This window comes from Streptomyces sp. NPDC020490, from assembly GCF_044335305.1.
GTDB lineage: Bacteria > Actinomycetota > Actinomycetes > Streptomycetales > Streptomycetaceae > Streptomyces.
Map to the genome: position 1 here is coordinate 1 of NZ_JBIRUY010000020.1, position 57671 is coordinate 57671.

Consider the following 57671-nt stretch of genomic DNA (forward strand, 5'->3'; position numbering starts at 1 on the left):
CCCCCCCCCCCCCCCCCCCCCCCCCCCCCCCCCCCCCCCCCCCCCCCCCCCCCCCCCCCCCCCCCCCCCCCCCCCCCCCCCCCCCCCCCCCCCCCGCCCCCCCCCACGCGCCCAGAGCCGTTCACCCGTCCCCCGAGACCAGCGCGATCCCCAGTGGCGTCCGCTCGTACAGCACCTGATGCCCGTACCGGCGCGAGGTCAGCAGCCCGGCCTCGCGCAACACGGTCAGGTGGGCCGACACCGACGACGGCGCGAGCCCCAGCCGAAGGGCGAGCGCGGTGGTGGCGGCGGGTTCGTCCAGCGCGGCGAGCACGGCGGCGCGCCCCCGCCCGAGCAGCCGTACGAGCGCCTCGGGAGCGCGGTCGTCCGGCGCGGCCCACAGCCCGCCGATCCCGCGGGCCGGATAGGCCAGCGTCGGCTGCCACGGCGGGTCGAAGGTGCTGACGACGTCCGGCCAGAGGAACACGCTCGGCATGAGCACCAGCCCCTGCCCGCCGAGATGCCGCTCGTGCCGCCCCCGGAACTCGACGGTCAGCGTCCCGGCGCGCCACCCGAACCGCCGGTTGATCTCCGGCAGCAGCCTGCCCAGCCCCACCTCGGCCAGCCGCCGCGAGTGAAAGGCCACGTCGGCCTCCAGCAGGGCGCGCAGCCGGGCCCAGTCCGGAGCGAGCAGGGTGCGCCAGACCTCCTCCATCGCGTCGGACAGCTCCCGGACCATGCGTGCCGGATCCCGCAGCCACCTCCTGGCCTGCGCCGAGTCCAGCGCGCCCGGGGTGTCCGCGAGCGACTTCGCGGTGTCCGCGCGGGCCTCCTCCGGGTCGCTCGCCCGCACGGCCGCGATCTCCTCCTCGAAACCGGCCGCGGGCCCGATCGGCGGCGGGCAGAGCCAGTCGGGGCAGTGCCCGTGCCGCGGCATCAGCAGCCACAGGTCCGTCAGATCGAGCGCGGCGGCCGCGCGGCCCGTGCGGCGCAGCCAGTGCGCGTGGTAGCCGTGCCGCTCGGGATGCTTCAGCATGCGCACGGCCTGCTGCGTCTCCCACAACGGGGACACGGCGAAGCGGCACCGGAGGAAGTCGTCCTCCCCGAAGTGCAGATATGAGGGCACGACACTCCCAAGATTCGGACACCCCCGAATCTCTAGAATGCCCCACCCCCCCTCACCCAAGCTGCTGCTCATGCCAGACCACGCACCACCCCTCCCACCGGCCCCCGAACCCGCACCCGAACCCGCACCCGCCCCCGCACCCGCCCCCGCACCCGCCCCCGCACCCGCCCCCGCACCCCCACTCGCCCCCGCACCCCCACCCGCCCCCGCACCCCCACCCGGCTACACCCAAGTCTTCGCGGTCCGCGAGTTCCGCGCCGTCTTCGCCGCCCACGCCCTGTCCCTCCTCGGCGTGATCGTCAGCGAGATCGCCCTGTCCGTCCTGATCTACGACCTCACCGGCTCACCCCTGATGAGCGCCCTCACCTTCGCCCTCGGCTTCCTGCCGTACGCGGTGGGCGGAACGCTGCTGGCGGGGATCGCCGACCGCTTCCCGGCCCGGCGGGTCCTGGTGGTGTGCGACCTGGCACAGGCCGCGTGCACCGCCCTGATGGTCGCCCCCGGCACCCACACAGCCGTCCTGCTGGCCCTGCGCTGCTGCGTGGCCGTCGTCTCGCCGGTGTTCCAGGGGACCCGGATGGCCACGCTGGCGGACATCCTCGGCGACGGCGACCTGTTCGTGCTCGGCCGCTCCCTGCTGCGCATCGTCTCCCAGAGCGCGCTGCTCGTCGGCTACGGCCTTGGCGGCCTGCTGCTCGTCGCCGTGTCGCCGCGCCACGCGCTGCTGATCACCGTGGGCACCTTCTGCGCCTCGGCCGTCCTGCTGCGCTTCGGCACCCGGCGCAGGCCCGCCCGCGCCGGCGTCGGAAGCGCCCTTGCGCAGGACTCCCCCAAGGGCGGCGCCCGGCAACTGCTCGCCGACCGCCGCGTGCGCGTGCTGCTCCTGCTGTTCTGGGTGCCGCCCATGTTCGCGGTGGTGCCGGAGGCGCTGGCGGCGCCCTACGCCGACCAACTGGCCGCCGGCTCCGTAGGGCTCGGCCTGCTGATGTGCGCGCTGCCGGCCGGCGCGATCGCCGGCGAACTGTACGCGGGCGCCCGCCTGCGCCCCGCCACCCGGGAGCGGATCGCCCTGCCCCTGGTCTGCCTGACCCTGCTGCCGTACGCCGGGTACGCCTTCCGTCCCGGCCTCGCCGTGTCCCTCCTGCTGCTCGCGGTCTCGGGCACGGGCTCGGCGTACACGCTGGGACTGGACCAGTGGTTCGTGCGGGCCGTGCCGGAGGAGTCGCGGGGCCGGGCGATGACCCTGCTCACCGCCGGGCTGATGACGATCCAGGGGGCGGGCATGGCGCTGGCCGGCGTGGCCGCCCAGTTCGCCGGGGTGACGGCGACGGTCGTGGGCGCGGGAGTGCTGGGCGCGGCCTGCTGCACCCTGCTCGCCCGCGAAGCGGTCCGCACCCGACCGAAAGACGAGACGGGGCTGACCAGCATATGACCGGCCGGTAAGGTCTGATGCCGTGCCGAAGCCGCTCAGTCTCCCGTTCGATCCCATCGCCCGCGCCGACGAACTCTGGAAGCAGCGCTGGGGAAACGTGCCGTCCATGGCGGCCATCACCTCGATCATGCGCGCGCACCAGATCCTGCTCGCCGAGGTCGACGCGGTGGTCAAGCCCTACGGACTGACCTTCGCACGGTACGAGGCCCTGGTGCTGCTGACCTTCTCCAAGGCCGGCGAGCTGCCGATGTCCAAGATCGGCGAGCGTCTGATGGTGCACCCCACGTCCGTCACGAACACCGTGGACCGGCTGGTGAAGTCCGGCCTGGTGGACCGCAGGCCCAACCCCAACGACGGCCGCGGCACCCTCGCCGTCATCACGGACAAGGGCCGGGAGGTGGTCGACGCCGCCACCCGCGACCTGATGGCGATGGACTTCGGCCTGGGCGCCTACGACGCCGAGGAATGCGCCGAGCTCTTCGCGATGCTCCGGCCGCTGCGGCTGGCCGCCGGGGACTTCGAGGAGGAATAGTCTTCCCACTGGGTCAGTGCGCTGCTCCCCGCCGCCGCGGGGATGTTCCGAGCGTCCTGACGCGCTGGCGCGTCATGGCGTGTTGCTCCCCGCCGCCGCGGGGATTTTCCGGACGGTTACGCTCGTATCCATGAAACGAAGCGTGCTGACCCGCTACCGCGTCATGGCCTACGTCACCGGTGTGCTGCTGGTCCTGCTGTGCCTGAGCATGATCGCCAAGTACGGCCTGGACATGGACGGCGCCGCGGACTTCACCCGCGTCGTCGCCATCGCGCACGGCTGGCTCTACGTCGTCTACCTGGTCTTCGCCTTCGACCTGGGCTCCAAGGCGAAGTGGCCGGTCGGCAAGCAGCTGTGGGTGCTGCTGGCCGGGACGATCCCGACGGCGGCCTTCTTCGTGGAGCGCAGGATCAGCCACGAGCTGGAGGCCCGGACCGCCGGAGAGGCCCCGGCCGTCGCCAAGGCCTGACCCGGACCTCACCGCCGTACGCGCGCCTCGACCTCACCGCCGTACGCGCGCCTCGACCTCACCGCCGTACGCGCGCCTCGACCGCACCGCCGTACGCGCGCCTCGACCGCACCGCCGTACGAGTGCGTACGGCGGTCCCCCATCGACATTTACTTGGACGTCCTAGTAAATTCGAGGGTATGGACGCTGACGCCATCGAGGAGGGCCGCCGACGCTGGCAGGCCCGGTACGACGCCGCACGCAAGCGCGACGCAGACTTCACCACGCTCTCCGGGGACCCCGTGGAGCCGGTGTACGGGCCACGGCCGGGGGACGCCTACGACGGATTCGAGCGCATCGGCTGGCCGGGGGAGTACCCCTTCACGCGCGGGCTGTACCCGACCGGCTACCGGGGCCGTACCTGGACCATCCGCCAGTTCGCCGGGTTCGGCAACGCCGAGCAGACCAACGAGCGCTACAAGATGATCCTCGGCAACGGCGGCGGCGGGCTGTCCGTCGCCTTCGACATGCCGACGCTGATGGGCCGCGACTCCGACGACCCGCGCTCGCTGGGCGAGGTCGGCCACTGCGGTGTGGCCATCGACTCGGCGGCCGACATGGAGGTGCTGTTCAAGGACATCCCGCTCGGCGATGTCACCACCTCCATGACCATCAGCGGACCGGCCGTCCCGGTCTTCTGCATGTACCTCGTCGCCGCCGAGCGCCAGGGCGTCGACCCGGCCGTCCTCAACGGCACGCTGCAGACCGACATCTTCAAGGAGTACATCGCGCAGAAGGAGTGGCTCTTCCAGCCCGAGCCGCACCTGCGCCTGATCGGCGACCTCATGGAGTACTGCGCGGCCGGCATCCCCGCCTACAAGCCGCTGTCCGTCTCCGGGTACCACATCCGCGAGGCCGGGGCCACGGCGGCGCAGGAGCTGGCGTACACCCTCGCGGACGGCTTCGGGTACGTGGAGCTGGGCCTGTCCCGCGGCCTGGACGTCGACGTCTTCGCCCCCGGCCTGTCCTTCTTCTTCGACGCGCACGTCGACTTCTTCGAGGAGATCGCCAAGTTCCGCGCGGCACGGCGCATCTGGGCGCGCTGGATGCGGGACGTGTACGGCGCGACCTCCGAGAAGGCCCAGTGGCTGCGCTTCCACACGCAGACCGCCGGCGTCTCGCTGACCGCGCAGCAGCCGTACAACAACGTGGTGCGCACGGCCGTCGAGGCGCTCGCCGCGGTGCTCGGCGGGACCAACTCGCTGCACACCAACGCCCTGGACGAGACCCTCGCGCTGCCGAGCGAGCAGGCCGCGGAGATCGCCCTGCGCACCCAGCAGGTGCTCATGGAGGAGACCGGCGTCGCCAACGTCGCCGACCCGCTGGGCGGTTCGTGGTACGTCGAGCAGCTCACCGACCGGATCGAGGCGGACGCCGAGAAGATCTTCGAGCAGATCAAGGAGCGGGGTCTGCGGGCTCACCCGGACGGGCGACACCCGATCGGGCCCATCACCTCCGGGATCCTGCGCGGCATCGAGGACGGCTGGTTCACCGGCGAGATCGCCGAGTCCGCCTTCCGTTACCAGCAGGCCCTGGAGAAGGGCGAGAAGAGGGTCGTGGGCGTCAACGTCCACACCGGGTCCGTCACCGGCGACCTGGAGATCCTGCGGGTCAGCCACGAGGTGGAGCGGGAGCAGGTCCGGGTGCTGGCCGACCGCAAGGCCGCACGGGACGACGCCGCCGTGCGCTCCGCGCTGGACGCGATGCTGACCGCCGCGCGCGAGGGCGCCAACATGATCGGGCCGATGCTGGACGCCGTACGGGCGGAGGCGACGCTCGGCGAGATCTGCGGAGTGCTGCGCGACGAGTGGGGGGTGTACACCGAGCCCGCCGGCTTCTGACCGGGCGGCCGGACCGCCCTCTGCGGGAACCGTCCACTGCGGAAACCGCCCGCTTCACGCGGTTCCGCTCAAGCGGTTCCGCTCAAGCGGTTCCGGCGAGACCGAGCAGCAGCACCTTCGTGAGGCCGCGCGCCCACTGCTCGTCCGCCGGTTCCGCGCTCACCAGGGTGCGGTGGACCACCGCACCCGCCACCACGTCGAAGATCAGGTCCGCGGTGCGGGCGGCCTCCGCCGGATCCGCCGACGCCGGAAGCTCGCCGCGCTCCTGCGCCCGGGCGCGGCCCTCCACCACCAGGCACTTCTGCCGTTCCACGATGGACTGGCGGATGCGCTCGCGCAGGGCCGCGTCCCGCGTCGACTCGGCGACCACCGCCATCAGGCCGCTCCTGGCCTCCGGGCGGGCCAGGATGCCGGCGAACTGCAGGACCACGCCCTCGATGTCGGCGGCCAGCGTGCCGCGGTCGGGGAGTTCGAGCTCGTCGAAGAGTTCCGCCACCGCGTCCACCACGAGCTCGTTCTTGCCCGCCCAGCGGCGGTAGAGGGTCGTCTTGGCCACCCCCGCGCGTGTCGCGACGTCCTGGAGGGTGAGTTTCGACCAGCCGAGCTCCACCAGCGCCTGCCGCGTGGCGGCCAGGATCGCCGCGTCCGCGGCGGCGCTGCGCGGGCGTCCGGCGGCGCGCGGGGCGGGTGTGCGGCTCTGCATCCCCCGACCATAACCGGCGGATGCCGTGATGCCGTGAGGGAGATCACCGGAATCCGGTTCCGTCCGGGCACCCGGTGCTATTACGCTACGGGTCGTAGCGAAAGCTCGACGGGTGACGACCACTGGCGAGTGACGACCACTGGCGCGGGTGGGGACCCGGCGCCGACGCACACGGCGGACCGGCTTGCCGCCGCTTTTCACAACACGCGCACTCACGGGGGAGGATAGACGCATGCAGCCACGGAACATGTCCATGAGCGGAGTCGTCGACCTCGCCGCGGTGAAGGCGGCCCAGGAGGCCAAGGTGAAGGCGGAGCAGGCGCGCGCCGAAGCGGCACGGCAGGGCGGGGGAGGCGCGGTCTCCCCGGCCGACCTCGTGATCGACGTCGACGAGGCGTCCTTCGAACGCGACGTCCTGCAGCGGTCCGCCGAGGTGCCCGTCGTCATCGACTTCTGGGCCGAGTGGTGTCAGCCCTGCAAGCAGCTGAGCCCGGTCCTGGAGCGGCTCGCCGTCGAGTACAACGGCCGGTTCCTGCTCGCCAAGATCGACGTCGACGCGAACCAGATGCTGATGCAGCAGTTCGGGGTCCAGGGGATCCCGGCGGTGTTCGCGGTGGTCGCGGGCCAGGCGCTGCCCCTCTTCCAGGGCGCCGCGGGCGAGGCGCAGATCCGGCAGACCCTGGACCAGCTGGTGCAGGTCGCCGAGCAGCGTTTCGGCCTGACCGGCCTGACCGTCGACCCGGATGCCGAGCCCGGCGGCGCGGTGGCCCCCGAAAAGCCCACGAGTCCCCACGACGCGCTGCTCGACGCCGCCGTGCGGGCCCTGGACGCGGGCGACCTGGCGGGCGCCATCCAGGCGTACCGCAACGTGCTCAGCGACGACCCGGCCAACCCGGAGGCCAAACTCGGCCTCGCGCAGGCGGAGTTGCTGCAGCGGGTGCAGGGCGTGGACCCGCAGCTGGCCCGCCGGGAGGCGGCCGAGAAGCCGGCCGACGTGCAGGCGCAGATCACCGCCGCCGACCTGGACCTGGTGGGCGGACACGTCGAGGACGCCTTCGGACGGCTCATCGACACCGTGCGGCGCACGGCGGGCGACGACCGGGACGCCGTACGCCTGCGGCTGCTGGAGCTGTTCGAGGTCGTGGGGGCGGAGGACCCACGGGTGGCCGCCGCGCGCCGGGCGCTGGCGCGCGCCCTGTTCTGAGCGGGGTGCGCATCCTGTTCTGAGCGGGGCGCCAGCCCTGTTCTGACCAGTCGTTAAACACTCGGGTCTGTGATGCCCGGGTGAAAGATCTGCCGACGCGGTTCCACTGCGGCCGCGCTTTACCAAATCTTGGTAATCGCGGCCGCTGTTACTGCCAGTAAGTTATGGGCGTCGGTCTGTCGGATTCTGTCCAGCCATCAATAGTTTTGCCCCCCGGCTCGACGGCACCCTGCGTCGCCGTCCGAGACCTCCGGGCCGTCCTTCGGTTATCCGGCCGTTACTAGCCAGTAACGAACCCCCTTGTGCGGGCGGCGAGAATGCACCACGATCGGCCACGCTCGGTCCGTTCCCGTACCCCGACAGCCGGTCGGGTCGCGGGAGTTCCAGGGTCCCCACCGAGCAGAGCCGGCGTCACGGACGCCGGTTCTCGGACAGGGGGGTCTTCGCCCACCCGGCGAAGCCTGTCCGGCAAGGTTGTGCGTGATGCGTGTCAGGCGCGACCAGTGGTTGTCGCTCGGGGGTGATCGCCGGTGATTCGGGCGCGTTTCTCGCGCCGCCGAGCGCGGGCGCTCTCCTTCCCGAGGACGTAGCACTTCTCCCATCCCTGCCCGGCTGAGCCGCCGACTGGAGGCAGTCAGGGTCAGGAGATGTACGTCCGAGAAGGAGGAAATATGGAGTCCCAGGTGCGTGGCGGGACCAGATGGAAGCGGTTCGCTGTGGTCATGGTGCCCAGCGTCGCCGCAACGGCCGCGATAGGCGTCGCCCTCGCGCAGGGCGCTCTTGCCGCGTCCTTCAGCGTGTCCGGCCAGCAGTTCAAGGTGACCGCAGACTCCCTGCAGGGCACCGGCTTCTCGCAGTACGGCGCGCTTGACTCGGGGTACACCCTCGACGGCAAGAAGACGGTCCACCCGGTGGCGGTCTCGGCGTTCAAGTCCGCGACCATCAAGGGCCTGTGCCAGTCCGTGGTCACCCCGGACATCCCGATTCTGGGCAACGTCAGCCTGATCCTGAAGGCGGGCGGCGGCGCCACGCCGGTCGAGGCCGACAACCTCTACATCGACCTCGACGAGCTGAGCGCCGACGCGACGTTCACGAACATCGACATCGGTGTGGCCGCCAAGGACGCCTCCAAGGGTCCGGGCATGAAGGGCGGCGGCGAGCAGGCGAACCCGTACGGATTCGCCCAGCAGGCCGAGAAGGCCGAGCTGACCGGCGTGAAGCAGACGGCGTGGGCCACCACCGCCGGAACCTTCAAGCTCAGCGGCCTGAAGATGTCGGTGTCGACGGGTGTCAAGGAGTGCTACTAAGCACTCGATGACGGGCGGGGGAGCCGATGGCGCCCCCGCCCGTCCACTCTCCCCCCGCCTTCTTCACGCCTTGCCCACGGATCACCACCGCATCACCAAGCACCAACACCGCACCACCGCACCACCATCGCGCTACACCGCACCACCACCACAGCAACGCCGCACCAGGGAGCTGTTTTCCATGAGCGCCGAGACTCCTGCCGCACCCGGCCAGTTCAGCCGCCGGAGGCTGCAGTTCCGCGCCTGGCGGGGCACGCGGCCGTTCTGGGCCGGGTTGTTCGTCCTGCTCGCCGGCTTTCCGATCATGTACTTCCCGTACGCGCATCTCCAGCTCGGTCACCTGACGTTGGCGATGGCCACCACCGGGGGTGCCGGCTCCCTGATCATCGGCGTGCTGCTCGTCGTCCTGGGCGTCAGCCTCTGGTTCCAGAAGCACGTGCGCACCTTCGCGGGCGTCGCGGCGATCCTGCTGGCCCTGGTGTCCATCCCGGTGTCCAACCTCGGTGGCTTCCTCATGGGCTTCCTGCTCGCGATGGTCGGCGGGGCCATGGCCGTGTCGTGGGTGCCGGGTGTGCCGTCCGCCGAAGAGCCGGTCCGCAAGGACGCGGCGGGCACGGGCACCGCCCCCGAGGCGGCCGGCCCGGACACCACGGCGCCCGAGCCCGCCCAGGCGCCGGCCGGGACGCCGTCCGCGGCGCCGGGCGAGACGCAGCCGCAGTCCGAGGCGCCGGCCGAGGCGAGCGAGCCGAACGATCTGTCAGGAACGAGCCCGGCCAACGGGGCGAACGGGAGGCACAGTGCCGGCTGACGAGGTGACCCACGGGACTGACGTGGACGCGTCCCGTGCGAGAACCGGGCCGCGTCACGCGGCACCCAAGAAGCCGCTGTTCACCAGGTTCCACATGCCGGCCGGCAAGGCGATAGCCACGGTCGCGATGCCGACCGCGGTGCTGATGGGGATGGGATTCACGTCGACCCTCGCCCTCGCCGACAGCAACGGCTCTTCGCCGTCGCCGACGGCGAAGAGCCTGACCGCCGACGAGTACAAGGACTGCGTGACCGCCCTGACGGACTCGGGCGACGCCTCGGCCTCGCCGTCGCCGTCCGCCTCCGCGAGCAGCACCGACTCCGCGACGCCCACGCCGTCGTCCACCGCCGGCACGTCGAAGAACTCCTCCGACACCGGCACCGGTACGGACTCCGGTACGGGCTCCGGTACGGGCTCCGGCACGGGTTCTTCGCCGGATTCGGGTTCCGGCGACAAGGCCACGCCCACGCCGTCCGCCGGCACCTCGGGTTCGGACTCCGGCAGCGACGCCACCGCCACGCCGACCCCGTCGGCGTCCGAGAGCGGCAACCTGCTCGACACCATCGGCGACACGATCGGCGACATCTTCACCGGCGGCGGCGACTCCACGGCCACCGCCGACCCGACGCCGACCGCGTCGGCGTCGCCGAGCGCGACCGCGGACTCCCCGTCCTCGTCGTCCTCGTCGAAGTCCTCCGACAGCGGCACGGCCGGCACGACGGGTACGGCCGGCACGGCCGGCGACACGGTGAAGGACGCGATCGCCACGGCGACCGCGACGGCCACCGAGACCCCGGCCCCGACCGCGTCCGCCACGCCCTCCGCCAGTGCCTCGCCCAGCGCGAGCCCGGCCGCCACGGACTGCCCGGCCGCCACGGACGACGTCAGCGGCGTCGACAACGCGGTGCCGGTGGCGGACGACCCCTGGTACCTCAACGCCAGCTCCCTGCTGCTGAAGGGCGCCGACTACCAGGGCATCGTCGAGGTGAAGACGGCCAACGGCACCAAGAAGAAGGCGCTGAAGTACGTCATCTCCGGCGGCACCGACATCGGCGACCTGCACCAGACGGTCAAGGACCAGCAGTCCGGCAAGACTTACCACGTCCAGGCCGGCAAGGGCACCACGTCCACGATCCGCGACGGCGACACGGTGATGTACACCGAAAGCATCTCCGGCAACCTGTTCGGCCTGATCCCGATCACGTTCAGCCCGGACAACCCGCCGCCGCTGAACATCCCGCTGATCTACTTCACCAACGTCAAGGTCGTGCAGGCCGCCCAGTTCGGCGGCACGCTGCACGTGCCCGGGATGCACCTGTACACCACCGACGGCACCGGCTGACCGCCGCCACGAACCCGTTCGGGAGCCGCACAGGCCGAGGGCGCCCCCTGGTCCCAGGGGGCGCCCTCGGTGTCGTACGGGTCCGTGGTCGTACGGGGCCGTGCGGGCAGTCCGCGTCCGGCGTCAGTCGTTCTCGCCGCCGCCGAGGTGGTGGACGCGGACCATGTTGGTGGTGCCGGGGACGCCGGGCGGCGAGCCGGCGGTGATGATCATGATGTCGCCGTCGTTGTACCGGCCCAGCTTCATGACCTCCTGGTCGACCAGGTCGACCATCTCGTCGGTGCTGTTGACGAACGGCACGATGTGCGACTCCACGCCCCAGCTGAGCGTGAGCTGGTTGCGGGTGCCCTCGTCGGTGGTGAAGGCGAGGATCGGCTGGGTGGCGCGGTAGCGGCTCAGCCGGCGGGCGGTGTCACCGGACTTGGTGAAGGCGATCAGGGTCTTGCCGCCCAGGAAGTCCGCGATCTCGCACGCGGCACGCGCGACCGAACCGCCCTGCGTGCGCGGCTTCTTGCCCGGCACCAGCGGCTGCAGGCCCTTGCTGAGCAGCTCCTGCTCGGCCGCCGTGACGATCTTCGACATGGTCTTGACGGTCTCGACCGGATACGCGCCCACGCTCGACTCGGCGGACAGCATGACCGCGTCGGCCCCGTCCAGGATCGCGTTGGCCACGTCGGACGCCTCGGCGCGGGTCGGACGGGAGTTGGTGATCATCGACTCCATCATCTGGGTCGCCACGATCACCGGTTTGGCGTTGCGCCGGCACAGCTCGATCAGGCGCTTCTGCACCATGGGGACCTTCTCGAGCGGGTACTCGACGGCCAGGTCGCCACGGGCCACCATCACGGCGTCGAACGCCGCGACGACGTCCTCCATGTTCTCCACCGCCTGCGGCTTCTCCACCTTGGCGATGACGGGGACGCGGCGGCCCTCCTCGTCCATGACCTTGTGGACGTCGGCGACGTCCTTGGCGTCCCGCACGAAGGACAGGGCGACCATGTCGCAGCCCATGCGCAGCGCGAACCGGAGGTCCTCGACGTCCTTCTCGCTCAGCGCCGGCACGTTCACCGCCGCGCCGGGCAGGTTGATGCCCTTGTGGTCGGAGACGACGCCGCCCTCGACGACGACCGTCTTCACCCGCGGGCCCTCGACGTCCAGCACCTTCAGCTCGACGTTGCCGTCGTTGATGAGGATCTGGTCGCCGCTCGCGACGTCGCCGGGCAGGCCCTTGTAGGTCGTGCCGCAGATGCTCTTGTCGCCGGGGACGTCCTCGGTCGTGATGACGAACTCGTCACCCCGCTCGAGTTCCACCGGGCCCTCGGCGAAGGTCTCCAGGCGGATCTTCGGACCCTGCAGGTCGGCGAGGACACCGATGGCCCGGCCGGTCTCCTTGGCCGCGGCCCGGACGCGGTCGTACCGCGCCTGGTGCTCGGCGTGGGTGCCGTGGCTGAAGTTGAAGCGGGCCACGTTCATGCCGGCCTCGATCATGGAGACCAGCATCTCGTGGGAGTCGACCGCGGGGCCGAGAGTACAGACGATTTTCGAACGGCGCATGGGGCGATCCTATCGGTTTGTTTCGCCGCGGAATATTCCGTCTGGCGGAAGATGCAAATGGGCGGGGCCGCGCTCAGGCGTGTTACCGACGTGTATTCCTCGGCTGTTGTCCGGCGGTTCTGTTGTCCAGCGGTTCTTTCCGACCAGTGCGTAGGTCTGTGTCGCGATCTCCAGTTCCTCGTCCGTCGGCACCACGGCGACGGCCACACGCGCGTGCGCGGGCGAGATCAGCCGCGGCCCGTCGCCCGGCGCCGCGTTCAGCGCGGCGTCGACCGCCAGGCCCAGCTCCTCCAGGCCCGCCACGGCGGCCTCCCGCACCGATGCCGCGTTCTCGCCCACCCCGGCGGTGAAGGCGACCGCGTCCACCCGTCCGAGCACCGCGTAATAGGCGCCTATGTACTTCTTCAAACGGTGAATGTAGATGTCGAACGCGAGCTGCGCCTGTTCGTCACCTTCACCGATACGCCGTCGGATCTCCCGCATGTCGTTGTCACCGCACAGCCCGATCAGTCCGCTCCTCTTGTTGAGAAGAGTGTCGATCTCGTCGGTGGACATTCCCCCTACACGCATCAAATGGAAGATGACGGCCGGGTCCAGGTCCCCGGACCGCGTACCCATCACCAGTCCCTCCAAAGGCGTCAGTCCCATGGAGGTGTCCACGCACTTCCCCGCCCGCACGGCCGACGCGGACGCGCCGTTGCCCAGGTGCAGCACGATCAGGTTGACGTCCTCGGGCGCCCTGCCCAGCAGCTTCGCCGTCGCCCGGGACACGTAGGCGTGCGAGGTCCCGTGGAATCCGTAGCGCCGGATGCGGTGGGCGTCGGCCGTGGCCACGTCGATCGCGTACCGGGCGGCCGACTCCGGCATCGTGGTGTGGAACGCGGTGTCGAAGACGGCGACCTGGGGCAGGTCGGGGCGCAGCGCCCGCGCGGTGCGGATGCCGGTGAGGTTGGCCGGGTTGTGCAGCGGGGCCACCGGGATCAGCCGCTCGATCTCGTCGAGCACGGTGTCGTCGATCACGGTCGGCTCGGTGAAGTGCATGCCGCCGTGCACCACCCGGTGCCCGATGGCGGCGAGTTCGGGCGAGTCGAGCCCGAGCCCGTCCCTGGCCAGCTCGTCGGCGACGGCCTTCAGCGCGGCGTCGTGGTCGGCGATGGGCCCGTCGTGTTCCCGGGTCACGCCGGTGGCCGACGGAGTGTGCCGCAGCCGCGAGGTCTGCTCGCCGATCCGCTCGACGAGCCCCACCGCCAGCCGGCAGCCCTCGCGCATGTCGAGAAGCTGGTACTTCACCGAGGAGGAGCCGGAGTTGAGGACGAGGACGCGGGCGGGGGGCGCCGGGCGCGGATCGCCGGGCCGGGCGGCGCTGGGCGACGGGTGGGAGGTCACGGGGCGGGAACCTTCTCGGTCGGGGACTGGGCCTGGATCGCCGTGATGGCGACCGTGTTCACGATGTCCTGGACGAGGGCGCCCCGGGACAGGTCGTTGACCGGCTTGCGCAGCCCCTGGAGCACCGGTCCGACCGCGATCGCCCCGGCCGAGCGCTGCACGGCCTTGTAGGTGTTGTTCCCGGTGTTGAGGTCGGGGAAGATCAGGACGCTCGCCTGCCCGGCCACCTCGGACCCCGGCAGCTTCGTCGCCGCGACCGTCGGCTCGACGGCGGCGTCGTACTGGATCGGCCCCTCGACCTTCAGGTCCGGCCGCCGCGAACGCACCAGCTCCGTCGCCTCGCGCACCTTGTCGACGTCGGCGCCGAAGCCGGAGGTGCCGGTGGAGTACGACAGCATCGCGATCCGCGGTTCCACCCCGAACTGCTCGGCGGTGGCCGCCGACTGCACGGCGATGTCGGCGAGCTGCGTCGCGTCCGGGTCGGGGTTCACCGCGCAGTCGCCGTAGACCAGCACCTTGTCGGAGAGGCACATGAAGAAGACCGAGCTGACGATCTTGGTGTCCGGCTTGGTCTTGATGATCTCGAACGCGGGCCGGATGGTCGCGGCCGTGGAGTGCACCGAACCGGACACCATGCCGTCGGCGAGCCCCTGCTCGACCATCAGCGTGCCGAAGTAGTTGGCGTCCGAGACGACGTCGTACGCCAGCTCCACCGTGACGCCCTTGTGGGCGCGCAGCCGCGCGTACTTCTCGGCGAAGGTGTCCCGCAGCTCGGAGGTGGCCGGGTCGATCAGCTGCGCCTCGCCCAGGTCGATGCCCAGGTCGGCGGCCTTCTTGCGGATCTGCTCGACCGGGCCGAGCAGGACGAGGTCGCACACCCCGCGGCGCAGCAGCACCTCGGCGGCGTGCAGGACGCGCTCCTCGGTGCCCTCGGGCAGGACGACGCGGCGCCGGTCGGAGCGTGCCTGCTCCAGCAGCTGGTGCTCGAACATCATGGGCGTGACGCGGTCGGTGGTGGGCGCGGACACCCGCCCGAGCAGGGCGGCGGTGTCGACGTAGCGCTCGAAGACGCCGAGCGCCATCTCCGCCTTGCGCGGGGTCGCCGCGTTCAGCTTGCCCTCCAGGGCGAACAGCTGCTCGGCGGTGGGGAAGCTCATGCCGGGCACCGAGAGCACCGGGGTGCCCGGGGCCAGCCGGGAGGCCAGGGTGAGCACGTCCTCGCCGGGGGCCTCGCCCAGGGTCAGCAGCACACCGGCGATCGGCGGGGTGCCGGCGCTGTGCGCGGCGAACGAGCCGACCACCAGGTCGGCGCGGTCACCGGGGGTGACGACCAGGCAGCCGGGCGTCAGGGCGTCGAGGAACTTCGGCAGCATCGCGCCGCCGAAGACGAAGTCGAGGGCGTCCCGGGCGAGCCCGGAGTCGTCGCCCAGCACGATCCTGGCGTCCAGCGCCTGGGCGATCTGCGCGACGGTCGGCGCGGAGAGGGCCGGCTCGTCGGGCAGGACGTAGCAGGGCACGGGCAGCCGGGCCTCCAGCCGCTCGGCGATCACCTCACGGTCCTGGCGGTCGACCCGGTTGACGACCATGGCGAGGACGTCGCAGCCCAGCCCGTGGTACGCCCGGTAGGCGTTGCGCGTCTCGGCGCGCACCGACTCGGCGGTCTGCCTGCGGCCGCCCACCACCGGGATCACGGACGCGCCGAACTCGTTGGCGAGGCGGGCGTTCAGCGACAGTTCGTCCGGCAGCTGGGTGTCGGCGAAGTCGGTGCCGAGGACGAGGACGACGTCGTAGTCGCGCGCGACCCGGTGGAACCGGTCGACCAGGGTCGACACCAGCTCGTCGGTGCCCTGCTCGGCCTGCAGGGCGGACGCCTCCTGGTAGTCCATGCCGTAGACGGTGGCCGGGTCCTGGACCAGCCGGTACCGGGCCCGCAGGAGCTCGAAGAGGCGGTCGGGGCTGTGGTGGACGAGCGGCCGGAACACGCCGACCCGGTCGACCTGCCGGGTCAGGAGCTCCATCACGCCCAGCTCCACGACCTGGCGGCCGTCGCCGCGGTCGATACCGGTCACGTACACGCTGCGCGTCACGCGTGCTCTCCGTTCGTCTCTCGGGGGTTTCGGAGGCCCCGGGGTCTCGGGGCCCGGCGTCGTCCGGGCAGGAGGCGGGGTGCGCACGCGGTGCGGAAATCGCCCACCGGGGTGAGCGCAGCCCTCTTGACAGTACCTCCGCCCCTGGCCGTGTCACCGTTCCGCAGCAAGATCGGGACCAATGGCCCACACGCCTTCCGTCCGGGAGGGACCGGACGGAAGCACTACGGCCTTGTGCGGCATGGAACAATCGAACTGGCTCACCGGAACCAGCAATCCGGCTCATCGGCAACCAGAAGCGAGCAGGAGACACAGCACGATGCGCATCGGAGTTCTCACCGCAGGCGGCGACTGCCCTGGCCTGAACGCCGTGATCCGGTCGGTCGTGCACCGAGCGGTGACGGCGTACGGCGACGAGGTCATCGGCTTCGTGGACGGCTACGCGGGCCTGCTCGACGGCCGCTACCGCGGCCTCGACCTCAACGCGGTCAGCGGCATCCTGGCCCGCGGCGGCACCATCCTCGGCTCCTCGCGGCTGGAGCGTGACCGGCTGCGCGAGGCCTGCGAGAACGCCTCCGACATCGTCCGCGAGTTCGGCATCGACGCGCTGATCCCGATCGGCGGCGAAGGCACCCTGACGGCGGCGCGCATGCTGTCGGACGCGGGGCTGCCGGTGGTCGGCGTCCCCAAGACGATCGACAACGACATCTCCTCCACCGACCGCACGTTCGGCTTCGACACCGCCGTCGGGGTCGCCACCGAGGCGATGGACCGCCTGAAGACGACCGCCGAGTCGCACCAGCGCGTGATGGTCGTCGAGGTGATGGGCCGGCACGCCGGCTGGATCGCCCTGGAGTCCGGCATGGCGGCCGGCGCGCACGGCATCTGCCTGCCCGAGCGGGCCTTCGACCCGGCCGACCTGGTGAAGATGGTCGAGGAGCGCTTCTCGCGGGGCAAGAAGTTCGCCGTGATCTGCGTAGCCGAGGGCGCCCACCCCGCCGAGGGCAGCATGGACTACGGCAAGGGCGAGATCGACAAGTTCGGCCACGAGCGCTTCCAGGGCATAGGCACCGCCCTGGCCTACGAGTTGGAGCGCCGCCTCGGCAAGGAGGCCAAGCCGGTCATCCTGGGCCACGTCCAGCGCGGCGGCGTGCCGACGGCCTACGACCGCGTCCTCGCCACCCGCTTCGGCTGGCACGCCGTCGAGGCCGCGCACCGCGGCGAGTTCGGCCGGATGACCGCGCTGCGCGGCAACGACATCGTGATGGTGCCGCTGGCGGACGCGGTCACCGAGCTGAAGACCGTGCCGAAGGACCGGATGGACGAGGCGGAGTCGGTCTTCTAGACCGCTCCGGACGGTTCTGGGCTGTTCTGGACGGTCCCGAACCCGGCGTTCCGGCACCACCGGGTCCGGCTCAGACGGTGTTGTCCTGGATCGCCGCCCAGAAGTGGTCGACGATCCGGCGCAGGAACTCCCGGCCCGCGTCGCCGCCGCCCCGGCTCGGGGCGGCGGTCGTCTGCCGCTGGTAGTCCTGGTGCAGTTCCTGCAGGGCGTCCGCGAGCAGGCGCCGGTCCAGGGGCACCGTCCTGCCCACCGGGCGGACGTACGCCTGCCAGCGCGAGGTCACGGCGTTGCGCAGCAGTTGGGCGAGTTTCTCGTCGCGTCCCGTGACCGAGATGAAGTCCGGCAGCGAGAGACCGAGCAGGTCGGCGAGCGCGGCCGACTGGCGGTCGCTGCCGCGCCAGCAGTCGTGCTCCTCCATGTGCAGATAGGCGAGGAGTTCGAGGCCGACGCTGTGGGCGACGTCCTCCGGGGCGAGTCCGCGGGCGATGCGGTGCTCGCGCAACGTGCGGGGTCTGCCGAGGAGTTCGTCCGGCGAACACCACAGGACTCCGGCCAGCGCGGTGAGTTCGGGGCCGGTGGGGGCGGTCAGCTCGTGCTCCCAGGCGAGGACGAGGTCCGGGGTGACGTAGGGCAGTCCGTAGGAGGCGCGCAGCCCGAAGGCGACGTGCTCGGGCCCCATGTTCAGGGCGGCGCGCAGACGGCGGGCGGCGTGGGCGTCGAAGGGGGGATTGGGTGGATTCGGGGCGGCGGGCCGGTTCGGCTGAGCGGGGGGTGGTTGGCGCACGGCCCTCAACGTAGGGCCCTGGACCCGCGATGACTACGTTCTGTTCGGCCAGGATCACAGATCGTAGGAATCTACGGTTCCGGCCGCGGGGGCGGCCGGCCGGGGAACGCCTGTTTGACCCGGCGGGGCGGCGGCGCGGCGACCGAGCGCGGCAGACGCGTCGGGCACGCGCCGAAGGGCAAGGTGAGCGGGCATATGCCGCTCACCGCCGACGCCGAACCCCCCACCCCGCCCGCCACCACCACGACCGCCCCCAACCCCCCTACGGAAGGGTAACCACCGGCGCGATCCACACCCCCACGCCCCCACAACCACCCTGCGCCCTGCGGCCCCGGCCGGTGCCTTCCGCGGCCTCCGCGGCCTGGCGGCCTTCCGGCCTGCGGCCTGCGGCCTGCGGCCTGCGGCCTGGCGGCCTGCGGCCTGCGGCCTTCCGGCCTGCGGCCTGCGGCCTGCGGCCTGGCGGCCTGCGGCCTGCGGCCTTCCGGCCTGCGGCCTGCGGCCTGCGGCCTGCGGCCTGCGGCCTGCGGCCTTCCGGCCTGCGGCCTGCGGCCTGCGGCCTTCCGGCCTGCGGCCTGCGGCCTGCGGCCTGCGGCCTGCGGCCTGCGGCCTGCGGCCTGCGGCCTGGCGGCCTGCGGCCTCGCTGTCTCGTGGCCCCCGTCACCCGTCACCCGCCACCCGCCGCACCCCCTCAGCCGCCGCTCCCTCCCCGACCGCGTCGGGCGGGCCGGACTGCCGGGCGGGCCGGGGTGGTTCCTGGGGGTTCTTCGGCTACGGTGCTTTCACCCAGCGGTAGCGCAGTTCTGGTCGGCCCACCGTTCCGTACTGCGGGTTCCGTGCCGCCCTCCCCGTGTCCACCAGGTGTTCCAGGTAGCGGCGGGCGGTGATCCGGGAGATGCCCACCGTCTCCGCCACCTGGGCGGCCGTCAGGCCCTCGGTGTGGTCGCGCAGTGCCACGGTCACGCGTTCCAGCGTCGGGGCGCTCAGTCCCTTCGGCAGCGCCGCCGGCGAGGGCGCCCGCAGCGTGGCGAGCGCCCGGTCCACCTCGTCCTGCCCGCTCGCCTCGCCCACCGCCGCGTGGAACTCGGCGTACCGCACCAGCCGGTCCCGCAGGGTCGCGAAGGTGAACGGCTTCAGCACGTACTGCACCACGCCCAGCGACACCCCCTCCCGCACCACCGCCAGATCCCGCGCCGACGTCACCGCTATGACGTCCGCGTGGTGCCCGGCCGCCCGCAGCGAGCGGGCCAGCTGCAGGCCGTGCACGTCGGGCAGGTGCAGGTCCAGCAGGAGCAGGTCGACGGGCGTGCGGTCCAGGACGCGCCGCGCCTCGGCCCCCGTGCGCGCCTTGCCGACCGCCACGAAGCCCGGCACCCGGCCGACGTACATGACGTGCGCGTCGGCGGCCACCGGGTCGTCCTCCACCACCAGGACGCGGATGGGCCGGTCGCCCGTCATGCGCCGCTCCCGGTGACCACGGCGCCCTGCTCGCTCAGCGGCAGCCGCACCTCGAACTCGGCCCCGCCCCCGTCCGCGTCCGCCACGGTCAGGGCGCCCGCGTGCCGGAGCACGGCCTGCCGGACGAGCGCCAGCCCCAGGCCGCGCCCGCCGGGTCCGGCCGGCTTGGTGGAGAACCCGCGCCGGAACACCAGCTCCGCGTGGTCCGGCTGCACGCCGCGGCCCGTGTCGGACACCCGCAGCACCAGCTCGCCCCCGTCCGTGTACGCCGTCACCGTCACCCGGGCCCGCAGGCTGCCCTGCGCCGCGTCCACGGCGTTGTCGACCAGGTTGCCCAGGATGGTCACCAGGTCCCGGGCCGGCAGGCTCTCCGGCAGCAGCCCGTCGTCCAGGCGGCTCTCCGGCGACACCACCAGCTCCACGCCCCGCTCGTTCGCCTGCGCCGTCTTGCCCAGGAGCAGGGCCGCGAGCACCGGTTCGCCGACCGCCGCGACCACCTGGTCGGTGAGCGCCTGGGCGAGTTCCAGTTCCGCCGTCGCGAACTCGACCGCCTCGTCCGCCCGGCCGAGTTCGATCAGCGACACCACCGTGTGCAGCCGGTTCGCCGCCTCGTGCGCCTGCGAGCGCAGCGCCTGTGTGAAGCCCCGCTCGGAGTCCAACTCGCCCATCAGGGACTGTAGTTCGGTCACGTCCCGCAGGGTGACCACGGTGCCCCGGCGCTCTCCGCCCGACACCGGCGAGGTGTTGACCACCAGGACCCGCGAGGCGGTCAGGTGCACCTCGTCCACCCGGGGTTCGGAGGCCAGCAGCGCCCCGGTGAGCGGGGCCGGCAGCCCGAGTTCGGCCACCGAACTGCCCACCACGTCCGGCCCCACCCCCAGCAACTCCCGCCCGCCGTCGTTGATCAGCGCCACCCGGTACTGCCCGTCCAGCATCAGCAGCCCCTCACGCACCGCGTGCAGGGCGGCCTGGTGGTAGTCGTGCATCCGGCTCAGCTCGGTCGCGTTCATGCCGTGAGTGTGACGGCGCAGCCGGGCGTTGACGACGTACGTGCCGACCGCGCCGAGGGCGAGGGCTCCCGCCGCCACGCCGAGCAGCGCCGACACCTGGCCCTGCGCCCGCTTGCTGATCGCGTCCACCTTGATGCCCGCGCTGACCAGGCCGACGATGCGGCGGTCGTCGCCGACGACCGGGGTGACGGCCCGCACCGACGGGCCGAGCGTGCCCGTGTAGGTCTCGGTGAAGGACTCGCCCTTCAGCGCCCGGTCGATGGTGCCGCGGAAGTGCTTGCCGATCTGGTCCGCGCGGGGGTGCGTCCAGCGGATCCCCCGCGGGTCCATGATCGTGACGAAGTCGACGTCCGAGTCGCGCATCACCCGCAGCGCGTACGGCTGGAGGCGGGCGCTGGGGTCGGAGGTGCGGATCGCCGCCCTCACCGACGGGGAGTCCGCCACCGCGCGGGTCACCGCCATGGCCTGCCGGCCGGCCGCCTCCTCGGCCTGCCGCTGGTCGCTGATGTAGGTGAACAGCGCGTACCCGGCGACGACGACCGCTATCAGCACGGCCTGCATGGCGAAGAGCTGCCCCGCCAGGCTGCGGGGTCTCGGGACGGGAAGGCGCATGCGGCCAGTGTGCCCCGCACGCCGGGCGTGAACTAAATGAACGCAAGCGTGACCGGCCCCACAGGCCGGGAGATAGTCACGGCAATCCCCCACAACCCCCGGACGTGAGCCGCACGCCGGTGTGACCGACGAAGACGTCAAGGAGGGCAGCCGTGGCCGCCAGCACTCCCGATACGGCACCTGCCGCACCCGCCGCCAAGCGGGACCGCACCCATTATCTGTACATCGCGGTCATCGCCGCGGTGGCGCTCGGGATCGCCGTGGGACTCATCTGGCCCGACGCGGGCGTCGAGCTGAAGCCGCTCGGCACCGGCTTCGTGAACCTGATCAAGATGATGATCTCGCCGATCATCTTCTGCACGATCGTGCTCGGCATCGGGTCGGTCCGCAAGGCCGCCAAGGTCGGCGCCGTCGGCGGCATCGCGCTCGGCTACTTCCTGGTGATGTCGCTGGTCGCGCTGAGCATCGGACTGCTGGTCGGCAACGTCCTGCACCCCGGTGACGGGCTGCACCTGACCGAGGCGGTCAAGGCGACCGGCCACGACCAGGTCTCCGCCGACGCGCTGCCGCCGGTCGACTTCGTGCTGTCGATCATCCCGGTGACCTTCGTGTCCGCGTTCACCGAGGGCCAGGTGCTGCAGACGCTGCTCGTGGCGCTGCTCGCCGGGTTCGCGCTGCAGGCCATGGGCCCGGCCGGGCAGCCGGTGCTGCGCGGTGTGGAGCACATCCAGCGGCTGGTCTTCCGCATCCTCGCGATGGTGATGTGGGCCGCCCCGGTCGGCGCCTTCGGAGCCATAGCCGCGGTCGTCGGCTCCTCCGGCGTCGACGCCCTCAAGAGCCTCGCGGTGCTGATGCTCGGCTTCTACGTCACCTGCGTGCTGTTCGTCTTCCTCGTCCTCGGCGTGCTGCTGCGGGTGCTCGCCGGGCTGAACATCCTCACCCTGTTCAAGTACCTGGCGCGGGAGTTCCTGCTGATCCTGTCCACCTCCTCCTCCGAGTCCGCGCTGCCGCGGCTCATCGCGAAGATGGAGCACCTGGGCGTCAGCAAGGCCGTGGTCGGCATCACCGTCCCGACCGGCTACTCCTTCAACCTCGACGGCACGATGATCTACATGACCATGGCGTCGCTCTACATCGCCGACGCCCTGGGCACCCCGATGTCCCTCGGCGAGCAGATCCCGCTGCTGCTGTTCCTGCTGCTGGCGTCCAAGGGCGCGGCCGGCGTCAGCGGCGCCGGTCTGGCGACCCTGGCCGGCGGTCTGCAGTCGCACAAGCCCGCGCTGGTGGACGGCGTCGGCCTGATCGTCGGCATCGACCGGTTCATGAGCGAGGCCCGCGCCCTGACGAACTTCGCGGGCAACTCCGTCGCCACCGTCCTCATCGGCACCTGGACGAAGGAGATCGACAAGGACCGCGTCCGGCGGGTCCTCGCCGGCGAACTGCCCTTCGACGAGACGACACTCCTCGACGAGGACCAGGCCGAGCGCCCCGCGGTGCCAGGGCAGGGCAGCGAGAAGGAACTCGTCCGGGCGTAGCCCCCTGTCGTCCAGGTCTCCCGCACTCCGGGCGGCTGGGTGTTCCCCCCGTCGCTCAGCCGCCCGGTCCCTCGCCCCGGTCCCTCGCCCCGGTCCCTCGCCCCGATCCCTCGCGTCAACCGCTCAGTTTCGCCACCAGTCCGGTGGCCTCGCCGGCGGGCACGCCCGCCGCGGTCAGTACGGTGACCGCGGCGGAGCGGCCCGCCTTCGGCGATTCCAGCAGGTCCTCGTTCACCGCCTCCATCAGCGCGAACAGGATCTGCTCATGCACGAAGGCGAGCGCCGGCGCGGGCAGCGGGGAGCTGAACTCCCCTGATTCCAGACCCTGTTGAAGCAGTTCCACGGCGCTTTCCCGGACGGGCGCGAGGCGCTCGCGGATGCTCCGCACGGTGACCGTGCGCTGGGCGAGGGCCACGAGCAGCCGGTAGCGGTCGGCGATCTCCCAGATCGCGAGGACCGAACGCGCCACGGCCTCGGCGGGGTCGCGCACCCCCGCGCGGGCGGCCTCCTGCGCGACGGCCACCGCCTCCACGGCCCCGTCGATGATGGTGTCGACCAGCGCCTCACGACTCGGGAAGTGCCCGTACACGGTCCGTCGTACGACGCCCGCCGCGCGCGCGATCTGGTCCATGGACGCGTCGGGGTCGCGCAGCAGCTCGGCGAGGGCGACGTCGAGGATGCGGCGGCGGTTCGCGTCGGCGCGGCTGGTGTTACCCGTGGTCATGACCGCCATTGTGCCTGGCGCACCCGGACGGACCGGCCCTTCCCCCGTGTGGGCTTCACCATGGCTTCACCCACTCCATTTGCACAGCGATGTGCAGGCGACGTACATTGCACATCGTTGTGCAACTGCACGCGACTGTGCAAGTCGTGTCGAAGTGAAGTCCTGAACTCCCGAAGTCCTGAACTCCCGAAGTCCCGTCGTCCGAGGAAGGCGCTCCCGCCCATGCGACTCGTCATGAACGAACCGGTCGAAAGGATGGACCGCCCCTACGCCCGGCGCTGGTGGGCGCTCCTGGTGCTCTGCCTGAGCCTGCTGATCATCGTGATGGCCAACACCGCCCTCACCGTCGCGGCGCCCGACATGACCCAGGACCTGGGCCTGTCCAGCGCCGACCTGCAGTGGGTGATCGACGGCTACACCGTGCCGTACGCCGCGCTGATGCTGCTGCTCGGCGCGATCGGCGACAAGTACAGCCGCCGCGGCGCGCTCGCCGCCGGGCTCACGGTGTTCGGGGCCGGTGCGGTCTTCGGCTACCTCGCCGACAGCGCCGCGACGGTCATCGCGGCGCGCGCCGTGATGGGAGCCGGCGCCGCGCTGATCATGCCCGCCACGCTCTCCCTGCTCGCCGCGACCTTCCCGCGGGCCGAGCGGGCCAGGGCGATCACCGCGTGGACCGCCACCGCCGGCCTGGCGATCGCGGCCGGCCCGGTCGTCGCCGGCGCGCTGCTGGAGCGCCACGGCTGGTCCTCGACGTTCCTGATCAACGTCCCCGTGGCCGCCGTCGCCCTGCTCGCCTGCTTCGTCCTCGTGCCGCCGTCCAGGGCCGCCCACCACGAGCGCATCGACCATGTCGGCGGCCTGCTGTCCGTGCTGTGGATCGGCTCGCTGGTCTACATGATCATCGAGGGCCCGCACTTCGGCTGGGGCGTGAAGGCGGTCACGGCCGCGGCCGTCGCGGTCGCCGGCCTGGTGGCCTTCGTGCTGTGGGAGCTGCGCCACCCGCGCCCGCTGATCGACGTACGCCGCTTCGCGCACCGCTCCTTCGCCGGCGCCAACCTCGCCGTGGCCCTGTTCTTCCTGGCCGTCTTCGGCGCCTTCTACTACCTCACCCAGTACCTGCAGTTCGTCCTCGGCTACGACGCCCTGGAGACCGGCCTGCGCATGCTGCCCCTCGCCGGCGCCGTCTTCGTCGGCGCCGGCCTGACCGGTCTGCTCACCCCGCGGGTCGGCATGAAGTGGACGGTCACCGCGGGCATGGTCGGCGGCACGACCGCCCTCGCGCTGCTCACCCGGATCGACGCCGGTTCGTCGTACGGCGATCTCGTCGTCCCCCTCGTCGTCCTGGGGCTGGCCATCGGGCTCGCGCTCTCGCCCTGCACGGACGCGATCATGGGGGTGTTCCCGGAGTCCGACCTGGGCGTCGGCGGCGCGGTGAACGACACCTCGCTGGAGCTCGGCGGCTCGCTCGGCATCGCGATCCTCGGTTCGCTGCTGGCGACGTCGTACTCGGACCGCCTCGCCGACGCCACCGCCGGCAGCCGGCTGCCCGCCTCAGGTCTGGCCACCGCGCAGGACTCGGTCGGCGCCGGGTACGCGGTCGCGCGCGGCATCGGCGAGAAGGCGAGGCAGGCCGCCGCGCAGGCCCAGCAGGCGACCGACCCGCAGCAGGCCGCCGGCCTGAAGGCCCAGGCCGGGCAGCTCGCCGAGGGCGCCCGGCAGCTGGCGGACGCGGTCGGCTCGGCCTTCGCCGACGCGGTCGCCCGCACCAGCCTGACCGGGGCGGTGATCCTCGGCGTCGGCACGGTGCTCGTGGCGGTGCTGCTGCCGCGCGGACGGAAGGCCGCGGGGCCGGCCGGGGGCGAGGGGACCGCCGTGGCCGCGGGGACGGCCGGGTCCGACGAGGACAAGAAGGACGGGGACGAGAAGAGGAGCGAGAAGGTGCGGGAGTCCAGCGGGAGCCGCTGATCCTCACCGATCTCTTACCGTCGTCCACTAGCGTGCCGCGCCGGCGATGTACCGGCGCGGCACGTATCTGTGGAGGCACGCGGGATGGCGATCGACTGGGACCGGCGGACGTGCGCGCGCAAGGGGCACGTCACCTACGCGCCGGACGACCCCCGCCTGCGGGTGCGGCTGCACGCCGAGACGGCGCTCGGCGAGGTGTGGCGCTGTCTGCGCTGCGGCGACTTCGTGCTCGGCGAGCCGCACGGCTCGGGGCCCGCCGCCGACGCCCCGCTGGTGCCGCGCGGCAAGGTGCTGCGGGACCTGTTCGTGCTGCGTTTCCTGGCGATCGAACGGGCGGTGCGCGGCGTGTTCATCGTGCTGGTCGCGGTGGCCGTGTGGCGGTTCAGCAACAGCCAGGACGCGGTGCGCCGGCTCTTCGACGAGTACCTCGACGTCTTCCGGCCGGTCTTCCGGCACTTCCACTACGACCTGGACCACTCGCCCGTCGTCGGCACCGTCCAGAAGGCCTTCGGCTACCGGCACGACACCCTCCTGCTGCTGGCCGGGCTGCTGCTGGCGTACGCGGTGGTCGAACTCGTCGAGGCGGTCGGCCTCTGGTACGCCAAACGCTGGGCGGAGTACCTGACGGTGGTCGCCACCTCCGCCTTCCTGCCGCTGGAGATCTACGAACTCACCGGGCACGTCAGCTGGCTGAAGATCACCACCTTGGTCCTCAACATCCTCGCCGTCCTCTACATCGCCCTCACCAAGCGCCTGTTCGGCCTGCGCGGCGGCCGCGCCGCCTTCGACCGGGAGCGGCAGAGCGCCTCACTGCTGGAGGTGGAGGAGTCCGCGGGGGTGCTGGTCTAGGGCAGGTCTAGGGCCGCACCGGATCCGGCCCCGGCCTGGTCGGGTTTGCACTTTTCGCGCCCGTCGTCAACACCCCTTCCGTACTTTTCCAGGACCTTTCCGGCATCTTGGTGTCGGCCTGGTTCCCTGCCTACTTTGGTGAGCGAAGCTTGCCAGTCGACTGGGTGGTGATCCCCATGGTCACGGTGCTGGACAGGGACGAGCTCTGGCGCTACGTCGACCAGGAGCGGGCGAGCCTGGCCGATCTGCTGGAGGGACTGAGCCCCGAGGAGTGGGAGGCGCCCACCCTGTGCGGCGACTGGCGGGTGCGGGACGTCGCCGCGCATCTGACCGTCGGGCCGCGCAGCCACGGGCGGGACGTCCTGCGCGAACTGCTGCGCGCCCACGGAGACGCCCACCGCATGATCCACGACGTGTCGGTCCGCGAAGGGCGGCGGCCCGTCGGCGAGATCGTCGCCGCGCTGCGCTCCGCCGTCGGCTCCCGCCGCACGGCGCCGGGCACCACCCCGCACGAGACGCTGCTCGACCTGCTGGTCCACGGCCAGGACATCGCACTGGCCCTCGGCCGGGAGCGGGAGATGCCGCCGGCGGCGGCCCGCGACGCGGCGGAACGTGTGTGGACCATGCGCTTCCCGCCCCGTCCGTGGCCGCGGCCGCAGGCCCGGCTCGTCGCCACCGACACCGACTGGGCGCGCGGGGAGGGCGAGGAGGTCCGCGCACCGATCGCGGCGCTGCTTCTGCTGCTCACCGGACGCCCCGAGGCGGCCCGGGCGTGGTTCCGGCGGGCCGAGGAGCCGCTGTGGTCGAGGGCGCAGTGCTGGCTGGGATGCGAACCGCCGACGCTCCACCCGACCACGGCGCACAGCACGCTCCACCCGGCCACCGCGCACGGGGCGAACCACCCGGCCACCGCCCACGGGGCGAGCCGCCCTGCCGCGGCGCACAAGCGGTGACGCGGCGCAGGCGGCCGGCGAGGCGGGCCGCCGGCGAGGGAGCCGTGCGGCCGGTGTTGCCTTGACGTCGGCGTCAAGCCGTACCGTCGTATGCATGCGAATCGGCGAGCTGGCCGCACGGGCCGGGACCACTACGCGGACGCTGCGGTACTACGAGTCGCGCGGGCTGCTGCCCGCGCGGCGCGGCGACAACGGGTACCGGACGTACGACGAGAGCGATCTTAGGCTGCTCCGGCAGATCAGGACCCTGCAGGACTTCGGGTTCGAGCTGGAGGAGACGCGGCCCTTCGTGGAGTGCCTGCGGGCTGGGCACCCGGAGGGTGACACCTGTCCCGCCTCGATCGAGGTCTACCGGCGCAAGCTGGACGAACTCGACGCCTTGATCGGGGAGCTGCAGGCCGTGCGGGCGAAGATCGGCGTGCGGCTGGCCATGGCCGAAGGCGAACCACCACCATTGTGCGAACTGGGAGGGACGGAACTGTGATCAGGGCGGCCGGAGTGACCGAGGTGACCGACGCGGACTTCGCGGCGGAGGTGATCGGGGCGGACATGCCGGTGCTGGTGGAGTTCACCGCCGACTGGTGCCCGCCGTGCCGGCAGATGGGCCCGGTGCTCACCGCCCTCGCGGCCGAGGAGGGCGAGCGGCTGAAGGTGGTCCAGCTGGACGTGGACACCAATCCGGAGACGACGAACGCGTACAAGGTGCTGTCGATGCCGACCTTCATGGTCTTCCGGGACGGCGAGCCGGTGAAGGCGATGGTGGGCGCCCGGCCCAAGCGGCGGCTGCTGGAGGAGCTGTCCGACGTGCTGTGACCGGTGTGACCGGCCCGGACGACGCCACGAAAAATCCCCCGAGCAATTGCGCTCGGGGGATTTTCTTGCGTATATTCAATGATTCGCGACTTCATGAATTCGGGTCGCGGAAAGTCTAGTGAGCGTAGTATATCCGGGCGGGAGCGGAATTGTCAAACACCGACTTTCATGACGGTGAATTGAGGCGTGAACAGGAATTCATCGACGGCGTGTACGCGCGCGTCGACGCCCTGCGCGGCGACACCGAGACCGCCGTCACCGACGCGCTCGCCCAGGGCAGCACGCCGATGCAGGCCCGGCTCGAGCGGGACATCCTGGTCGCCGAGCGATCCGGGCTGCTCGCCGCGCTGAACGCGGTCGACGGCTCGCTCTGCTTCGGCCGCATCGACCTCGCCTCGGGCACCAGCCACCACATCGGCCGCGTCGGCCTGCGCACGGACGACGCCGACCGCACCCCGATCCTCATCGACTGGCGGGCCGATGTCGCCCGCCCCTTCTACCTGGCCACCGGCCACACCCCGATGGGCCTGCGCAGGCGTCGGCACATCACCACCAGCGGCCGCACGGTGACCGCCCTGCACGACGAGATCCTCGACCTCGGCGACGAGACGCGCACCGGCCACGAGGACCCGTCCGGCGACGCCGTGCTGCTGGCCGCGCTCAACTCCGCGCGCACCGGCCGGATGGGCGACATCGTGCAGACCATCCAGGCCGAGCAGGACCGGATCATCCGCGCCCCGCACCGCGGGGTGCTGGTCGTCGAGGGCGGCCCCGGCACCGGCAAGACGGCGGTCGCGCTGCACCGCGCGGCCTACCTCCTGTACGAACACCGGGAACTGCTGGCCAAGCGCGCCGTGCTCATCGTCGGCCCGAACCCGGCCTTCCTCGGCTACATCGGCGAGGTGCTGCCCTCCCTCGGCGAGACCGGCGTGCTGCTGTCGACGGTGGGCGAGTTGTTCCCCGGCGTGAAGGCGACGGCCGCCGACACCCGCGAGGCGGCCGCGGTCAAGGGGCGCGCCGCCATGGCGGACGTGCTCGCCGAGGTCGTCCGCGACTGGCAGGCGCTGCCCGAACCGGTGATCGCGATCGAGCACGACCGCGAGATCCTGATGCTCGACGACGACCTGGTGCGCGTGGCGCGGGAGCGCACCCGCGCCGCCGGGCTGCCGCACAACGTCGCCCGTGAGACCTTCGAGGGGCACATCCTCAACACGCTCACCGACATGGTCGCCGAGCGCATCGGCACCGACCCCTACGACGGCACGATCCTCCTCGACCCGAGCGACATCACCCAGATCCGGGACGAACTCGCCGAGAACCCCGAGGTGTGGGCCGCCATCGACCAGCTCTGGCCGCTGCTGACGCCCGAGCGGCTGGTCGCGGACTTCCTCGCCGACCCCGTCGGCTACCTCCCCGACGAGGACGCGGCCGCCGTCCGGCGCCCGGTGACGCGGGCGTGGACCGTGGCGGACGTGCCGCTGCTGGACGAGGCGGCCGAACTCCTCGGCGAGGACGACCGCACGGCCCGGGCGCGCGCGGACCGCGAGCGCCGGACGCAGATCGCCTACGCGCAGGGCGTCCTCGACGTCTCCTACGCCTCCCGCACCTACGAGTTCGACGACAAGGAGGACGAGGACAGCGAGGTGCTGTCCGCGCACGACATCATCGACGCCGAACGGTTCGCCGAACGGCACGAGGAGGACGACCACCGCAGCGCCGCCGAGCGCGCGGCGGCCGACCGCACCTGGGCGTTCGGGCACATCATCGTCGACGAGGCGCAGGAGTTGTCGCCCATGGCGTGGCGGATGCTGATGCGGCGCTGCCCCACCCGCTCGATGACCCTGGTGGGCGACCCGGCGCAGACCGCGGAGGCGGCCGGTGTCGGCTCCTGGGCGAAGATCCTCGAGCCCTATGTCGAGGACCGCTGGGTGCACACCCGCCTGGGCGTCAACTACCGCACCCCCGCCGAGATCATGGAACTGGCGGCGGCCGTCGTACGGGCCGAGGACCCGGACTTCGCGCCGCCGAGCTCCGTGCGGTCCACGGGCGTACGGCCCTGGATCCGCGCCACCGCCGACCTGCCCGGCGCCGTGGCCGAGGCGGTACGGGAACTCACCCCGGCCGAGGGCCGGCTGGCGGTCATCGCCCCGCGCGAACTGCACCGCAGGCTGGCCGCACGGCTGGACGGGGTGACCGCGGGCGCGCAGCCCGACCTCACGCGGACGGTCGTCCTGCTGGACCCGAGGCAGGCCAAGGGGCTGGAGTTCGACACGGTGCTGGTGGTCGAGCCCGGACGGTACGGCACGAGCGACCTGTACGTGGCGCTGACCCGGGCCACCCAGCGACTCGGCGTACTGCACACCGGAAAGCTGCCGAAGGCGCTGGCCACCGGCTGAACACCCGTGGGCGCGGCGACCGTTGCCGTTCGGCACTCCTGCCGGACGGCAACGGTCGCCGGACGGGCCTACGCCGGGCGCAGCCAGACCGTCGCCAGCGGCGGCAGCGTCAGCCGGACACTGGCCGGGCGGCCGTGCGCTCCCTGGGGCTCCGGTTTGACGATGTCCGGGTTGGTGACGTCGCTGCCGCCGTACTTCGCCGCGTCGGTGTTCAGGACCTCGTGCCAGGCGGGGACGTCGTCGGGTACGCCGAGGCGGTACCCGGTCCGTACGACGGGGGCGAAGTTGGAGACCGCGAGCAGCGGGCTGCCGTCGGCGTCCAGCCGCAGGAACGCGAAGACGTTGTCCTCGGCCGCGTCCCCGACGATCCACTGGAAGCCGTCGGGTTCGGTGTCGCACTGCCACAGGGCGGGCGTGTGCCGGTAGACGGCGTTGAGGTCGCGGACCAGGTCGCGCACGCCCCGGTGGTCGGCCTCGGCGCCGTAGCCCGGGTCGAGCAGCCACCAGTCGGGGCCGTGCGTCTCGGACCACTCGGCGCCCTGGGCGAACTCCTGCCCCATGAAGAGGAGTTGCTTGCCCGGGTGGGACCACATGAACCCCAGGTAGGCGCGCAGGTTGGCCCGCTGCTGCCACCAGTCGCCGGGCATCTTCGACACCAGCGAGCCCTTGCCGTGGACCACCTCGTCGTGGGAGATGGGCAGGACGTAGTTCTCGCTGTAGGCGTACACCATCGAGAAGGTCATCTCGTCGTGGTGGTACTTGCGGTGGACCGGGTCGTGGCTCATGTAGTCCAGCGAGTCGTGCATCCAGCCCATGCTCCACTTCAGGCCGAAACCGAGCCCGCCGAAGCCGCCCGGTCCCTTGTGGTGGGTGGCCCGCGTGACGCCGTCCCACGCCGTCGACTCCTCCGCGACGGTCACCACGCCCGGCACCCGCCGGTACACGGTGGCGTTCATCTCCTGCAGGAACGCCACCGCGTCCAGGTTCTCCCGCCCGCCGTGCACGTTCGGCGTCCACTGGCCCGGCTCGCGCGAGTAGTCGAGGTAGAGCATGGAGGCGACCGCGTCCACCCGCAGGCCGTCGATGTGGAACTCCTCGCACCAGTACACGGCGTTGGCGACCAGGAAGTTGCGCACCTCGTTGCGCCCGTAGTCGAACTCCAGGGTGCCCCAGTCGGGGTGCGCGGCGCGCAGCGGGTCCTGGTGCTCGTACAGCGGGCGGCCGTCGAACTCGGCCAGCGCCCAGGCGTCCCGCGGGAAGTGCGCCGGGACCCAGTCCATCAGGACGCCGACACCGGCCTGGTGCAGCGCGTCCACCAGGTACTTGAAGTCGTCGGGGGTGCCCAGCCGGGCGGTGGGCGCGTAGAAGCCGGTGACCTGGTAGCCCCAGGAGCCGCCGAAGGGGTGCTCGGCGACCGGCATCAGTTCGACGTGCGTGAACCCGAGGTCCTTGACGTACCGGGGCAGCTGCTCGGCGAGCTGGCGGTACGTCAGTCCCGGCCGCCAGGAAGGCAGGTGGACCTCGTACACGGCGAACGGTGCCTTGTGCGCGGGGAGTTCGGCGCGGCGCTCCAGCCACTCGGCGTCCTGCCAGACGTGGTGCGAGGCGGTGACGATCGAGGAGGTGGCGGGCGGGACCTCCGTGCGGCGGGCCAGCGGGTCGGCGCGCAGCGTCTTCGAGCCGTCGGGCCGGGTGATCTCGAACTTGTACAGCTCACCCTCTCCGATGCCGGGCACGAACAGCTCCCAGACGCCGGACGAGCCCAGCGCGCGCATCGCGTGGCCCGTGCCGTCCCAGAAGTTGAAGGTGCCGGCCACGCGCACGCCGCGCGCGTTCGGCGCCCAGACCGCGAAGCGGGTGCCGGCCACGCCCTGGTGGGTCATGGGATGCGCGCCGAGGGCCTGCCACAGCTCCTCGTGGCGTCCCTCGCCGATCAGGTGCAGGTCGAGATCGCCGAGCGTGGGCAGGAAGCCGTAGGCGTCCGGGGTGTCCTGCACCGTGCCCTCGTACGCCACGAGGAGCCGGTAGACCGGGACCTCGGACAGGGGCAGCAGGCCGGAGAAGAAGCCGTCGCCGTCGTCGTGCAGCTCCGCCCGCAGCTCCCCGGCGACGACGGTGACCGACAGCGCGTACGGGCGGAAGGCGCGGAAGGCCACCCCGCCCGGCACCGGGTGGGCGCCGAGCACGGAGTGCGGGGAGTGGTGCGAGCCGTCGAGCAGCCGCTCGCGGTCCGCGGCCCCGACGGCGGGGGAGACGGCGACCTCGACGGGGGTCTCGACGGGGGTCTCGACGGAGGGCTCAGCGGGGGTCTCCTGCGCGGCGACCGGGGCCGGAGCCGTCACGGGGGCCGGCCGGGCCGCCGGTTCGGCGGCCTTCCGGGGCGCGCTCTTCCTGGGGGCGGTCTTCTTCGCGGCGGCGGTGGTCTTCCGTACGGCGGTCTTCTCGGCCGCGCCCGCCGCGACGGCGCCGGTCTCCCCGGCCGACGGCCCGCCCATGGCCTCCCTCGCCACGGTCTTCTTCGCGACGGTCTTCTTCGCCACGGTCTTCTTCGCCACCGCCTTCTTGACGGCCGTCTTCTCGGCAGCGGTCTTCTTCACCGCGGTCTTCTTGGCAGGGGTCTCCCCGGCAGCGGTTTTCCGGGCAGTGGCCTTCTTGGCGGGAGCCGTCGTCGCGGCGGCGGTCTGCGCGGTGGCCTTCTTGGTCACCGTCTTCTTCGCCACGGCCTTCTTGGCGACAGCCTTCTTGGCCGCCGTCTTCTTCGCCGCCGCCTTCTCGGCGGTCTTGCGTACGGTGCTGTTCCCGGCCGGGCTGTTCCCGGCCGGGGTCTTCTCGGCTGTCCTCTTCGCGGTGCTCGTCTCCGCGGCGGCCGTCTCCTCGGCCGTCTTCTTCGGATCCGGTCCGCTGGACGGGGGGCGGGGGGTCACGGGCGGAGCCTCCTGGGCGACGTCAGGTCGGTCGGTCAGATCAGGTCGGACGCGGCGTAGCGCTCGATCGCCGCCATCGGTACGGCAAGCCAGTCCGGACGGTGCCGGGCCTCGTAGAGGACCTCGTACACGGCCTTGTCCGTCTCGTAGGCCCGCAGCAGCACCGGGTCGGTCCGCGGATCGCGGCCGCTGACCTCCGCGTATCCGGAGCAGTACGCGGCCCGGCACGTCTCGGCCCACTCCGGCGCGGGCGGGTCCGCCGAGAGCGCCGCGTAGTCGAAGGAGCGCAGCATCCCCGCGATGTCCCGCACCGGCGGCTGCGGCAGCCGCCGCTCGGACAGCGGCTTCGACGGTTCCCCCTCGAAGTCGATCAGCCACCACTGGCCGGCCGGCGAGCGCAGGCACTGCCCGAGGTGCAGGTCGCCGTGGACGCGCTGAGCGGTCCAGGTGTGACCCTCGGCGGCCAGGTCGGCCAGTGCCGTGAACGCCGAGCGCAGCCCGGGCGCGTACGGCCGCAGCGCGGGCACCGCCTGTGCGGCCGCGTCCAGGCGCTCCATCATCCCGTCGGCCATCGACTGCACCTGGTGGTGGGCCAGGGTGACGGTCGGCAGGGCGCGGGCCAGCGCCGTGTGCACCTCGGCGGTGGCGCGCCCGAGGGCGCGCGCCTCGGCGCCGAAGTCCTCGCCCTTGGCCAGCTCGCGCAGCGCCAGCTCCCAGCCGTCCGCCGCGCCCTGCAGGAAGGGTTGCAGCACACCGAGCACGTACGGCTCACCGCCCAGCTCGGCCCGCAGCCACGCCAACGGCGCCGGCACTCGCGGGCAGCCCTCGCGGGCCAGCGCCAGCGGCAGCTCCAGATCGGGGTTGACGCCGGGCACGATGCGGCGCAGCAGCTTGAGAATAAACGTATCTCCATAGACGACCGAGGAGTTCGACTGCTCGGCGGTCATCACGCGGGGCACCAGCCCGCCGCGGATCTCCTGGGCCGGGTCCCGCTCGAAGCGAAGCCCGCCGATCCGGGCCTGGGTGCGCAGCGCCTCCAGGAGCAGCTCGGCGGGCCGGGGGTCGTACAGGGCCTCGTACACCGTGTGACCGGCGAGCGGGCCCTCCTCCACGTGTCCGATCAGCGCGGGCGCCAGCCGGGGCGGCAGCGCCTCGCGCGCGCCTATGAGCAACTGGTAGCAGTCGCCGGGGTGGGATTCCCCGCCCGGCGTGGACGGCTGGTGCGCGCGCACCAGCAGGTGGTACAGGCCCAGCTTGCCGCCTGTGGGCAGCAGCTCGGTGACGGCGACCAGCGAGAACCCGGTGACCGGACGTCCTTTTCCCGCGAACCAGCGCTGCCGCGGCAGCCACTCGCGCAACAGTGGATCCAGAGACGCCAGGAGGCCGGGACTGCTGGTGACGGTACGGGTGACGGCTTCCGACATACGTCGCGTCCTTTCCCCGGGGGTGGTCGGGGTGTTACTGATGCGTGCCCCGGGTGGGGCGGGAGAAACCGCCCCACCCGGGGTCGGGCCCACGCCCTACGCGGCGTCCTTGCGCAGCCGGAACCAGTAGAAGCCGTGCCCGGCGAGGGTCAGCAGGTACGGCAGCTCACCGATGGCCGGGAAGCGCACCCCGCCGAACAGCTCGACCGGGTGGCGTCCGTTGAACGCGCTCAGGTCCAGCTCCGTCGGCTGCGCGAACCGGGAGAAGTTGTTCACGCACAGCACGAGGTCGTCCTCGTACTCGCGCAGGAACGCGATCACGGCCGGGTTCGACGACGGCAGCTCCCGGTAGGAGCCGAGGCCGAAGGCGAGGTTCTGCTTGCGGATCTCGATCATGCGGCGGGTCCAGTGCAGCAGCGAGGACGGCGACGCCATCGACGCCTCCACGTTGGTGACCTGGTACCCGTAGACGGGGTCCATGATGGTCGGCAGGTACAGCCGGCCGGGGTCACTGGAGGAAAAACCTGCGTTGCGATCAGGTGTCCACTGCATCGGGGTGCGGACGGCGTCGCGGTCGCCGAGCCAGATGTTGTCGCCCATGCCGATCTCGTCGCCGTAGTAGAGGATCGGGCTGCCGGGCAGGGAGAGCAGCAGGGCGGTGAAGAGTTCGATCTGGTTGCGGTCGTTGTCGAGGAGCGGGGCGAGGCGGCGGCGGATGCCGATGTTGGCGCGCATGCGGGGGTCCTTGGCGTACTCGGCCCACATGTAGTCGCGTTCCTCGTCGGTGACCATCTCCAGGGTCAGCTCGTCGTGGTTGCGCAGGAAGATGCCCCACTGGCAGCCGGAGGGGATGGCGGGGGTCTTGGCGAGGATCTCGGAGACGGGGTAGCGGGACTCGCGGCGGACGGCCATGAAGATGCGGGGCATGACGGGGAAGTGGAAGGCCATGTGGCACTCGTCGCCGCCGGCGGCGTAGTCGCCGAAGTAGTCGACGACGTCCTCCGGCCACTGGTTCGCCTCCGCCAGCAGCACCGTGTCCGGGTACTGGGCGTCGATCTCCTTGCGCACCCGCTTCAGGAACTCGTGGGTGGCCGGGAGGTTCTCGCAGTTGGTGCCCTCCTGCTGGTACAGGTACGGCACCGCGTCCAGCCGGAATCCGTCGATGCCGAGGTCCAGCCAGAACCGCAGCGCGGAGATCATCTCCTCCTGCACGGCCGGGTTCTCGTAGTTCAGGTCCGGCTGGTGGGAGAAGAACCGGTGCCAGAAGTACTGCTTGCGCACCGGGTCGAAGGTCCAGTTCGACACCTCGGTGTCGACGAAGATGATCCGCGCGTCCGGGAACTGCTTGTCGTCGTCGGCCCACACGTAGTAATCGCCGTAGGGGCCGTCGGGATCCTTCCGGGACTCCTGGAACCACGGGTGCTGGTCGCTGGTGTGGTTCATGACGAAGTCGATGATGACGCGCATGCCGCGCTGGTGGGCGGCGTCCACGAACTCCACGAAGTCGGCGAGGTCGCCGAACTCCGGCAGTACGGCCGTGTAGTCGGAGACGTCGTAGCCGCCGTCGCGCAGCGGGGACTGGAAGAAGGGCGGCAGCCAGATGCAGTCGATGCCCAGCCACTGCAGATAGTCGAGTTTGGCGGTCAGGCCTTTGAGGTCGCCGACGCCGTCGCCGTTGCTGTCCTGGAAGGAGCGCACCAGGACCTCGTAGAAGACGGCGCGCTTGAACCACTCGGGGTCCCGGTCCTTCGCGGGGGTGTCCTCGAACGTGTCCGGAACGGGCTCGTTGACGATCATATGGTGGGTGACCCTCCGATCTGCGGGGTGGACGGTCGCAGGACGGTGAAGACGTGCGCAGGCCGGGTGCCCGGTTCGAGACGCACGTAATTGGCCCTGCCCCAGTGATAGGTCTCACCGGTGAGCTCGTCGCGCACCGGCACCGACTCGTGCCAGTCCAGGCCGAGTTGCGGCATGTCCAACGAGACCGTGGCCTCCTGGGTGTGGTGAGGATCGAGGTTGGCGACCACCAGAACCGTGTTCGAACCGCTCCGCTTCGAGTACGCGATCACCGCGTCCTTGTCCGCGTGGTGGAAGTGCAGGTCGCGCAGCTGCCGGAGCGCCGGGCTGGAGCGCCGGATCTCGTTGAGGCGGGCGATGAGGGGGGTGATGGTGCGGCCCTCGCGTTCGGCGGTGTCCCAGTCGCGGGGTTTGAGCTGGTACTTCTCGGAGTCGAGGTACTCCTCGCTGCCCTCGCGCAGGGGGGTGTTCTCGCACAGTTCGTAGCCGGAGTAGACGCCCCAGGCGGGGGAGAGGGTGGCGGCGAGGACGGCGCGGACTTCGAAGGCGGGGCGGCCGCCGTGCTGGAGGTACTCGTGGAGGATGTCGGGGGTGTTGACGAAGAAGTTGGGCCGCATGTAGGCGGCCGCCTCCCCGGACAGCTCGGTGAGGTACTCGGTCAGTTCCCGCTTGGTGTTGCGCCAGGTGAAGTAGGTGTAGGACTGCTGGAAGCCGGTCTGGGCGAGGGTGTGCATCATCGCCGGGCGGGTGAACGCCTCGGCCAGGAAGATCACGTCCGGGTCGGTGGCGTTGATCTCGGCGATCACCTTCTGCCAGAAGACGACCGGTTTGGTGTGCGGGTTGTCCACGCGGAAGATCCGCACGCCGTGCGTCATCCAGTGGCGCAGCACCCGCAGGGTCTCGGCGATCAGGCCGTCCATGTCGGCGTCGAAGGCGATGGGGTAGATGTCCTGGTACTTCTTGGGCGGGTTCTCGGCGTAGGCGATGGTGCCGTCGGGGCGGTGGTGGAACCACTCGGGGTGTTTGGCCACCCAGGGGTGGTCGGGGGAGCACTGCAGGGCGAAGTCCAGGGCGATCTCCAGGCCCAGCTCGCGGGCGCGGCCGACGAAGAAGGCGAAGTCCTCGATGGTGCCCAGGGCGGGGTGGACGGCGTCGTGGCCGCCCTCGGGGGAGCCGATGGCCCAGGGCACGCCGACGTCGTCGGGGCCGGCGGAGAGGGTGTTGTTGCGGCCCTTGCGGAAGGTGGTGCCGATGGGGTGGATGGGGGGCAGGTAGACGACGTCGAAGCCCATCGCGGCGATCGCGGGGAGGCGGCGGGCGGCGGTGCGGAAGGTGCCGTGCGGCTGCTCGGGGGTGCCCTCGGAGCGGGGGAAGAACTCGTACCAGGCGCCGTACAGCGCCCGCTCGCGCTCCACCAGCAGCGGCAGCGGTTCGGAGGCGGTGACCAGCTCCCGCAGCGGATGCCGGGCCAGTACCGCGTCCACCTCCGGCGTCAACGCCGCCGCCAGCCGGGACGCGGGCGGGCGGCTGTCGTCGCGCAGGGCGCCGACGGCGGCGAGGAGCACCTCGTGGCCGCCCTCGCCCCCGGGGACGCCGGCGGCCGCACGCTCGTACAGCCGCGCGCCCTCCTCCAGGACCAGTTCGGTGTCCATTCCGGCCGGGATCTTGATCTGGGCGTGGTGGCGCCAGGTGGTGACCGGGTCCCCCCAGGCCTCCACGTGGTAGGTCCAGCGGCCCGGGGCGCCGGGCGTGACGGTGGCGCCCCAGCGGTCGGTGCCGGGCGCCAGCTCCCGCATCGGCGTCCACGGGCCCGGACGGCCCTCCGGATCGGTCAGGACGACGTTCGCGGCGACCGCGTCGTGGCCCTCGCGGAACACGGTCGCCGAGATCTCGAACGACTCGCCGGTCACGGCCTTGGCCGGCCTGCGCCCGTGCTGGACGATCGGGCGGACGTCGAGGACGGGGATGCGCCCGACGCCGGAGGCGGCCCGGGCGGGGGGTGGCTCCACGACCGGCGGTGCGGCGGCGGGCGGGCGTAGAGAGGCTGTGTCTGCGCTGTGCGTCGGGGGTGGAGACGAGTGGTGCTTGGCGGGCATGACCGCTCCTGTCCGCGTCAACGTTGGTGGGCGGATGACTGTGGGGAGGTGGGTCCTGCGTGTTGTCCCTGTGGTGATCCAGGGGCGTACCGGAGGAGCCTTCCCACCCTATGCGAGTGGGCAATCCGGCACTTTGTTAACTACTCACGCGTATGCCCGCGCACGGAGAGGGTTCACCGTGTCGCCGGGTGTGCCGTGGTGACAAAGCCGCTCTCCCGGATACCGTCGGGATTGACGACGGGACGCACACCGGCGTGCGTCCCCCCTCCGCACGCCCGACCGAGGTGGCCAGTGAAGGCGATCCGTCGATTCACCGTCCGACCCGTTCTGCCCGAACCCCTTCTGCCGCTCAGCGATCTCGCGCGGAACCTGCGCTGGTCCTGGCATGCGGAGACGCGCGAACTCTTCCAGTCGGTCGACCCCGAGAGCTGGGCCGCCTCGGGCGGCGACCCGGTGCGGCTGCTGGGGAGCGTGTCGCCCGCGCGGCTCGCGGAGCTGGCCCAGGACCGCCGCTTCCTGCGCCGGCTGACCGCCGTGACCGACGACCTCCACGACTACCTGACCGGCGACCGCTGGTACCAGTCCCAGCCCGGCGCGCTCCCCGCCGCCGTGGCCTATTTCTCGCCCGAGTTCGGCGTCACGGCGGCCCTGCCCCAGTACTCCGGCGGCCTCGGCATCCTGGCCGGCGACCACCTGAAGGCGGCCAGCGACCTCGGCGTTCCGCTCATCGGCGTCGGCCTGCTCTACCGGCACGGCTACTTCCGCCAGAGCCTGTCCCGGGACGGCTGGCAGCAGGAGCAGTACCCGGTCCTCGACCCCAACGAGCTGCCCGTCGTCCAGCTCAGGGACGCCGACGGCGCCCCCGCCCAGATCGACCTCGCGCTGCCCGGCGGCAAGCGGATGCACGCCCGGATCTGGCTGGCCCAGGTGGGCCGGGTGCCGCTGCTGATGCTGGACTCCGACGTCGAGGAGAACGACCTCGGGGAGCGCGGTGTCACCGACCGGCTCTACGGCGGCGGCAGCGAGCACCGGCTGCTGCAGGAGATGCTGCTCGGCATAGGAGGGGTGCGGGCGGTGCGCGCGTACTGCCGGCTCACCGGCCACCCCGAGCCGGAGGTCTTCCACACCAACGAGGGCCACGCCGGCTTCCTCGGCCTGGAGCGCATCGCGGAACTGTGCGCCCAGGGGCTGGACTTCGACTCGGCGCTGGAGGCGGTGCGGGCGGGCACCGTCTTCACCACGCACACCCCGGTCCCGGCCGGCATCGACCGCTTCGACCGGGAACTCGTCGCCCGCCACTTCGCGCCCGACGCCGAGCTGCCGCGCATCGACGTCGACCGCATCCTCGCCCTCGGCATGGAGACCTACCCCGGCGGCGAGCCCAGCCTCTTCAACATGGCCGTGATGGGGCTGCGCCTGGGCCAGCGCGCCAACGGCGTGTCCCTGCTGCACGGCCAGGTCAGCCGGGAGATGTTCGCCGGCCTGTGGCCCGGGTTCGACCCCGAGGACGTGCCGATCACCTCCGTGACCAACGGCGTCCACGCCCCCACCTGGGTCGCCCCGGAGGTCTTCCGGCTCGGCGCCCGGCAGATCGGCGCCCAGCGCGCCGAGGACGCGCTGACCGTCGGCGCCTCGGACCGCTGGGACTCGGTCGCGGACATCCCCGACCAGGACGTGTGGGAGCTGCGCCGGAGCCTGCGCGAGCAACTGGTGGAGGAGGTGCGCGAGCGGCTGCGCGCCTCCTGGCGGCAGCGCGGCGCGGGCACGGCCGAGCTGGGCTGGATCGACGGGGTGCTCGACCCGGACGTCCTGACCATCGGTTTCGCGCGCCGGGTCCCCTCGTACAAGCGTCTGACGCTGATGCTCCGGGACCGCGGCCGGCTGACGGAACTCCTGCTGCACCCCGAGCGGCCGGTCCAGATCGTGGTCGCGGGCAAGGCGCACCCGGCGGACGACGGCGGCAAGCGGCTGGTGCAGGAACTGGTCCGGTTCGCCGACGACCCGCGGGTGCGCCACCGCATCGTCTTCCTGCCCGACTACGGCATGGCGATGGCGCAGAAGCTGTACCCCGGCTGCGACGTCTGGCTGAACAACCCGCTGCGCCCCCTGGAGGCCTGCGGCACGTCCGGGATGAAGGCCGCGCTGAACGGCTGCCTGAACCTGTCGGTGCTGGACGGCTGGTGGGACGAGTGGTACCAGCCCGACTTCGGCTGGGCGATCCCGACCGCCGACGGCGCCGCCATGGACGCCGACCGGCGCGACGACATAGAGGCCGCCGCGCTGTACGACCTGCTGGAGCAGCGGGTCGCCCCGCGTTTCTACGAGCGCGGGCAGAACGGTCTGCCCGACCGCTGGATCGAGATGGTCCGCCAGACCCTCACGCTGCTCGGCCCGAAGGTGCTGGCCGGCCGCATGGTGCGGGAGTACGTCGAGCGCCTCTACACCCCGGCCGCCCACGCCCACCGCGCGATGACCCCGGACGCCGCGCGCGAGCTGGCCGCCTGGAAGGCACGGGTGCGGGGCGCCTGGCACGGGGTGGCGGTGGACCACGTGGAGGCGTCGGCCGCCACGGCCACCGCGCAGCTCGGCACCACGCTCGGGCTGCGGGTCCGGGTGCGCCTCGGCGAGCTCTCCCCGGACGACGTCGAGGTCCAGGCCGTCTCGGGCCGGGTGGACTCCCAGGACCGCATCACCGACGCCGCGTCGGTGCCCCTGAAACCGGCGGGCAGCCAGGACCCGGAGGGCCGCTGGATCTACGAGGGCCCGCTCTCCCTGGACCGCACCGGCCCGTACGGCTACACCGTCCGCATCCTGCCCACCCACCGGCTGCTGGCCTCCGCCGCCGAACTGGGCCTGCTGGCAGTGCCGTCGGAGGAGACGGGAGAGGGGGCGGGCGTCCTGATGCGGTGACACCGTCCGGGCCGGCGCGCCGCGCGGACCGAGCGATCTTTGCCTGTCCTTGGCCTCCGCCTTGCGGATTCCGTATGCCCGTCATACCGGCTCCATGCCACCCGTCACTACGGTCGTCGGGTGGCATGTGCGCAGTACGTACGGGGGAGGAACCGCATGCCGGCACGGGGCATCGATGAGTGATCTGAAGGCGGACACGCGGCGCATCCGCGAGTGCTCGCGCGCCTTGCAAAGGATCCACAACTCCTTCACCGATCGGGCCAACCCGGCCGAGGACTTCTCGCCCGCGGAGATCGGCGACCAGCGCATCGTCGACGCCTTCCACGAGTTCGCCGACAACTGGAAGATCCACCGCAAGGACCTCGCGGAGAAGATCGAGAAACTCGGCGTCATCACCTGGGAGGCCGCGAAGAGCTACGACGCCATCGACGCGAAGCTCGCTCAGGCCCTGCGCGAGCAGGACGCGCGGGCGGGGCGTGGGCGGGGCGGGAAGTGAGGCGTCCCCCGGTCCATGAGTGGGCCGTCCTCGACGAGGACGGCGACCCGGTTCCGGGCGATCCGGACGCCGTCGCGCTGCTCGGTCAGTCGCTTCGTGACGTCGCGCAGGACATCCAGCGCGAAGCGGGGGACGTGGAGGCGCTCTGCGGCGTCGAGTCCTGGAAGTCCAAGGCGGCCAAACTCAAAGAAGTCCTGGTGGTGGATCGCGCGGGCAACGTGGTTCACCTCTATCCGTAGCCTTCTATCCATAGCCTTCAGGAAGAGCGCACACCTATGGCAATCGAATACGACCTCGACTGTGCCACGGATTTGTCCGCGAACGAGGTCGCGGCCCACCTGGAAGAAGTCGGCAAGGAAACCGGCGTCCTCGACGCGTCGGTCACGGCCGAGCGGCTCGTGGAGGGAGCCGCCACCCGGCGGGGCACCTGGATCACCGTGGTCACGCCCCGACCGCCGCAGCCGTGGCACCCCATCGTCATCGACCTCGGATTCGCTCCGACCGTCGATGTGGCGTTCCGTATGGACAAGGGAGTCGAGGTGTCGGATCAGCAGGACGACATGATCCGGCTCGTCGCGCCCCTGCTGCGGCGCGTCGACGGCGACGCGGTGCTGCATTTCCAGTTCGAGCAGGTCTGGCTGCTCCGCAGGAACGGCGAGCTGAGCCTGAGCGAGGAGGACGATCTCTGGCGGCCGGGCCGGCTTTCCCTCATGACGCAGCCCTACCACCGGGAAACCCACATCATGGATTCCCTCTACTCGGACTGAGCCGACCGTGACCTTCAGATTCCGTGCGAACGACATGCCCGACCGGGACATCTGGTGTGCCGGCGCCGAGGCCGCCCACGCGTTCGTGGGCACCGCCGAGGTCCTTTCCGGAGTGCTTCGGGTCCGCTCCGGCATCGCGGATCCCGTCGACGGCGTGTGCGCCATCGACTTCCAGGAGTTCGGCTTGTTGTCCGCCGCGGCGGTCCACAGGTTCAGCACCTCGGACCAGGGCATCCTGCGCTCCCTGTCCCTCGGCTTCATCGCCACGTCGCTGGTGCTCATCGACCGGGCCGGGCATCCCGCTCCCCCGATGCCCGGCCCGGCCCAGGAACGGGCCTGGGCGGCCCTTCGGGACCAGCACGCGCGGGCGATGCCCGTGTGACGGTCAGGGGCGCCGCGCGTCGGCGCACAGGTTCCTGAGCGTGGCCCCGCACCGCCGTGCGTAGGCGTGCTGCAGGCCCCGGGTGGCCGGGCCGCCGGCCTTCGCGTACCACTTGGCCGGGCGGCTGAAGGCGGTCACCGTCAGCCAGACCGTGCCGTCGCCGGTGCGGTCCACCACGAAGGCCTCCTCGCCGCACTCCGGGTGCCCGGCCAGCGTGCCGTAGGCCCAGCCGGCGCGGCGGGGCTCCTCGACCGTCCACGCCACCCGGCACGGCGCCCTGATCACACCGGCGAGGGTGACGGTGACGTCCACGCCGGGCGCGGCCCGGTCGGCGGCGGCGTCGATGCCCACGCCCATCGAGCGGTGCATCTCCCAGGTCAGCACCGCCTGTGCCGCCCGGCGGAAGACCGCCTCGCCCTCGCCGAGGCGGGTGCGCACCCGCAGGTGGTGGAAGCCCGGGGGGCAGAAGCCGTCGCGCCGGGTCGCGCCGACGTCGTCGTAGGTGAAGTCCTTCGGATCCGCAGCAGACACAGCAGACAAGGGTAGGGCGGTACCCGGGAGCGACTGACTCCCGGGTACCGCCCGTCGATCACCCTGGTACTGCTGGTACTAGTTGACGTTGACCGCGGACCAGGCCGCCGCCACCGCGTTGTACTCGGCGCTGCCGGAGCCGTACAGGGCGGACGCGGCGCTCAGGGTCGCCGTGCGGGCGCCGGAGTACTTCGTCGTCGACGTCATGTACGTCGTCAGCGCCTTGTACCAGATCTGCAGCGCCTTGGCGCGGCCGATGCCGGTGACCGTGGAGCCGGTGTACGTCGGCGAGTTGTAGCTCACGCCGTTGATGGTCTTCGCACCGCTGCCCTCCGAGAGGAGGTAGAAGAAGTGGTTCGCGACGCCGGAGGAGTAGTGGACGTCCTTGCTGCCGACGGTGGAGGACCAGTAGTCCGCCGAGGCGCCGTCCTTGCTGGGCTTGTCCATGTAGCGCAGCGGGGAGCCGTCCCCGTTGATGTTGATCTCCTCGCCGATGAGGTAGTCGCCGACGTCGTTGGAGTTGGCGGCGTAGAACTCCACGCCGGTGCCGAAGATGTCGGAGGTGGCCTCGTTCAGGCCGCCGGACTCGCCGCTGTAGTTGAGGCCCGCGGTGTTGGAGGTGACGCCGTGGCTCATCTCGTGGCCGGCCACGTCCAGCGAGGTCAGCGGGTGGGTGTTGCCCGAGCCGTCGCCGTAGGTCATGCAGAAGCAGCTGTCGTCCCAGAACGCGTTGACGTACGCGTTGCCGTAGTGGACGCGGGAGTAGGCGGCCACGCCGTTGTTCTTGATGCCGCTGCGGCCGAAGGTGTTCTTGTAGAAGTCCCAGGTGACCTGGGCGCCGTAGGCGGCGTCGGCGGCGGCGGTCTGGTCGGTGGTGGAGCTGGAGGCGACGCCGGTGCCCCAGACGTCGTCCGCGTCGGTGAACAGGGTGCCCGTGCTGCTGGTGCTGGAGTGGGCCTTGTTGTAGACCTTGTGGCCGCCGCGCGTGGTGTCGTACAGCTGGTAGGTCGAGCCCGACAGCGTGGTGTTGAGGGTGACGGTGCCCGAGTAGAGGGTCTTGCCGGTGCCCGTCTCGACGCCCTGGTACTCGTAGAGCTTCTTGCCGGTGGCGGCGTCGGTGATGACGTGCAGCTCGTTCGGGGTGCCGTCGTCCTGCAGGCCGCCGACGACCGTCTCGTAGGCCAGGGTCGGCTTGCCGTCGCCGGCCCAGATGACCTTGCGCGCGGAGTCGGCGGAGGTCTTCGCGGAGCCCGCGGCCTTCGCGGCGGTCAGCGCCTGCTTCTCGGCCTTGGCCGCGGTGATCTGCGGCTTGACGGAGGCCACCTTGATGGTCGCCTTGACGGCCTTGGTGACGCCCTTCGTGGCGCCGGTCGCCGACTGGTGGACCACCAGGTCGCCGCCGAGCACCGGCAGACCGGCGTAGGTGCGCTCGTAGCGGGTGTGGACCGCGCCGTCGGCGTCCTTCACGACGTCCTTGACGACCAGCTTCTCCTTGGCGCCGAGGCCTATGCGCTGCGCGGTCTCGGGCGCGGCCTTCTGCTGCTGCTTGATCAGGGAGGTCCGCGCGGCCGCCGAGAGCTGGACGGGGGCGGCGGCGAGCGGGGCCTTGGCAGTGGACTCCGCCGGGGTCTGGGCGGCGGCCGTACCGGTGGTCAGACCGGTGGTGAGCAGGGCACCGGCGGCGACAGCGGTCGCGATGGCAAGGGTGGAACGCTTGTGACGCGCGTAGAGGGAGGTCACACAAGCTCCTTGGAGTGGGGGAGATCGGCACGGGGTGGGGCGCCCGGCCGAGTTGTCGTGAAGTTGTGCGGCGTTGTGAGAGAGGGTGACACCAAGGACGCGTACATGTCATGACCCCAAAGTGATGTTGGCCGAAAAGCTTCGGCTCGATGAATGTTGCGGGAATGTGAACGCGCTCCACGGCGCCCGGCCGCCGCCGCTGGAGACGGCGATCGGGGGGTCGGGCGCGGGTCCTCCGCCCGGGGTGGAGGTGTCGTGTTTTTGGTCAGGGGCGCGTCAGGAACTTGGCCGGAAACCGTTCGTTGTCCGGTTGTTCATGTTCGCTATACGGACTTTGGGCGGGTGTGCGAAGGCGCCGGACGCCCACCGTGCGCGTCGCGCCCGGCCCGCCACCCCGGGCCGGTCCCTCGCGGAGGCCTTCGCCGGGGGGAGTGGGAACCCCTGAGGGGATATGTCTTGCTTTTCCCTATTCATGGCAGAGACTGAGTTGTACGGAGGGCCGGGCTAAGGATGTGCGCAAGTGTCGATGAAGTGGGACGACGTCATCGCCCTCGGCAAGGCTTACGAACAACTGCGGGCGGGCGAGCCCGTGGGGCCGTCCGTGCGTGATCCGGTCCTGGCCGCCTGGCGCAGGTGCCACTCCCGGGGCCTTGCCGAGAGGCCCCAGGGAGATCTCCCCTACCAGCGGGATCTGGGCGACGCGCGGAACCTCGCGGAGGCCGCCCGGCCCGTGCTCAAGGCTCTGGAGACTCAGCTGTCGGGCCTCCGGACGACCGTCTTCCTCAGTGACGAACGCGCCCGGTTGCTCGACCGGAGGGCAGGCGAGCACGCGCTGCTCGGGCGCCTCGACGCGATGCAGCTCGCGCCGGGCTTCAGCGTCCCCGAGGACGTGATCGGGAACAACGGCGTCGGTACCGTCCTGGTGACCCGGCGGCCCGTCTTCATCTGCGGTCGCGAGCACTACGGTGACGACCTGACGGGGCTGGTCTGCGCCGGCGCACCGGTGCGCGACCCGCTGAGCGGTCACGTCGTCGGCGCACTCGACCTGACCAGCGCGCGGGCCGACACCCACCCCGCCATGCTCACCTCGGCACTCGAGGCGGCCCGTGCCATCGAGCAGCGGCTGCTGGAGCAGGTCTCGTCCCGCGAGCGGGCCCTGCTCCAGGAGTTCTGGGCCGCCCGTCCGCCGGGGAACGACGGTCCGGGCGGCACGCCCACCGTCCCCGACGAGTTGCTCGACCGCCACGACCGGCTCTTCCTCCAGGCGGCCGCGACCGAGTTGATCTCCTCCGGCCGTACCGGCCTCGTGGAGGTGCGGCTGCCCCACGGACGCACGGCCGTCCTGCGCAGTCGGCCGGTGACGGCTCCGTCCGGCGTCACCGGAATCGCCGTCGAGGCGGCTCTTCCCTCCGGTCTCCGGCAGGACCTCGCCGTGCTGACGGCCGAGGGCGGCACTCCCTCGGTTCTCACGCCCCCGCCCGTCGACCACGCCGCGACACGCCCGTCGCCGCGACGGCTCCTGCCCCGCGCACCGCATCCCGCCCCGGAGCCCGAGCCCCGGCCGGGCACCGAGCAGGGCGACGGACGACGCGACGAGTGGCTGGTCGCCGTCGGTGAACCGTTGATGGGCACGCTGGCCCTGCAGGCCCGGCAGCGCCTGGGCCTGCTGTACGACGCCTCCGCATGCGTCGGCACCACGCTCGACGTGGTACGGACCGCCGAGGAACTGACCGAGGTGGCCGTCCCGCGGTTCGCCGACTTCACCGCCGTCGACGTGCCGGAAGCCGTGCTGGCCGGTGAGGAACCGGTCCGGGTGGACGGTGCGCTGCGCCGCGTCGCGCTCACCGGTGTGCGCGAGGACTCCCCGCTGCACGCGGCCGGCGAACTGATCGCCTATGCGCCGTTCACACCCCAGGCCAGGTGTCTGGCGATCGAGAGTCCGGTCCTGGAACCGGAGCTCGCGACGGCCGACGGCTGGCACCTCCAGGACCCGGCGCGGGGCGAGCGGATCCTGGAGGCCGGCATCCACTCGCTCATCACCGTGCCGATGCGGGCCCGGGGCGTGCCTCTGGGAGTGGTCAGCTTCTACCGCTCCCGGCTCCAGGAGCCGTTCTCCGAGGACGACCTGTTGCTCGCCGAGGAACTGGTCGGCCGCGCCGCGCTGAGCATCGACAACGCCCGCCGTTTCACCCGCGAGCACAAGGTGGCGCTGGCGCTCCAGCGCAGTCTGCTGCCGCGCGGCCTCCCCGCGCAGCGCGCGGTCGACGTGTCCCACCGCTATCTGCCGGCGCGTTCCGGGGCCGGGGGCGACTGGTTCGACGTGATCCCGTTGTCCGGCGCACGGGTGGCACTGGTGGTCGGGGACGTGGTCGGCCACGGACTGCACGCCGCCGCCACCATGGGCAGGCTGCGCACCGCGGTCCACAACTTCTCCGCACTCGACCTTCCCGCCGAGGAGGTCCTCGCCCAGCTCGACGACCTCGTCGCCCGGCTGGACGCCGACCAGGAGCAGGAGGATGCCGGTGACGGGGACATCACCGGCGCGAGCTGTCTCTACGCCGTCTACGACCCCGTCGCGGGCCGCTGCACCGTGGCGCGGGCCGGTCATCCGCCGCCCGCGCTGGTACGGCCCGACGGCACCGTCGAGTATCCGGACCTGCCCGGCGGGCCACCGCTGGGCGTGAGCGGCCATCCCTTCGAAACCGCCGAGCTGGAGATCCCCGAGGGCAGCCTGCTCGTCCTCTACACCGACGGGCTGATCAACCACCTCGGCCACCGGGACGTCGGCCTCGGGATGGACAGACTGCGCGGCGTTCTCGCCCGGTCCGGGGGAACACCCGAGCACACCTGCCGGACGCTGGACTCCCTGCTGCCCCGGACTCCGGATCACCCCGCCGACGATGTCGCGCTCCTCGTCGCCCGTACCCGGACGCTGGACGACGACCACGTCGCCACCTGGGAGCTGGCCGCCGACCCGGCCGAGGTCTCACGGGTCCGCACGGAGGTCACCGAGCAACTGGCCCGCTGGGGCCTCGACGAGCTGCTCTTCTCCACCGAGCTCACGGCCAGCGAGCTGTTGACCAACGCCATCCGGCACGGCAGTGAACCCGTCTCGCTGCGTCTGCTGCGCGACCGCACGCTGATCTGCGAGGTCTCCGACGGCAGCAACACCTCTCCGCACCCGCGCCGGGCGGCGGCCACCGACGAGGGCGGCCGCGGACTGTTCCTGGTCGCCCAGCTCGTCCAGCGGTGGGGCACCCGGTACACGTCGCGGGGAAAGGTCATCTGGACGGAGCAGCCGCTGGCGCCCGATCTGGCGGCATGAGCACCCCTGGCGGCGGCAGCCCTGGTGCCCACCGAGCACACCAGGCCCGGCCCGTCACGCCAGACTGTCCCGCCACGCCCGGTGCAGATCCGCGAACCGGCCCGTGCCCTCGATGAGTTCGTCCGGGGTGCCGTCCTCGACGATCCGGCCGTGCTCCATCACCAGCACCCGGTCCGCGATCTCGACGGTCGACAGCCGGTGCGCGATGACCACCGCGGTACGCCCCTGAAGCACCGTCGCCATCGCGCGCTGCACCGCCCGTTCGCCCGGGATGTCGAGCGAGCTGGTCGCCTCGTCGAGGATGAGCACCGCCGGGTCGGCGAGCAACGCCCTTGCGAATGCGACGAGTTGACGCTGGCCCGCGGAGATGCGGCCGCCCCGCTTGCGGACGTCCGTGTCGTAGCCGTCGGGCAGCGCCTCGATGAAGTCGTGCGCGCCGATCGCCTTCGCGGCCCGCTCGATCTGCTCGCGGCTCGCGTCCGGGCGCCCGATGGCGATGTTCTCGGCGACCGTGCCGGAGAACAGGAACGCCTCCTGCGTCACCATCACGACCCCGCGCCGCAGTTCCGGCACGGCCAGGTCGCGCAGGTCCACGCCGTCCAGCAGGACCCGCCCGCCGGACGGGTCGTAGAACCGGGCGAGCAGCTTGGCCAGCGTCGACTTGCCCGCGCCGGTCGAGCCGACCACCGCGACCGTCTGCCCGGCCGGGACGGTGAGGTCGAAGCGGGGCAGCACCTCGCCGCCGGTGCGGTAGCCGAAGCGGACACCGTCGAACACCACCTCCCGCCCCGGGAGTTCGCCGGCGAGCGGCGGCAGCTGCACCGGGGCCGACGGTTCCGGCACGCTCGGCGTCTGCGCGAGCAGCCCGGCGATCTTCTCCAGCGAGGCCGCCGCCGACTGCCAGGAGTTGAGGAACATGCCCAGCCGGTCGATGGGGTCGTACAGCCGCCGCAGGTACAGCACCGCCGCCGCCAGCACACCGAGTTCGAGCGAGCCGCCCGCCACCCGGTAGGCGCCCCACAGCACGATCAGCGCGACGGCCGTGTTGGCGATCAGCCGGGAGCCGACGACGTAGCGGGCCATCTCCAGCAGCGCGTCGCCGTTGGTGCGTTCGTGGCGCCGGTTGAGCACCCGGAAGGCGGCGTCGTTGGCGTCCTCCCGGCGGAAGGCGCGCACCGGCCGGATGCCGTTCATGGTCTCGACGAACTTCACGATGACGGACGCGATGGCGGTGGAGCGCACCCGGTACACCTCGCCCGCCCGCCGCCGGTAGACCCGCACCAGCACGTACAGCGGCATGAACGACGCCACCGCCACGGCCCCGAGCCCCAGGTCCAGCCACAGCAGCATCGCCGAGATGTAGACCGACGACAGCACGATCATGACGAGTTCCTGAAGGCCCTCGTCGAGCAGTTCGCGCAGCGACTCCACGTCCGTCGTGGACCGCGAGATCAGCCGGCCCGAGGTGTAGCGCTCGTGGAAGTCGACGCTGAGCGCCTGCGCGTGCCGGAAGATCCGGCCGCGCAGGTCGAGCAGCACGTCCTGGTTGACGCGGGCCGAGGTGTTGATGAACGCGTACTGCAGGGTTCCGGAGGCGACCGCGCACAGCAGGTAGGCCACGCCCACCGCGGCCAGCGGACCGCGGTCGTGGCCGCGCAGCGCCGGTACGGCGCTGTCGATGGCGTACGCCACCAGCAGCGGGCCCGCCTGGACGGCCGCCTGCTGGAGCAGCAGCAGGAGCGTGGTGACGGCGACGCGGGCCCGCAGCGGGGCGAGCAGGGAGCGCAGGAGCGCGGCGGTGGCGCCCGGAGGAGTGGGCAGGGTGTCGCGGTCGAAGGGGTCGCCGGCGGCGGCGCCGGGCAGCGGTCCGTCCGGTTCGTCGTCCGCCGTCGCGACGGTCGTGGTGGGGGCCGTCATCGCTCGTCCTCCGCTTCCCCGGTGCCGGACATGAGGTGGGCGTACTCGGCGTTCGTGCGCAGCAGTTCCTGGTGGGTGCCGACGGCGGCGACCCGGCCGCCGGACAGCAGCGCGACCCGGTCGGCGAGCAGCACGGTGGACGGGCGGTGCGCCACGATCAGGGCGGTGGTGTCCGCCAGGACGTCCCGCAGCGCGGCCTCGACCAGCGCCTCGGTGTGCACGTCCAGGGCGGACAGCGGATCGTCCAGGACCAGGAACCGGGGCCTGCCGACGACCGCCCGGGCCAGCGCCAGCCGCTGCCGCTGCCCGCCGGACAGGCTCAGGCCCTGCTCGCCGACCTGGGTCCCGGTGCCCTGCGGGAGCGCGTGCGCGAAGTCGGCCTGGGCGACGGACAGCGCCCGCTCCAGCTCGGCCCCGCCGGCCGCGTCACCGGCCCCCATCAGCACGTTCTCCGCCACGCTCGCGGAGAACAGGGTGGGCTCCTCGAAGGCGACGGCGACCAGGGAGCGCAGCCGCTCACGGGGCATCGCGGCGATGTCCACGCCGTCGAGGGTGATCCGGCCCTCCGTCACCTCGTGCAGCCGGGGGACGAGTGCGGTGAGCGTGGTCTTCCCGCTGCCGGTGGCCCCGACGAGCGCCATCGACTCGCCGGGACGGATGTGCAGGTCGACCCGGTCCAGGACGGGCGGGGAGCCGTCCGGCGCGTCGGGGTAGCGGAACCGCACGCCGTGGAAGCGCAGTCCGCTGTCGTCCGTGCCGACGGAGGCAGAGGCGGAGGCGGAGGCGGAGGCGGAGGCGGAGGCGGAGGCAGAGGCAGAGGTGGAAGCAGAGGCAGAGGTGGAAGCAGAGGCAGAGGCGGAGGCAGAGGCAGAGGCGGAGGCGGAGGCCGCGACGGCGACGGTGACCGCGTCCGGCTCCGGTTCGGCGTCCCGCACCTCGAAGTACCGCTCCGTGGCGGTGGCCGCCTCCTGGCTCATCGCCAGCAGGAAGCCGATGGAGTCCACCGGCCACCGCAGGGCGAGCGCCGTGGACAGGAAGGCGACCAGCGTGCCCGCGGACAGGCCGCCGTCGGCCACCTGCACGCACCCCAGCACCAGGGCCGCCCCGATCGCCGCCTCCGGCAGCGTCACGATGACGCCCCAGATGGTGGCGAGCAGCCGGGCCTTGCGCAGCTCCGTCCCGCGCAACGTGCGCGACAGCTCCCGGAACGCCCGCGCCTGGCTGCGGTGGCGCCCGAACCCCTTGACGATCCGGATGCCGAGCACGCTCTCCTCGACGACCGTCGTCAGGTCGCCGACCTGGTCCTGCGCGAGCCGCGCCGCGTCGGAGTACCGCTTCTCGAAGATCACGCAGGTGACGACGACGGGCACCGCCGGCCCCAGGATCACCAGGCCCAGCGTCCAGTCCTGCAGCAGCATGATGGTCACGCCGACGACGATCGTCACCCCGTTGACCAGCAGGAACGTCAGCGGAAAGGCGAGGAACATGCGCAGCAGCATCAGGTCGGTGGTGCCCCGCGACAGCAACTGCCCGGACGGCCACCGGTCGTGGAAGGCCACCGGCAGCCGCTGCAGGTGCCGGTACAGGTCCGCCCGCATCTCCGCCTCGACGTGCGACAGCGGCCGCGCCACCAGCCAGCGCCGCATCCCGAACAGCAGCGCCTCCGCCACCCCGAGCAGCAGCACGTACAGCGCGCCGAGCCACACCCCGGCCGGGTCCCGGTCGGCGACCGGCCCGTCCACCAGCCATTTCAGCACCAGCGGGATCACCAGCCCGGTGCAGGAGGCGAGCACCGCGACGAACGCGGCGGTGAACAGCCGCACCCGCACGGGCCGTACGTACGGCCACAGGCGCAGCAGGCTTCGGACGGCGGACCGGTCCGCTGGGGTGGCAGGTGTCGTGGGCATCAGCAGTGAGCCTACGGATCGACACTGACGACGCCCACCGAGTTTTGGCCGGACCGGGATCGGCCGCGAGTCCTACGACCTGCGTGTTCGAGCGGTCGTACGCGGCTGCCGGTGCGGCCGTCACGCCACCCGCAGCAGCAGCACCGACCGCTCCGGCACCGTGATCGCCGTGCCCGCCGGATGGGTCACGCCCGGCGCCCCCGCCTGCTCCTCCAGCGAGGTGTCGACGACCACCTGGTACCGCTCCGCCCACGGCGGGCCCGGCAGTACGAAGCTCACCGGGCGGTCCCCGGCGTGCAGCACGGCGAGGAAGCTGTCGTCGACGACCGGCGCCCCCCGCTCGTCCCGGCCCGGGATGTCCCGCCCGGAGAGGTACATGCCGAGCGTGGCGGTGGGCGCGTACCAGTCCCCTTCCGTCATCTCCGTGCCCCGCGAGGTGAACCAGGCCAGGTCGCGCAGACCGTCCGCGGAGTGGGCGCGGCCGGAGAAGAACGCCCGGCGGCGCAGCACCGGATGCCGGCGGCGCAGCCCGATCAGCCGGGAGGTCAGCTCGCACAGCGCCCGCCAGCCCGGATCCTCCAGCAGCCCCCAGTCGACCCAGCTGGTGTCGTCGTCCTGGCAGTAGGCGTTGTTGTTGCCCCGCTGGGTGCGCCCCAGTTCGTCGCCCGCGACCAGCATCGGCACGCCCGTCGACAGCAGCAGCGTGGTCAGCAGGTTGCGCAGCTGCCGCCGCCGCAGCGCCCGTATCCCCTCGTCGTCGGTCTCGCCCTCCGCGCCGCAGTTCCACGACCGGTTGTCGTCGGTGCCGTCCCGGTTTCCCTCACCGTTCGCCTCGTTGTGCTTGCGCTCGTACGACACCAGGTCGCGCAGGGTGAAGCCGTCGTGCGCGGTGACGAAGTTGACCGACGCGTACGGTCTGCGGCCGCCCCAGGCGTACAGGTCGCTGGAGCCCGACAGCCGGTAGCCGAGGTCCCGCACGTCCGGCAGGGCGCCGCGCCAGAAGTCCCGCACGGCGCCCCGGTAGCGGTCGTTCCACTCCGTCCACAGCGGCGGGAACGCGCCCACCTGGTAGCCGCCGGAGCCGACGTCCCACGGCTCGGCGATCAGCTTCACCCGCCGCAGCACCGGGTCCTGCGCGATGACGGCGAGGAACGGCGAGAGCATGTCGACGTCGTGCATGGAGCGGGCCAGCGCGGCCGCCAGGTCGAAGCGGAAGCCGTCCACGCCCATCTCGGTCACCCAGTAGCGCAGCGAGTCGGTGATCAGGCGCAGCACGTGCGGCTGGACGACGTGCAGGGTGTTGCCGCAGCCGGTGTAGTCGGCGTAGCGGCGGGCGTCCGGCTGGAGGCGGTAGTAGCCGCGGTTGTCGATGCCCTTGAGCGACAGCGTGGGACCGTACTCGCCGGCCTCGGCGGTGTGGTTGTAGACCACGTCGAGGATCACCTCGATGCCGGCCGCGTGCAGGGCGCGCACCATCCGCTTGAACTCGCCCACCTGCTGGCCGGTGGTGCCGGAGGCGGCGTACCCGGCGTGCGGGGCGAAGTAGCCGATGGAGTTGTAGCCCCAGTAGTTGCGCAGGCCGCGCCGCAGCAGGTGGTCCTCGTGCGCGAACTGGTGCACCGGCAGCAGCTCCACGGCCGTCACGCCGAGCCTCACCAGGTGCTCGACGGCCGCCGGGTGCGCCAGGCCGGCGTAGGTGCCGCGCAGTTCCTCCGGGATGCCCGGGTGCAGCTTGGTGAAGCCGCGCACGTGCACCTCGTAGATCACCGAGTCCGCCCACGGCGTCCGGGGCCCGCGGTCGTCCGACCAGTCGTCGTCATCGTGCACCACGACGCCCTTGGGGACGTACGGCGCCGAGTCCCGGTCGTCGCGCACGGTGTCCGCGACGTGCTGCTCGGGCCAGTCGCGCACATGCCCGTACACCTCGGGCGGCAGCGTGAAGTCGCCGTCCACCGCGCGGGCGTACGGGTCGAGGAGCAGCTTCGCCGGGTTCCAGCGGGCGCCGGTCCACGGGTCCCAGCGGCCGTGCACCCGGTAGCCGTACCGCTGCCCCGGCATGACGCCCGGCACGAAGCCGTGCCAGATCTCGTGCGTCAGCTCGGCCAGACGGACCCGGCTCTCCTTGCCGCGGTCGTCGAACAGGCACAGCTCCACCGCCTCCGCCCCGCCCGCCCACAGCGCGAAGTTGGTGCCCGCCACCCCCTCCGGCCCGACCAGGAACCGGGCCCCCAGCGGCATCGGCGCGCCCGGCCACACCGGCACGCCCGGCACCTGCCGCCGCGCGCCGTCGATCACGACGGCCGGACGCGCCTCCCCGCCGGCGCGTTCCCCGGCCACCGCCTCCTGCTCGGCTGCGCTGGACACCTGTCAGCCTCCCACGGCTCGTGGAACGACACCCGGAAGGGCGTGCGGCGGCGGCATCCGGCCCCGGCGTCCCCGTGGCGCGCCGCTGCGGCTCGGCGGCGGCCGCCACACCCCCTCGCGTCGTCCTCCCCACTGTTCTGCCCAGACCGTGGCTCGCACTCACGTTTCCCCAGGGCGGGCCCGTCGTTGGGCAGCGCGTGAGGCACGTACACGGGCGCGCGCGGCGCGCGGGGGCCGCGTCGGCGGCCGTACTGACATGGGCGGCGCTGCTGGCCGGCTGCACCTCCGGCGGCGTGAGCGGCACGGACGGGGTGCCCGGCGCGGCCGGGGCGCGCGCGGAGACCATCCGGATCTCCCCGGACGACGGCAGCATGGGCGTGCGGCCCGGCGCACGGCTGCTGGTGCGGGTGGAGAGCGGGCGGCTGGAGTCGGTGAGGGTCGTCAAGTCCCAGGACGCGCGGGAGTCGGAGGTGGCCGGACGCATCTCCGACGACGGCCTGCGCTGGGAGCCGGCCGCCGGCCGCCTCGCGCCGGCCGCCCGCTACACGGTCGACGCGGTGACCCTGGACGTCCACGGGCGCCGCTCGGCCCGCCACGCCACCTTCACCACGTACGTCCCCGACGAGCGCCTCACCGCCCGCGTCACCCCGGACAACCGCTCCACCGTCGGCACCGGGATGATCGTGTCGCTCCACTTCAACCGCGAGGTGACCGACCGCGCCGCGGTCGAACGGGCCGTCAGGGTGACCGCCAGCCCGGCCGTCGAGGTGCGGCCGCACTGGTTCGGCGGGTCCCGCCTCGACTTCCGCCCCGAGCGGTACTGGAAGCCCGGCACCGAGGTCACCGTCTCGCTGCGGCTGCGCGACATCGAGGTCGCCCCCGGGGTCCGCGGACCGCGGGACAGGACGGTCTCCTTCACCGTCGGCCGCGGCCAGGTCTCCCGGGTCGACGCGGCGAAGCACACCATGCAGGTGCGCCGGGACGGCAGGCTGCTGGCCACCGTGCCGGTCACGGCGGGCGCCCCCAAGTCCCGCACCTACAACGGGAAGATGGTGGTGATGGAGATGCTCGAGGTCACCCGTATGAACAGCCGCACGGTCGGCTTCGGCGGCGAGTACGACATCCCGGACGTCCCGCACGCCATGCGCCTGACCGACTCCGGCACCTTCGTGCACGGCAACTACTGGGCGCCGGACGCCCCCGGACGGGCCAACATCAGCCACGGGTGCGTGGGGCTCAGGGACGTCAAGGGCGGCGGCTCGGACACCCCCGCGGGCTGGTTCTTCGACCGCAGCCTGGTCGGGGACGTCATCGAGGTCGTCCACAGCGATGACCAGAAGGTCGCTCCCGACAACGGCCTCGGAGGGTGGAACATGGGGTGGAAACAGTGGAAAGCGGGCGGCGCGCTCCGGTGAGCCGGGCGCCGGGCCGCGCGGACGTGTCCGAGGTTGCGACGCAATGGTGACCTTCTGCCCGCTCGTACCCCGAAATTGGACGGTTAATATGCGCCAATGAGCGCGGGGGACGCGCCGGGGTGCGGGCCTGACCAGGCCCGGCGAGGGGAGAGAACGTGAACGTGCGGCCGATATCGGGGGCGTCGGTTGACGCACGCGGGCGGGGCGGAAAAGGGCTGACGGCGCTGATACTCGGGGCGCTGCTGGTGACCGTCACCGCGTGTGGAGGGGGAAACGCGGACTCCGGCTCCGGGTCCGGCTCCGGGTCCGGTGACGCGAAGGGCAACGACTCCGGCCAGGCCGTGAGCAAGCAGTCCGAGGCCGTGGTGTCCATCGCCCCCAAGGACGGCGCGAAGTCCGTCGACACCAGCGGCGCCCTCAAGGTCAGCGTCGGCAAGGGCAAGCTGACCCAGGTCCAGGTCAAGGACTCCAAGGGCACCGAGATACCCGGCAAGTTGTCCGCCGGCGGCACGGCCTGGACGCCGTCGACGCACCTGGCCGCGTCCACCAAGTACACCGTGCACGCGGTCGCCAAGGACTCCGCGGGGCGCGAGGCCGCCGAGGACTCCAGCTTCACCACGCTGACGCCGCCGAACACCTTCGTCGGCTACTTCACTCCCGAGGACGGTTCCACCGTCGGCGTCGGGATGCCGTTCTCCGTCCGCTTCACCCGGGGCATCACGCACCCGGAGGACGTCGAGAAGGCCATCAGCATCAAGACCGAGCCGGCCGTGGACGTCCAGGGCCACTGGTTCGGCAACGACCGCCTCGACTTCCGTCCCGAGAAGTACTGGGCGGAGGGCACCAAGGTCACCGTGCGGCTCAACCTCGACGGCGTCGAGGGCCGACCGGGCGTCTACGGCAGCCAGGCCAAGACGGTCTCCTTCACCATCGGCCGCAACCAGGTCTCCGTGGTCGACGCCAAGAAGCACACCATGAAGGTCACGCAGGACGGCAAGGTCGTCAAGACCATCCCGGTCACCACCGGCAAGCCCGGCTACGACACCTGGAACGGCCAGATGGTCATCAGCGAGAAGCTCCGGGTGACCCGCATGAACGGCGACACGGTCGGCTACGGCGGCGAGTACGACATCGCGGACGTGCCCGACGCGATGCGGCTGACCACCTCCGGCACCTTCGTGCACGGCAACTACTGGGCCTCCGGCGCCTTCGGCAACTACAACGCCAGCCACGGCTGCGTCGGCCTGCAGGACGTGCGCGGCGGCTACGACCGCAAGCTGCCGGCCGGGTGGTTCTTCGACCACTCGATCATCGGCGACGTGGTCGTCGTGAAGAACTCCGACGACGACACGGTCGCCCCCGACAACGGCCTGAACGGCTGGAACATGTCCTGGGAGAAGTGGACGCAGTAGCCGTCCCCCGACCC

At 71.9% G+C, this 57671-nt stretch carries 42 protein-coding genes; 24 read left to right on the forward strand and 18 right to left on the reverse strand.

Annotated elements, in window-relative coordinates:
• Nucleotides 1-121: 121 nt before the first annotated feature.
• Nucleotides 122-1105: a DUF5937 family protein gene (locus tag ACH4ZX_RS21215; RefSeq protein WP_398274771.1), complete on the reverse strand. Its 984-nt coding sequence runs from the start codon at nt 1103-1105 to the stop codon at nt 122-124.
• A 70-nt stretch (nt 1106-1175) separates the two neighbouring features.
• Between ACH4ZX_RS21215 and ACH4ZX_RS21220 the strand changes: the two genes are divergently transcribed.
• The 4 genes from ACH4ZX_RS21220 (at nt 1176) to ACH4ZX_RS21235 (ending at nt 5418) form a co-directional block, all read left to right on the forward strand.
• The gene (locus ACH4ZX_RS21220; RefSeq protein ID WP_398274774.1) at nt 1176-2537 is read left to right on the forward strand and encodes an MFS transporter; all 1362 of its coding nucleotides are present in this window, start codon (nt 1176-1178) and stop codon (nt 2535-2537) included.
• A 22-nt stretch (nt 2538-2559) separates the two neighbouring features.
• Nucleotides 2560-3069, forward strand: coding sequence for a MarR family winged helix-turn-helix transcriptional regulator (locus ACH4ZX_RS21225; RefSeq protein WP_398274776.1), 510 nt, complete (start codon nt 2560-2562; stop codon nt 3067-3069).
• Between the two features lie 130 nt (nt 3070-3199).
• Nucleotides 3200-3538: a DUF3817 domain-containing protein gene (locus ACH4ZX_RS21230; protein ID WP_398274779.1), complete on the forward strand. Its 339-nt coding sequence runs from the start codon at nt 3200-3202 to the stop codon at nt 3536-3538.
• A gap of 179 nt (nt 3539-3717) precedes the next feature.
• Nucleotides 3718-5418: a methylmalonyl-CoA mutase gene (locus ACH4ZX_RS21235; RefSeq protein WP_398274782.1), complete on the forward strand. Its 1701-nt coding sequence runs from the start codon at nt 3718-3720 to the stop codon at nt 5416-5418.
• A gap of 82 nt (nt 5419-5500) precedes the next feature.
• Here ACH4ZX_RS21235 and ACH4ZX_RS21240 read toward each other — a convergent pair whose 3' ends face one another.
• Complete coding sequence (locus tag ACH4ZX_RS21240) at nt 5501-6121, reverse strand: TetR/AcrR family transcriptional regulator (protein WP_398274785.1); 621 nt, start codon at nt 6119-6121, stop codon at nt 5501-5503.
• Between the two features lie 232 nt (nt 6122-6353).
• On the opposite strand from ACH4ZX_RS21240, the gene ACH4ZX_RS21245 reads away from it, so the two are divergent.
• From ACH4ZX_RS21245 to ACH4ZX_RS21260, 4 genes are all read left to right on the forward strand, one after another.
• Nucleotides 6354-7325 (forward strand): tetratricopeptide repeat protein, encoded by a 972-nt coding sequence (locus tag ACH4ZX_RS21245; protein ID WP_398274788.1) that lies wholly within the window; start codon nt 6354-6356, stop codon nt 7323-7325.
• 671 nt (nt 7326-7996) lie between these two features.
• Nucleotides 7997-8632, forward strand: a complete 636-nt coding sequence (locus tag ACH4ZX_RS21250) for a DUF6230 family protein (RefSeq protein ID WP_360753599.1) — start codon at nt 7997-7999, stop codon at nt 8630-8632.
• A gap of 181 nt (nt 8633-8813) precedes the next feature.
• Nucleotides 8814-9440, forward strand: a complete 627-nt coding sequence (locus ACH4ZX_RS21255) for a DUF6114 domain-containing protein (protein ID WP_398274791.1) — start codon at nt 8814-8816, stop codon at nt 9438-9440.
• A complete protein-coding gene (locus ACH4ZX_RS21260; protein ID WP_398274794.1) occupies nt 9430-10782 on the forward strand; it encodes a hypothetical protein in 1353 nt (450 codons plus the stop codon). Before ACH4ZX_RS21255 ends, ACH4ZX_RS21260 begins: the two co-directional genes overlap by 11 nt.
• 123 nt (nt 10783-10905) lie before the next feature.
• Here ACH4ZX_RS21260 and pyk read toward each other — a convergent pair whose 3' ends face one another.
• Genes pyk through pta form a run of 3 tightly spaced genes read right to left on the reverse strand, consistent with a single transcriptional unit; the run spans nt 10906 to nt 15809 of the window.
• Nucleotides 10906-12336, reverse strand: a complete 1431-nt coding sequence (gene pyk, locus ACH4ZX_RS21265; RefSeq protein WP_398274797.1) for a pyruvate kinase — start codon at nt 12334-12336, stop codon at nt 10906-10908.
• Nucleotides 12337-12345: 9 nt separating this feature from the next.
• Nucleotides 12346-13722 (reverse strand): acetate kinase, encoded by a 1377-nt coding sequence (locus ACH4ZX_RS21270; RefSeq protein WP_398274800.1) that lies wholly within the window; start codon nt 13720-13722, stop codon nt 12346-12348.
• Nucleotides 13719-15809, reverse strand: a complete 2091-nt coding sequence (gene pta / locus ACH4ZX_RS21275) for a phosphate acetyltransferase (RefSeq protein WP_398274803.1) — start codon at nt 15807-15809, stop codon at nt 13719-13721. Before pta ends, ACH4ZX_RS21270 begins: the two co-directional genes overlap by 4 nt.
• Nucleotides 15810-16128: 319 nt before the next feature.
• Here pta and ACH4ZX_RS21280 point away from each other — a divergent pair, with 319 nt between their 5' ends.
• Nucleotides 16129-17154: an ATP-dependent 6-phosphofructokinase gene (locus ACH4ZX_RS21280; RefSeq protein ID WP_398274805.1), complete on the forward strand. Its 1026-nt coding sequence runs from the start codon at nt 16129-16131 to the stop codon at nt 17152-17154.
• Between the two features lie 70 nt (nt 17155-17224).
• On the opposite strand, the gene ACH4ZX_RS21285 is transcribed toward ACH4ZX_RS21280, so the two are convergent.
• The 3 genes from ACH4ZX_RS21285 to ACH4ZX_RS21295 form a co-directional block, all read right to left on the reverse strand.
• Nucleotides 17225-17938, reverse strand: a complete 714-nt coding sequence (locus ACH4ZX_RS21285; protein WP_398274808.1) for an XRE family transcriptional regulator — start codon at nt 17936-17938, stop codon at nt 17225-17227.
• Between the two features lie 768 nt (nt 17939-18706).
• Nucleotides 18707-19393: a response regulator gene (locus ACH4ZX_RS21290; RefSeq protein WP_398274811.1), complete on the reverse strand. Its 687-nt coding sequence runs from the start codon at nt 19391-19393 to the stop codon at nt 18707-18709.
• Nucleotides 19390-21015 carry an ATP-binding protein gene (locus tag ACH4ZX_RS21295; RefSeq protein ID WP_398274813.1) on the reverse strand — a complete coding sequence of 542 codons (1626 nt, stop codon included), beginning with the start codon at nt 21013-21015 and terminating at the stop codon, nt 19390-19392. The genes ACH4ZX_RS21290 and ACH4ZX_RS21295 overlap by 4 nt, the downstream gene beginning before the upstream one ends.
• A 152-nt stretch (nt 21016-21167) precedes the next feature.
• On the opposite strand from ACH4ZX_RS21295, the gene ACH4ZX_RS21300 reads away from it, so the two are divergent.
• A complete protein-coding gene (locus tag ACH4ZX_RS21300) occupies nt 21168-22550 on the forward strand; it encodes a cation:dicarboxylate symporter family transporter (RefSeq protein WP_398274816.1) in 1383 nt (460 codons plus the stop codon).
• 115 nt (nt 22551-22665) lie between these two features.
• Here the strand turns inward: ACH4ZX_RS21300 and ACH4ZX_RS21305 are convergent, their stop codons facing one another.
• Nucleotides 22666-23283, reverse strand: coding sequence for a TetR/AcrR family transcriptional regulator (locus ACH4ZX_RS21305; protein ID WP_398274819.1), 618 nt, complete (start codon nt 23281-23283; stop codon nt 22666-22668).
• Nucleotides 23284-23496: 213 nt separating this feature from the next.
• Between ACH4ZX_RS21305 and ACH4ZX_RS21310 the strand changes: the two genes are divergently transcribed.
• From ACH4ZX_RS21310 to ACH4ZX_RS21335, 6 genes are all read left to right on the forward strand, one after another.
• Entirely contained in the window at nt 23497-25239 is a 1743-nt protein-coding gene (locus tag ACH4ZX_RS21310; protein WP_398274822.1) for an MFS transporter, read from the forward strand.
• 84 nt (nt 25240-25323) lie between these two features.
• On the forward strand, nt 25324-26088 hold the full coding sequence (locus tag ACH4ZX_RS21315; RefSeq protein WP_398274824.1) for a DUF2127 domain-containing protein: 765 nt from the start codon (nt 25324-25326) through the stop codon (nt 26086-26088).
• A 149-nt stretch (nt 26089-26237) separates the two neighbouring features.
• On the forward strand, nt 26238-27041 hold the full coding sequence (locus ACH4ZX_RS21320) for a maleylpyruvate isomerase family mycothiol-dependent enzyme (protein ID WP_398274827.1): 804 nt from the start codon (nt 26238-26240) through the stop codon (nt 27039-27041).
• A 94-nt stretch (nt 27042-27135) separates the two neighbouring features.
• Complete coding sequence (locus tag ACH4ZX_RS21325) at nt 27136-27525, forward strand: MerR family transcriptional regulator (RefSeq protein WP_324784754.1); 390 nt, start codon at nt 27136-27138, stop codon at nt 27523-27525.
• Nucleotides 27526-27539: 14 nt separating this feature from the next.
• On the forward strand, nt 27540-27854 hold the full coding sequence (locus tag ACH4ZX_RS21330) for a thioredoxin family protein (RefSeq protein ID WP_398274831.1): 315 nt from the start codon (nt 27540-27542) through the stop codon (nt 27852-27854).
• A gap of 131 nt (nt 27855-27985) precedes the next feature.
• Nucleotides 27986-30250: a HelD family protein gene (locus tag ACH4ZX_RS21335; protein WP_398275115.1), complete on the forward strand. Its 2265-nt coding sequence runs from the start codon at nt 27986-27988 to the stop codon at nt 30248-30250.
• A 68-nt stretch (nt 30251-30318) separates the two neighbouring features.
• On the opposite strand, the gene glgB is transcribed toward ACH4ZX_RS21335, so the two are convergent.
• The 4 genes from glgB to ACH4ZX_RS21355 form a co-directional block, all read right to left on the reverse strand.
• Nucleotides 30319-33174: a 1,4-alpha-glucan branching enzyme gene (gene glgB / locus ACH4ZX_RS21340; RefSeq protein WP_398274833.1), complete on the reverse strand. Its 2856-nt coding sequence runs from the start codon at nt 33172-33174 to the stop codon at nt 30319-30321.
• Between the two features lie 35 nt (nt 33175-33209).
• Nucleotides 33210-34598, reverse strand: a complete 1389-nt coding sequence (locus tag ACH4ZX_RS21345; RefSeq protein ID WP_398274836.1) for a maltokinase — start codon at nt 34596-34598, stop codon at nt 33210-33212.
• Between the two features lie 96 nt (nt 34599-34694).
• The gene (treS, locus tag ACH4ZX_RS21350; protein WP_398274839.1) at nt 34695-36395 is read right to left on the reverse strand and encodes a maltose alpha-D-glucosyltransferase; all 1701 of its coding nucleotides are present in this window, start codon (nt 36393-36395) and stop codon (nt 34695-34697) included.
• Nucleotides 36392-38491 (reverse strand): alpha-1,4-glucan--maltose-1-phosphate maltosyltransferase, encoded by a 2100-nt coding sequence (locus ACH4ZX_RS21355; RefSeq protein WP_398274842.1) that lies wholly within the window; start codon nt 38489-38491, stop codon nt 36392-36394. The genes treS and ACH4ZX_RS21355 overlap by 4 nt, the downstream gene beginning before the upstream one ends.
• A 291-nt stretch (nt 38492-38782) precedes the next feature.
• Between ACH4ZX_RS21355 and ACH4ZX_RS21360 the strand changes: the two genes are divergently transcribed.
• The 5 genes from ACH4ZX_RS21360 to ACH4ZX_RS21380 all read left to right on the forward strand — a co-directional run bounded on the left by ACH4ZX_RS21360 (nt 38783) and on the right by ACH4ZX_RS21380 (nt 43046).
• Nucleotides 38783-41401: a glycosyltransferase family 1 protein gene (locus ACH4ZX_RS21360; protein WP_398274845.1), complete on the forward strand. Its 2619-nt coding sequence runs from the start codon at nt 38783-38785 to the stop codon at nt 41399-41401.
• A gap of 175 nt (nt 41402-41576) precedes the next feature.
• Nucleotides 41577-41897: a hypothetical protein gene (locus ACH4ZX_RS21365; protein ID WP_398274848.1), complete on the forward strand. Its 321-nt coding sequence runs from the start codon at nt 41577-41579 to the stop codon at nt 41895-41897.
• The gene (locus tag ACH4ZX_RS21370; protein ID WP_398274851.1) at nt 41894-42136 is read left to right on the forward strand and encodes a hypothetical protein; all 243 of its coding nucleotides are present in this window, start codon (nt 41894-41896) and stop codon (nt 42134-42136) included. The genes ACH4ZX_RS21365 and ACH4ZX_RS21370 overlap by 4 nt, the downstream gene beginning before the upstream one ends.
• A 36-nt stretch (nt 42137-42172) precedes the next feature.
• Nucleotides 42173-42664 (forward strand): SitI3 family protein, encoded by a 492-nt coding sequence (locus ACH4ZX_RS21375; RefSeq protein ID WP_398274854.1) that lies wholly within the window; start codon nt 42173-42175, stop codon nt 42662-42664.
• A 7-nt stretch (nt 42665-42671) separates the two neighbouring features.
• Nucleotides 42672-43046, forward strand: coding sequence for a DUF6086 family protein (locus ACH4ZX_RS21380; protein WP_398274857.1), 375 nt, complete (start codon nt 42672-42674; stop codon nt 43044-43046).
• Nucleotides 43047-43049: 3 nt separating this feature from the next.
• Here ACH4ZX_RS21380 and ACH4ZX_RS21385 read toward each other — a convergent pair whose 3' ends face one another.
• Nucleotides 43050-43577, reverse strand: coding sequence for a DUF1990 domain-containing protein (locus ACH4ZX_RS21385; protein ID WP_398274860.1), 528 nt, complete (start codon nt 43575-43577; stop codon nt 43050-43052).
• A gap of 78 nt (nt 43578-43655) precedes the next feature.
• Nucleotides 43656-45317: a M4 family metallopeptidase gene (locus tag ACH4ZX_RS21390; RefSeq protein WP_398274863.1), complete on the reverse strand. Its 1662-nt coding sequence runs from the start codon at nt 45315-45317 to the stop codon at nt 43656-43658.
• A 526-nt stretch (nt 45318-45843) separates the two neighbouring features.
• On the opposite strand from ACH4ZX_RS21390, the gene ACH4ZX_RS21395 reads away from it, so the two are divergent.
• The gene (locus tag ACH4ZX_RS21395) at nt 45844-48642 is read left to right on the forward strand and encodes a SpoIIE family protein phosphatase (RefSeq protein ID WP_398275119.1); all 2799 of its coding nucleotides are present in this window, start codon (nt 45844-45846) and stop codon (nt 48640-48642) included.
• Nucleotides 48643-48696: 54 nt separating this feature from the next.
• On the opposite strand, the gene ACH4ZX_RS21400 is transcribed toward ACH4ZX_RS21395, so the two are convergent.
• From ACH4ZX_RS21400 to glgX, 3 genes are all read right to left on the reverse strand, one after another.
• Complete coding sequence (locus ACH4ZX_RS21400; protein ID WP_398274865.1) at nt 48697-50559, reverse strand: ABC transporter ATP-binding protein; 1863 nt, start codon at nt 50557-50559, stop codon at nt 48697-48699.
• The gene (locus ACH4ZX_RS21405) at nt 50556-52466 is read right to left on the reverse strand and encodes an ABC transporter ATP-binding protein (RefSeq protein ID WP_398274868.1); all 1911 of its coding nucleotides are present in this window, start codon (nt 52464-52466) and stop codon (nt 50556-50558) included. Before ACH4ZX_RS21405 ends, ACH4ZX_RS21400 begins: the two co-directional genes overlap by 4 nt.
• 120 nt (nt 52467-52586) lie before the next feature.
• On the reverse strand, nt 52587-54830 hold the full coding sequence (glgX, locus tag ACH4ZX_RS21410; RefSeq protein ID WP_398274871.1) for a glycogen debranching protein GlgX: 2244 nt from the start codon (nt 54828-54830) through the stop codon (nt 52587-52589).
• A 197-nt stretch (nt 54831-55027) separates the two neighbouring features.
• On the opposite strand from glgX, the gene ACH4ZX_RS21415 reads away from it, so the two are divergent.
• Together ACH4ZX_RS21415 and ACH4ZX_RS21420 are read left to right on the forward strand one after the other, a co-directional pair.
• On the forward strand, nt 55028-56245 hold the full coding sequence (locus tag ACH4ZX_RS21415; protein WP_398274874.1) for an Ig-like domain-containing protein: 1218 nt from the start codon (nt 55028-55030) through the stop codon (nt 56243-56245).
• Nucleotides 56246-56400: 155 nt separating this feature from the next.
• Nucleotides 56401-57657, forward strand: coding sequence for an Ig-like domain-containing protein (locus tag ACH4ZX_RS21420; protein WP_398274877.1), 1257 nt, complete (start codon nt 56401-56403; stop codon nt 57655-57657).
• The last annotated feature ends 14 nt before the right edge of the window (nt 57658-57671 follow it).

Excerpts from the sequence above, each read along its gene's own strand:
- ACH4ZX_RS21220 (WP_398274774.1), top strand. The coding sequence starts at position 1,176 with ATGCCAGACCACGCACCACCCCTCCCACCGGCCCCCGAACCCGCACCC.
- ACH4ZX_RS21230 (WP_398274779.1), top strand. The coding sequence starts at position 3,200 with ATGAAACGAAGCGTGCTGACCCGCTACCGCGTCATGGCCTACGTCACC.
- ACH4ZX_RS21235 (WP_398274782.1), top strand. The coding sequence starts at position 3,718 with ATGGACGCTGACGCCATCGAGGAGGGCCGCCGACGCTGGCAGGCCCGG.
- ACH4ZX_RS21240 (WP_398274785.1), bottom strand. The coding sequence starts at position 6,121 with ATGCAGAGCCGCACACCCGCCCCGCGCGCCGCCGGACGCCCGCGCAGC.
- ACH4ZX_RS21245 (WP_398274788.1), top strand. The coding sequence starts at position 6,354 with ATGCAGCCACGGAACATGTCCATGAGCGGAGTCGTCGACCTCGCCGCG.
- ACH4ZX_RS21250 (WP_360753599.1), top strand. The coding sequence starts at position 7,997 with ATGGAGTCCCAGGTGCGTGGCGGGACCAGATGGAAGCGGTTCGCTGTG.
- ACH4ZX_RS21255 (WP_398274791.1), top strand. The coding sequence starts at position 8,814 with ATGAGCGCCGAGACTCCTGCCGCACCCGGCCAGTTCAGCCGCCGGAGG.
- pyk (WP_398274797.1), bottom strand. The coding sequence starts at position 12,336 with ATGCGCCGTTCGAAAATCGTCTGTACTCTCGGCCCCGCGGTCGACTCC.
- ACH4ZX_RS21280 (WP_398274805.1), top strand. The coding sequence starts at position 16,129 with ATGCGCATCGGAGTTCTCACCGCAGGCGGCGACTGCCCTGGCCTGAAC.
- ACH4ZX_RS21290 (WP_398274811.1), bottom strand. The coding sequence starts at position 19,393 with ATGACGGGCGACCGGCCCATCCGCGTCCTGGTGGTGGAGGACGACCCG.
- ACH4ZX_RS21295 (WP_398274813.1), bottom strand. The coding sequence starts at position 21,015 with ATGCGCCTTCCCGTCCCGAGACCCCGCAGCCTGGCGGGGCAGCTCTTC.
- ACH4ZX_RS21305 (WP_398274819.1), bottom strand. The coding sequence starts at position 23,283 with ATGGCGGTCATGACCACGGGTAACACCAGCCGCGCCGACGCGAACCGC.
- ACH4ZX_RS21310 (WP_398274822.1), top strand. The coding sequence starts at position 23,497 with ATGCGACTCGTCATGAACGAACCGGTCGAAAGGATGGACCGCCCCTAC.
- ACH4ZX_RS21315 (WP_398274824.1), top strand. The coding sequence starts at position 25,324 with ATGGCGATCGACTGGGACCGGCGGACGTGCGCGCGCAAGGGGCACGTC.
- ACH4ZX_RS21325 (WP_324784754.1), top strand. The coding sequence starts at position 27,136 with ATGCGAATCGGCGAGCTGGCCGCACGGGCCGGGACCACTACGCGGACG.
- ACH4ZX_RS21345 (WP_398274836.1), bottom strand. The coding sequence starts at position 34,598 with ATGTCGGAAGCCGTCACCCGTACCGTCACCAGCAGTCCCGGCCTCCTG.
- treS (WP_398274839.1), bottom strand. The coding sequence starts at position 36,395 with ATGATCGTCAACGAGCCCGTTCCGGACACGTTCGAGGACACCCCCGCG.
- ACH4ZX_RS21355 (WP_398274842.1), bottom strand. The coding sequence starts at position 38,491 with ATGCCCGCCAAGCACCACTCGTCTCCACCCCCGACGCACAGCGCAGAC.
- ACH4ZX_RS21365 (WP_398274848.1), top strand. The coding sequence starts at position 41,577 with ATGAGTGATCTGAAGGCGGACACGCGGCGCATCCGCGAGTGCTCGCGC.
- ACH4ZX_RS21375 (WP_398274854.1), top strand. The coding sequence starts at position 42,173 with ATGGCAATCGAATACGACCTCGACTGTGCCACGGATTTGTCCGCGAAC.
- ACH4ZX_RS21395 (WP_398275119.1), top strand. The coding sequence starts at position 45,844 with ATGAAGTGGGACGACGTCATCGCCCTCGGCAAGGCTTACGAACAACTG.
- ACH4ZX_RS21400 (WP_398274865.1), bottom strand. The coding sequence starts at position 50,559 with ATGACGGCCCCCACCACGACCGTCGCGACGGCGGACGACGAACCGGAC.
- ACH4ZX_RS21405 (WP_398274868.1), bottom strand. The coding sequence starts at position 52,466 with ATGCCCACGACACCTGCCACCCCAGCGGACCGGTCCGCCGTCCGAAGC.